At 34.4% G+C, this 50,959-nt stretch carries 46 protein-coding genes and 2 tRNA genes (1 of these 48 only partly in view); 24 read left to right on the forward strand and 24 right to left on the reverse strand.

The window, feature by feature from the left end:
- Positions 1–122: the end of an REP-associated tyrosine transposase gene (locus tag FNW38_RS02170; RefSeq protein WP_143386878.1), read on the forward strand. Its footprint begins 433 nt before the window's first position; only the last 122 of its 555 coding nucleotides appear in the window; the start codon falls outside the window, past its left edge; its stop codon occupies positions 120–122.
- 203 nt (positions 123–325) lie between these two features.
- Positions 326–694 carry a helix-turn-helix domain-containing protein gene (locus tag FNW38_RS02175; protein WP_143386879.1) on the forward strand — a complete coding sequence of 123 codons (369 nt, stop codon included), beginning with the start codon at positions 326–328 and terminating at the stop codon, positions 692–694.
- Positions 695–792: 98 nt separating this feature from the next.
- On the opposite strand, the gene FNW38_RS02180 is transcribed toward FNW38_RS02175, so the two are convergent.
- The 7 genes from FNW38_RS02180 to FNW38_RS02210 all read right to left on the reverse strand — a co-directional run bounded on the left by FNW38_RS02180 (position 793) and on the right by FNW38_RS02210 (position 7,362).
- A complete protein-coding gene (locus FNW38_RS02180) occupies positions 793–1,401 on the reverse strand; it encodes a hypothetical protein (RefSeq protein WP_143386880.1) in 609 nt (202 codons plus the stop codon).
- A 36-nt stretch (positions 1,402–1,437) separates the two neighbouring features.
- The gene (locus FNW38_RS02185) at positions 1,438–2,442 is read right to left on the reverse strand and encodes a peptidoglycan DD-metalloendopeptidase family protein (protein ID WP_185963063.1); all 1,005 of its coding nucleotides are present in this window, start codon (positions 2,440–2,442) and stop codon (positions 1,438–1,440) included.
- Positions 2,443–3,374: 932 nt separating this feature from the next.
- A complete protein-coding gene (locus tag FNW38_RS02190; protein ID WP_143386882.1) occupies positions 3,375–3,668 on the reverse strand; it encodes a type II toxin-antitoxin system RelE/ParE family toxin in 294 nt (97 codons plus the stop codon).
- A complete protein-coding gene (locus tag FNW38_RS02195) occupies positions 3,659–3,883 on the reverse strand; it encodes a hypothetical protein (protein ID WP_143386883.1) in 225 nt (74 codons plus the stop codon). The genes FNW38_RS02190 and FNW38_RS02195 overlap by 10 nt, the downstream gene beginning before the upstream one ends.
- A gap of 61 nt (positions 3,884–3,944) precedes the next feature.
- A complete protein-coding gene (locus FNW38_RS02200; RefSeq protein WP_143386884.1) occupies positions 3,945–4,814 on the reverse strand; it encodes a tyrosine-type recombinase/integrase in 870 nt (289 codons plus the stop codon).
- On the reverse strand, positions 4,714–5,757 hold the full coding sequence (locus FNW38_RS02205) for a tyrosine-type recombinase/integrase (protein ID WP_143386885.1): 1,044 nt from the start codon (positions 5,755–5,757) through the stop codon (positions 4,714–4,716). The genes FNW38_RS02200 and FNW38_RS02205 overlap by 101 nt, the downstream gene beginning before the upstream one ends.
- Positions 5,758–5,775: 18 nt before the next feature.
- Complete coding sequence (locus FNW38_RS02210; RefSeq protein WP_143386886.1) at positions 5,776–7,362, reverse strand: hypothetical protein; 1,587 nt, start codon at positions 7,360–7,362, stop codon at positions 5,776–5,778.
- A 127-nt stretch (positions 7,363–7,489) separates the two neighbouring features.
- On the opposite strand from FNW38_RS02210, the gene FNW38_RS02215 reads away from it, so the two are divergent.
- Complete coding sequence (locus FNW38_RS02215; protein WP_143386887.1) at positions 7,490–7,858, forward strand: helix-turn-helix domain-containing protein; 369 nt, start codon at positions 7,490–7,492, stop codon at positions 7,856–7,858.
- A 173-nt stretch (positions 7,859–8,031) separates the two neighbouring features.
- On the opposite strand, the gene FNW38_RS02220 is transcribed toward FNW38_RS02215, so the two are convergent.
- The 8 genes from FNW38_RS02220 to FNW38_RS02255 all read right to left on the reverse strand — a co-directional run bounded on the left by FNW38_RS02220 (position 8,032) and on the right by FNW38_RS02255 (position 15,762).
- The gene (locus FNW38_RS02220; RefSeq protein ID WP_143386888.1) at positions 8,032–8,403 is read right to left on the reverse strand and encodes a site-specific integrase; all 372 of its coding nucleotides are present in this window, start codon (positions 8,401–8,403) and stop codon (positions 8,032–8,034) included.
- An 11-nt stretch (positions 8,404–8,414) separates the two neighbouring features.
- Positions 8,415–9,455, reverse strand: a complete 1,041-nt coding sequence (locus FNW38_RS02225; RefSeq protein WP_143386889.1) for an RHS repeat domain-containing protein — start codon at positions 9,453–9,455, stop codon at positions 8,415–8,417.
- 46 nt (positions 9,456–9,501) lie between these two features.
- Positions 9,502–11,598, reverse strand: coding sequence for a peptidylprolyl isomerase (locus FNW38_RS02230; protein ID WP_143386890.1), 2,097 nt, complete (start codon positions 11,596–11,598; stop codon positions 9,502–9,504).
- Positions 11,599–11,706: 108 nt separating this feature from the next.
- Positions 11,707–12,966 carry a hemolysin family protein gene (locus tag FNW38_RS02235; RefSeq protein ID WP_143386891.1) on the reverse strand — a complete coding sequence of 420 codons (1,260 nt, stop codon included), beginning with the start codon at positions 12,964–12,966 and terminating at the stop codon, positions 11,707–11,709.
- A 3-nt stretch (positions 12,967–12,969) separates the two neighbouring features.
- The gene (locus tag FNW38_RS02240) at positions 12,970–13,164 is read right to left on the reverse strand and encodes a hypothetical protein (protein WP_143386892.1); all 195 of its coding nucleotides are present in this window, start codon (positions 13,162–13,164) and stop codon (positions 12,970–12,972) included.
- A 17-nt stretch (positions 13,165–13,181) separates the two neighbouring features.
- The gene (gene lptC, locus FNW38_RS02245) at positions 13,182–13,736 is read right to left on the reverse strand and encodes an LPS export ABC transporter periplasmic protein LptC (protein ID WP_143386893.1); all 555 of its coding nucleotides are present in this window, start codon (positions 13,734–13,736) and stop codon (positions 13,182–13,184) included.
- Between the two features lie 48 nt (positions 13,737–13,784).
- The gene (locus FNW38_RS02250; protein ID WP_143386894.1) at positions 13,785–15,035 is read right to left on the reverse strand and encodes a hypothetical protein; all 1,251 of its coding nucleotides are present in this window, start codon (positions 15,033–15,035) and stop codon (positions 13,785–13,787) included.
- The gene (locus FNW38_RS02255; protein WP_143386895.1) at positions 15,028–15,762 is read right to left on the reverse strand and encodes a type III pantothenate kinase; all 735 of its coding nucleotides are present in this window, start codon (positions 15,760–15,762) and stop codon (positions 15,028–15,030) included. The genes FNW38_RS02250 and FNW38_RS02255 overlap by 8 nt, the downstream gene beginning before the upstream one ends.
- A gap of 98 nt (positions 15,763–15,860) precedes the next feature.
- On the opposite strand from FNW38_RS02255, the gene FNW38_RS02260 reads away from it, so the two are divergent.
- Positions 15,861–15,933: transfer RNA gene (locus tag FNW38_RS02260), tRNA-Phe, on the forward strand.
- Positions 15,934–16,589: 656 nt separating this feature from the next.
- Here FNW38_RS02260 and FNW38_RS02265 read toward each other — a convergent pair.
- The 5 genes from FNW38_RS02265 to FNW38_RS02285 form a co-directional block, all read right to left on the reverse strand.
- Complete coding sequence (locus FNW38_RS02265) at positions 16,590–17,279, reverse strand: fibronectin type III domain-containing protein (RefSeq protein WP_143386896.1); 690 nt, start codon at positions 17,277–17,279, stop codon at positions 16,590–16,592.
- Between the two features lie 8 nt (positions 17,280–17,287).
- On the reverse strand, positions 17,288–20,626 hold the full coding sequence (locus FNW38_RS02270; RefSeq protein WP_143386897.1) for an alpha-amylase family glycosyl hydrolase: 3,339 nt from the start codon (positions 20,624–20,626) through the stop codon (positions 17,288–17,290).
- A 63-nt stretch (positions 20,627–20,689) separates the two neighbouring features.
- On the reverse strand, positions 20,690–21,748 hold the full coding sequence (locus tag FNW38_RS02275) for a SusE domain-containing protein (protein WP_143386898.1): 1,059 nt from the start codon (positions 21,746–21,748) through the stop codon (positions 20,690–20,692).
- 20 nt (positions 21,749–21,768) lie between these two features.
- Complete coding sequence (locus FNW38_RS02280; RefSeq protein WP_143386899.1) at positions 21,769–23,361, reverse strand: RagB/SusD family nutrient uptake outer membrane protein; 1,593 nt, start codon at positions 23,359–23,361, stop codon at positions 21,769–21,771.
- Between the two features lie 17 nt (positions 23,362–23,378).
- Positions 23,379–26,315 (reverse strand): SusC/RagA family TonB-linked outer membrane protein, encoded by a 2,937-nt coding sequence (locus FNW38_RS02285; RefSeq protein WP_143386900.1) that lies wholly within the window; start codon positions 26,313–26,315, stop codon positions 23,379–23,381.
- A 234-nt stretch (positions 26,316–26,549) separates the two neighbouring features.
- On the opposite strand from FNW38_RS02285, the gene FNW38_RS02290 reads away from it, so the two are divergent.
- From FNW38_RS02290 to FNW38_RS02325, 8 genes are all read left to right on the forward strand, one after another.
- The gene (locus FNW38_RS02290) at positions 26,550–27,575 is read left to right on the forward strand and encodes a LacI family DNA-binding transcriptional regulator (protein ID WP_143386901.1); all 1,026 of its coding nucleotides are present in this window, start codon (positions 26,550–26,552) and stop codon (positions 27,573–27,575) included.
- 188 nt (positions 27,576–27,763) lie between these two features.
- Positions 27,764–29,125, forward strand: a complete 1,362-nt coding sequence (locus tag FNW38_RS02295) for an MFS transporter (protein WP_143386902.1) — start codon at positions 27,764–27,766, stop codon at positions 29,123–29,125.
- A 3-nt stretch (positions 29,126–29,128) separates the two neighbouring features.
- Positions 29,129–29,785 (forward strand): beta-phosphoglucomutase, encoded by a 657-nt coding sequence (gene pgmB, locus FNW38_RS02300; protein WP_143386903.1) that lies wholly within the window; start codon positions 29,129–29,131, stop codon positions 29,783–29,785.
- A gap of 112 nt (positions 29,786–29,897) precedes the next feature.
- Positions 29,898–32,201, forward strand: coding sequence for a glycoside hydrolase family 65 protein (locus FNW38_RS02305; RefSeq protein WP_143386904.1), 2,304 nt, complete (start codon positions 29,898–29,900; stop codon positions 32,199–32,201).
- Positions 32,202–32,494: 293 nt separating this feature from the next.
- Complete coding sequence (locus FNW38_RS02310; protein ID WP_235890137.1) at positions 32,495–34,303, forward strand: glycoside hydrolase family 13 protein; 1,809 nt, start codon at positions 32,495–32,497, stop codon at positions 34,301–34,303.
- 94 nt (positions 34,304–34,397) lie between these two features.
- Positions 34,398–36,107 carry an alpha-amylase family glycosyl hydrolase gene (locus FNW38_RS02315; protein ID WP_143386906.1) on the forward strand — a complete coding sequence of 570 codons (1,710 nt, stop codon included), beginning with the start codon at positions 34,398–34,400 and terminating at the stop codon, positions 36,105–36,107.
- A gap of 129 nt (positions 36,108–36,236) precedes the next feature.
- Positions 36,237–36,914 carry a glycerophosphodiester phosphodiesterase gene (locus FNW38_RS02320; RefSeq protein ID WP_143386907.1) on the forward strand — a complete coding sequence of 226 codons (678 nt, stop codon included), beginning with the start codon at positions 36,237–36,239 and terminating at the stop codon, positions 36,912–36,914.
- Positions 36,911–38,122 carry a BaiN/RdsA family NAD(P)/FAD-dependent oxidoreductase gene (locus FNW38_RS02325; RefSeq protein WP_143386908.1) on the forward strand — a complete coding sequence of 404 codons (1,212 nt, stop codon included), beginning with the start codon at positions 36,911–36,913 and terminating at the stop codon, positions 38,120–38,122. Before FNW38_RS02320 ends, FNW38_RS02325 begins: the two co-directional genes overlap by 4 nt.
- 41 nt (positions 38,123–38,163) lie before the next feature.
- Here FNW38_RS02325 and FNW38_RS02330 read toward each other — a convergent pair whose 3' ends face one another.
- The gene (locus tag FNW38_RS02330) at positions 38,164–38,640 is read right to left on the reverse strand and encodes a TspO/MBR family protein (RefSeq protein ID WP_143386909.1); all 477 of its coding nucleotides are present in this window, start codon (positions 38,638–38,640) and stop codon (positions 38,164–38,166) included.
- A 231-nt stretch (positions 38,641–38,871) separates the two neighbouring features.
- Between FNW38_RS02330 and FNW38_RS02335 the strand changes: the two genes are divergently transcribed.
- From FNW38_RS02335 to FNW38_RS02360, 6 genes are all read left to right on the forward strand, one after another.
- The gene (locus FNW38_RS02335; RefSeq protein WP_143386910.1) at positions 38,872–39,954 is read left to right on the forward strand and encodes a diphosphomevalonate/mevalonate 3,5-bisphosphate decarboxylase family protein; all 1,083 of its coding nucleotides are present in this window, start codon (positions 38,872–38,874) and stop codon (positions 39,952–39,954) included.
- 41 nt (positions 39,955–39,995) lie between these two features.
- Entirely contained in the window at positions 39,996–40,190 is a 195-nt protein-coding gene (locus tag FNW38_RS02340; protein WP_143386911.1) for a hypothetical protein, read from the forward strand.
- A 58-nt stretch (positions 40,191–40,248) separates the two neighbouring features.
- Complete coding sequence (locus FNW38_RS02345; protein ID WP_143386912.1) at positions 40,249–41,187, forward strand: mevalonate kinase family protein; 939 nt, start codon at positions 40,249–40,251, stop codon at positions 41,185–41,187.
- Between the two features lie 39 nt (positions 41,188–41,226).
- Entirely contained in the window at positions 41,227–42,183 is a 957-nt protein-coding gene (locus FNW38_RS02350) for a geranylgeranylglycerol-phosphate geranylgeranyltransferase (protein WP_143386913.1), read from the forward strand.
- 550 nt (positions 42,184–42,733) lie between these two features.
- Positions 42,734–43,642: a pseudouridine synthase gene (locus tag FNW38_RS02355; protein WP_143387860.1), complete on the forward strand. Its 909-nt coding sequence runs from the start codon at positions 42,734–42,736 to the stop codon at positions 43,640–43,642.
- A gap of 85 nt (positions 43,643–43,727) precedes the next feature.
- On the forward strand, positions 43,728–44,090 hold the full coding sequence (locus FNW38_RS02360) for a nuclear transport factor 2 family protein (protein WP_143387861.1): 363 nt from the start codon (positions 43,728–43,730) through the stop codon (positions 44,088–44,090).
- A 152-nt stretch (positions 44,091–44,242) separates the two neighbouring features.
- On the opposite strand, the gene FNW38_RS02365 is transcribed toward FNW38_RS02360, so the two are convergent.
- Positions 44,243–44,324: transfer RNA gene (locus FNW38_RS02365), tRNA-Leu, on the reverse strand.
- A 108-nt stretch (positions 44,325–44,432) separates the two neighbouring features.
- On the opposite strand from FNW38_RS02365, the gene FNW38_RS02370 reads away from it, so the two are divergent.
- From FNW38_RS02370 to FNW38_RS02385, 4 genes are all read left to right on the forward strand, one after another.
- Complete coding sequence (locus FNW38_RS02370) at positions 44,433–45,821, forward strand: dipeptidase (protein ID WP_144064934.1); 1,389 nt, start codon at positions 44,433–44,435, stop codon at positions 45,819–45,821.
- A 380-nt stretch (positions 45,822–46,201) separates the two neighbouring features.
- The gene (locus tag FNW38_RS02375) at positions 46,202–46,615 is read left to right on the forward strand and encodes a toxin-antitoxin system YwqK family antitoxin (protein ID WP_144064935.1); all 414 of its coding nucleotides are present in this window, start codon (positions 46,202–46,204) and stop codon (positions 46,613–46,615) included.
- Positions 46,616–46,622: 7 nt separating this feature from the next.
- Positions 46,623–46,994: a BlaI/MecI/CopY family transcriptional regulator gene (locus FNW38_RS02380; RefSeq protein ID WP_143387864.1), complete on the forward strand. Its 372-nt coding sequence runs from the start codon at positions 46,623–46,625 to the stop codon at positions 46,992–46,994.
- Positions 46,991–48,190: a M56 family metallopeptidase gene (locus tag FNW38_RS02385; protein ID WP_144064936.1), complete on the forward strand. Its 1,200-nt coding sequence runs from the start codon at positions 46,991–46,993 to the stop codon at positions 48,188–48,190. The genes FNW38_RS02380 and FNW38_RS02385 overlap by 4 nt, the downstream gene beginning before the upstream one ends.
- Positions 48,191–48,320: 130 nt before the next feature.
- Here the strand turns inward: FNW38_RS02385 and FNW38_RS02390 are convergent, their stop codons facing one another.
- The gene (locus FNW38_RS02390) at positions 48,321–48,794 is read right to left on the reverse strand and encodes an RES family NAD+ phosphorylase (RefSeq protein ID WP_143387865.1); all 474 of its coding nucleotides are present in this window, start codon (positions 48,792–48,794) and stop codon (positions 48,321–48,323) included.
- Complete coding sequence (locus FNW38_RS02395; protein WP_143387866.1) at positions 48,794–49,294, reverse strand: antitoxin Xre/MbcA/ParS toxin-binding domain-containing protein; 501 nt, start codon at positions 49,292–49,294, stop codon at positions 48,794–48,796. The genes FNW38_RS02390 and FNW38_RS02395 overlap by 1 nt, the downstream gene beginning before the upstream one ends.
- A 390-nt stretch (positions 49,295–49,684) precedes the next feature.
- On the opposite strand from FNW38_RS02395, the gene FNW38_RS17690 reads away from it, so the two are divergent.
- Positions 49,685–49,999 (forward strand): COG3415 family protein, encoded by a 315-nt coding sequence (locus FNW38_RS17690; protein ID WP_235890136.1) that lies wholly within the window; start codon positions 49,685–49,687, stop codon positions 49,997–49,999.
- Positions 49,965–50,576: an IS630 family transposase gene (locus FNW38_RS02405; protein ID WP_143387867.1), complete on the forward strand. Its 612-nt coding sequence runs from the start codon at positions 49,965–49,967 to the stop codon at positions 50,574–50,576. The genes FNW38_RS17690 and FNW38_RS02405 overlap by 35 nt, the downstream gene beginning before the upstream one ends.
- The last annotated feature ends 383 nt before the right edge of the window (positions 50,577–50,959 follow it).

Consider the following 50,959-nt stretch of genomic DNA (forward strand, 5'->3'; position numbering starts at 1 on the left):
TTCATAATAATCCTGTGAAAGACAAAATTGTAACTCTTCCTGAGGATTATTATTTTAGCTCAGCAAGAAATTATGCAGGATTAGATTATGAGTTAGAGGTAATTTTGTTAGATTTGTTTTAGTTGCCAATTGCAGTGGGCACGGTTTGCAAAACCGCGCTATCCGTATCAAGAAATATTTTGCATATACGAGCGATCGGGATTAGAATTATTTGTTGCTAATTTTTCTACTGCAAAAATAGATTTAAGTTTACATAAAAGCAACTATAAAGTTTATTATATTTCTACATATTGCTATTAGTGTTTATTATTTCTATTTTTGTCTTATGAATTTAGCGGACAACATAAAAGTAATTAGAGAAAAACAAGGGCTTCTACAAAAAGAAGTCGCCCTACATATCGGCGTGGATAAATCTACTTATAGCAAGATTGAAAAGGGTTTAAGAGAAGTTACCGTTGCAGAACTGCAAAAACTAACAAAGCTCTTTAATCTTACTGCTGACCAAATTATGAACTACAACGAAAACAGCATTCCTACTGAAGTAGTGATTGAAGATAAATCTACTATAGAGCAAATGCAATTGATACAGCAATTAGATGAGGAAGACAAAAGCACCGTCTTTAAAATCATAGACAAAATGCTCACTACCAAAAAATTTAAAGACTTCTTTAATAAAAATGTAGCGATGTTATAAAACAAAAAACCGAGCAATTGCTCGGTTTTTTTATTGCTTATTTTGTCTGCCCTCGTTTGTGCGCACAAACGTGACGCTTGCGCCAGGGGGCTGGTAATTTAGCCCTTTTTATATATTCTCAAAAATACAACTCTACAGCTGTCTAAACTCTTTGGATAAATACTCTTATCGTTAGTTTCTTTTGATTCAATAATTATTTCAAAATCAGCAACATCCGTGTTTTCAGAACAATCTAAATGATATTGAATGTTTTTGTCTTTTAAAATTAAATTGCCTTCATCATAATCAACACTAATACTATTCCTGTAAATAGCATTTTTTAAAAGATCTCCTATTCTTAATGTAGAATTTTTCAAAAAAGCATTTGAATTTGATTCAAGATAATTAGGATGTTTTCCTTTCACATCTCCATATATAATTTTTACCCATTCATCTTCAGAATAATAAAAATCACCCTCTAGCCACTCATCATATTCATCATTCCCAATAGAAGTTTGACTTTTAAACCAGTCTTTTTTCTTTAAATCATCGCTTGTACTACTTAACATATAGTTAGCATCAAGTCTAAAATCAATATTCTCTTTTTTTTCATGTTCTTTTTGAACTTCTTTTGTGTCTTCTATTTTCTTAGGGGATTTATTACAAGATAAAAAACACAGTATAAGATAAAATAAAACGAAATACTTTATTATAGAATTCACTTGCATGTTATGTATTGCTTTTTGTTATTAAAATTTAAATTATTATAATTTAGATGGATCTACAGGAGTAGCTTGATTTTTACTACTTTTTTTAGCTGTAATTATTACCTCTTGTAATTCTTGACCTTGAAATATTTTACTGTCTTGCAATTTTTCCCAATCTCCTCCATATTTCCCAAAAAACTCTTCATTAGTAACAGTTCCATATTTTCTTTCTAGAGGACTTATTAAATTTCCATCTTTATCAGCACCATCTACATGCAAATGCGCAGGATAATGTGTTCCTTTGCTTTTATTTGAATAACCAGAATTTCCAGTTTTAGCGAATATCTGACCTTCGCTTACAACATCTCCTTTGCCAACATTAATCTCGCTTAAATGCATAAACCTCACTTTATCACCATTTGAATATTCTATAACAACAAATTTCCCTGTGCCATCAGAATAACCTGTCGAAGAAATTTTACCATCTCCAAAAGAATAAATATCGGTACCTACTGGTGCTTTTAAATCTACTCCAATATGCGGAGAAGTACCTACTCTTCTTGTTTTAAAGAAACCAGAATTAATGGTTGCTAACATTCCATCCGAATTATGCTGTCTTTCTTTTGCATTCATCTTGTTAACTCCATGAGCCTCATAAGCATATTCATACCATTGTCCTTTATGACCAATTGAGGTCATATCTTTAACATAATGCTTATCAGCTAAAACATACTGCTTGTTTTTGTTTCTAATGGTAAAATTATCTTCAACTCTTATAAGAGTTTTTGGATCGTGAACAGCGTTACTCTTCAAAGGAATTTCAATATTCCCATCTTTATCTATAAAATAAAGAGGATTATTAAAACCATAACGATATGGACTCCAAGCAGACTCTTCGTGAGTTTTTTTGTCTATTGCAAACCATCTTCCCACGCGTGGATCTAACATCCTTGCCCCAAAATCATAACTGTTCCCTTCACCTTTCAACTCATCATCTTTTTCATGGCCACCGAAACCATATCTGTATTGAGTACTAGACGAATGCCTGTTCGGCACAAGCATACCGAAAGGGTCAAAACCTATGCGATATTTTGCTGGGTGTTCGCAAGTATTAGCACACCTTTTCTGATTTTTTTCAGTATTTTTTTTAAGAACGTATCCCTTACATCTTCCTTTGTAAAAATAATAAAATATTCCGCATTCCTTCATTATCACTGCAAATATTCCCTAAACTTCCTGCTTATCACTTGTCTTGGCTGATATCCTTTATTTGGCGCTCGATTTTTTTAGAAGATTGCTAAAACGATAATGTTCTTTTTCAGACAGATGCCCCTTGGCAATCTTCTGAAAAAATGAGCAAACAACCGTAGGGCGTTAGTATGCGGTTATACAATAAACACCCCAAGTGAAGCAAAAAAAGCGGTGCTTGCAAGGAGCGTTTTTTGCTGAACGGGTGGCGGTGTTGCGGTCACTGACAGCCACCCTAGACCGAGAACGAAGCGAAGTTTTTACGTAGCGAAAGTGTAGGGATAGGAGCGTGAAACGGCAACCGAAAAAGTGAAGCTTCAGCGGAACAAATAATTAAAATCAGCGTTAGCGTTCCTATTGAGGTTGATGGCTGGCGGTAGAGCAACCGCCAAAACACAAGGGGCGACAGACGCAAATACGGCTGAATGAAGTGCAGCGTAGTTTACGAAGCAAAACGCAATGAAGCTGTATTGTGGATGTAGTAGCCCCGACGAACGCAGGAAGCGACCGTGTGGAGATGAGGGCGAGGAAGCGTAGTAACTGCCTGCCCTTTTTCAGGGCTGGCAGGTGCTATGCGTACGAGTGAACTGTGAAACGGAGGCTTTTTCAGCCGACTGGAACAGCCGAACGCAACAAAGGAAGCGACCGGAGGGAGACCGCTTTTTGCTCTGCTGTTTGGATTTGGATTGTTGTTTTGGAACTGAATTTTTAAACATAAAAAAACCGCTCTTTTGAAGCGGTCATTTTTAATATTTCGGGTTTTGTTTTGTTCCTCTAAAATTTACTATTTCGACAGAACCTTTTTTGGTATTTACTCTGTAAACCAAATAATTATTCTTGTCAACAATTGCTTTGTACAGCTTTTTATAGGTTTCTGATTTTGGGAATAGTTCTGGATTAAGACTAATTTGTTTGGTTACTTGTTTTATCTTCTTTTCCAGTTGCAAAATCTCTCTTACCGTCCATTCTGCCTCTAAATATTTTATTACTCTTTCTAATCCTTTGTCTGCTTGTGGCGTCCATTTTATTTCTAATGCCATTTTGCAAATTTACCCATTACTGTTTCGTGACTTACAAATTCATTATTATCGGCTTGCTTTATGCCAATTTCTATTTCTGCCTGTTCTTCAGTTGATAATTCGCTAAACCAATCTTTTTTATTAGCCTTTAAAAATTTTTCAAGCTTCCCTAAAAGACTTTCATCAACAGTAGTTAACTCTTGTATAAAACTATATTTTCTAGCTGCTAAATCCATAATATTAACCTTTTTAAGTGTTTTACAAATGTACAAATTCTGTTCCATATTTCTATTTTTTTTAATTTATCGGATGAAAATTATTAATCATTTCGTGAAGAGATTCTAAATTGTCTTGTTTATAACGCTCGGTAGAACTAATATATCGGTGTCCTGCAAGGTATTGTGTTTTTCGTAAATTGTGTATTTTAAGCCAGTTTACAATCACGCTGTTTCTGATTTGGATTGCATTTTGATAACTGTAATTGATTAGCTTTAATTCCTCGCTTATCTTTTTAATCACGTTGTTAATGTTGGTATTTCCGTAGCTTGATGTAAATAAATTCTCTTCTCCTTTTGGTACTATTTTCGGGCGTATTTGTTGTATGTATTCCATCATTTCCATTAACTGCCACGGTTTTAATTCGAGTGTTCGCCCGTTAGTTCTTTTGGTTTGTGGAATGGTTATTTTGCCTTTGTAAAGTTCTATATGTTCTTCTTTTAAACACTGTAATTCTTTGCTGTGTAAACCTTGATAGACCAATAACCCTATAATTATTTTGTTTCGTTTCCTTGCCAGATCATTATCTTTTGTTTCGTAAGAATAGTATAAATCTTCTAATTCGTCAGCCGTTAAAAGATTGCCTAACACCGTTTTTACTTTGCCTTTTATATTGATGTTTTCTATTGGATTATCGTTACGATAATTTTCTTCCTGTAAGTATTTGAAGTATATTTTTAAGTTCCCAATGTAGCTTTGTAGTGTATTGGTTTTTATTCCTGTCTTTTTTAATTTTTCTACATATTTCAAAAATGTTTTATAATCGATGCTTGCAGCCGTTGTGCCAAAATTATTCATCCATATATCTAGGCGAACGATAGCCCTTTGGAATGCTGGAAAACTCTTGTTGCTGTAACCGTTTTTCTCTAAGTAGGTTATGAAGTTTTTCATCGTTATTGGTTTTTGATTTGTCTTCTAATAAATGCGTATAGATTTGTGTGCTTTCTAAACTGCTGTGTCCTAAAAATTGGCTGATGGTTTCAATATTTGCTCCTTTTTCCAGTAAATGCGTGGCAATGGAATGGCGTAAAATATGAGGCGTAATTTGCTTTTGTATAATGGTTTTATCTTGTGTGGCTTCGACTATTTTGGTTAGTCTGTTGCATAAACTTTGTCCTTGCAATGGTGTTCCCCGATAATTAATCAGTAAATATTCGGTGTCTTTGTAGTCTTTAAATCGTGGTCTGTAATCGTAAATATATTCTTCAATAATTTTAAGATTGTAATCGTTTATTGGTACATATCGCTCTTTGTAATTCTTGCCTTTTCTCACATAAATTCGTTCTTTGTCAAATAAAATGTCTTTGATTTCCAGATTGATTGCTTCGTTTCTTCGTAGTCCGCAACTGTATAATAATACTAAAATTACGGTATCTCTTTTGCAGATTCTTTGTTGGTTATTGCTAAATTCTGTGGCTTTAAATAGTTGTTTGATTTCGTCTTGCGTGAGTATTTGTAAGCTATCCCGCTGGTTTTGTTCTTCTCGTTTTAAATGGATATTGATGCCTTTGTGATTGTGTGCTTTTAAATAATCATTGAACTTGAACAGGGCTTGTAAATGTTTGTTTAAATATGCTTTGCTTAATCCTCCGTCCCGGGCTTGATTCTCTCTTGTTTTTAGATGGTTGTAATACTCTTTTATGATTTGTATGCTTATATGATTGACTGTATTGATGTTGTTATTTTCCAAGTAATGAAAAAACTCCCGCAGGTGACTGGGTAAACTTTTTATGGTACTTTCACTATAACCCAATATGTCCAGCCAGTTGTCGAAGTCTTTTACAATTTCCAGATAACTTTCATTTTTTATGGGGGTGTACGTTGTTTTTTGCATTTTGAGTGGTTTTTATACTTAATCCTTTGGTTTTATTGGCTTTACAGCCGTCTTTTTGGTTGGGTTTGTTGGTGGCGGGGTGGCGAGTTGTATTTGGGTCATACAGTCCTGCAAAGCTTTGTCTATTAAGACTTTTAGGTCTTGGTATTCCTCGGGGTTGGTGATTTGATAAGCATACGATTTAGTGGTTTTGTTCTGTACTTTCCTGATGTAGTTTTCCAGTAATAATTGGTTGTTGTAGCGTCTGAGTGTGGTTTCTTTTACTCTTAAATTCCTGCGGATTTCGCTATTGGTAAACTGGGTTTGATTTTGCTTTTTAAGATATTCTTTTAGATTTTCGAGATGATTCCTGCACGCTCCCGTTAGGCTGTCGCTTTTACGAAGTAATACTTCTTTTATGAGTTCGTTGGCTTCTTGTATGTCTTCTATTGATGTTTCTATATATTCTTCGCCTGTTTCTTTATCGATATGATGGAACTTTTGGTGTTGTTTGTAAAAAGTTATCGCTTCAATAAATTGCAGATAGTGGGCGTTGGTTCGCCTTGGTTTAAAAACTGATGCCGGAAGTGTGAGGAACTCGGCAAAAGGATTTTTGATGGTGATTATCCTGAGTAATCGTTGGGCATTTTGGAGTAATATTTTTGCTTGTAATTCTTCGGTATGGTTTACTTTTCCTGCTGATAATTGCCGTTGGTAGAACATTATTTTTTCGTCTTGTTCCTGGCTTTCATCAATATGGAGTAAAAAACTGCGGTTAGAATTGTCCTCGTAAATGCTTTCTTGTGTCGTGCAACCTGCCACGCTTACTGGTCCTTCTACGGTTAGGTGCATTGTTTTGGTTACGCCTTTTTGGTCTTTGTGAACAACGGTTTTTGTGATTTTCTTCTTGCTTTGTAGTTCCCGAAGCGGATACAATACACTTTCTGCTCCGTCCAAATCTTCGATTAATATGAGTTTGTTTCGTAGTTCTGTTCGGTTAAAATAATAAAAGGCGTTGGGGCTTAAAACCGTCATTTCTATTTTGTCTTCTTCGGGTATGAGTTCGGATACTTTGCTTTGCAAATGGGTTTTCCCTGCTCCTGAACTGCCCAAAGAAATACATTGTAATGGATTATTGGTTTTTCTTGACGTGAATATTAAATACATCATTAGTCGGTTTATTTCTTCTCCGATTACGCCCGATTTGCCTATGTTTTCTTGTGTGTTAGGTATAAGATTTTGGCTTTGTAGAAATTCTCTAGCTTCTTTTATTTCTTTCTCGGTTAAAACTTTTACTTGCTTTTCGTATTGTTTACTTTGGTTTTCTACTTCCTCCAAACGGTAATTTTCGAGTTCGTTTGTGAGTTGATCTAAATCTCTTCGTACGATTGTTGTACCTATTTCCAGTCGCTCGGCTACTTTTCTCGTTAGTTTCTCTATGCTCGTGTCGTTGTATAAATCGATGTTTTGCCGTAAAACCTGCTCTTTGCCAACTTTTTGGATGCCTAAAGTTACCCGCATCGCTTCGAGATTATTAAACCGTATTCCGCCTAGAACTTGGATTTTTAGGTGTTTGGTGTCGAAAAGGTAGTTGTTGGGGTTTTGGGTGTTTAATGGACTTTGCATAGCTTGAAATTATTTGTTTCTAATTTTTCTACTGCAAATCTAAACAAAAGTTTACTTTAAATCTATTTTTAAGTTTATTAAAATTCTATATTTTGTATTTAGTGTATTTTTATTCTACTTTTGCTTTATGAGTTTAGCAGATAACATCAAGATTATACGAGAAAAACAAGGTCTTCTTCAAAAAGAAGTAGCCAACCATATCGGAGTGGATAAATCCACTTATAGTAAGATAGAAAAAGGAGGAAGAGAAGTAACCGTAGCTGAGCTACAAAAATTGACCAAACTCTTTAATCTTACTACGGATGCTATTTTAAACTATGACGAAAACCTTATTCCCAAAGAAGTTGTGATTGAAGATAAAACCATTATTGAGCAAATGCAACTCCTGGAAGAACTCGACGAAGAAGATAAAAACATTGTTTTTAAAATGATTGACAAAATGTTAACTTCTAAAAAATTCAAGGACTTCTTCGCCAAAAATGTCTCTTCATTGTAATTTTAACAAAAATTTAACTTGTCTCGTATTTGTATCTTATAGTACACATTTGTTGCGTATAGTACTTAACAAAAAAAGCAACAATTTTACTTGTTGCTTTTTTTGTTTATTGACTTGTTTTGTCTGCTCAACTTTGTGGGTACGAGCCAGAGGCATCGCACTACCCGTTGAACTTATTTTCTGCTCGGACCATCTGGGGGGGCTATTTGATTTTTGATTAACCATTCTTTTTCTTCATTCGCTAAATTAGCATTTAATGGAGTTGTTGAATAACGCTCTATAATTTCAATAGCCTCTCGTTTTATTATCTCACTTGGATTACCATATTCCAAAATTAAATGAGCTGTCCATAAATTAACAGTATATTGAGATTCTTGAAAAAAACTTGAAAATTTTTCTATTTCTCCTTTTTGAAAATAATCTTTTGCAATCTCGACTAATATTTGATAACCTAATTTATCAAATCTATCTTTACTTGACGGCCTAATGTTATCGAGATAGTTTTTCTTACACTGAAATAAATATTTACTCCCAATTTCACTCATAATTTAAGCTTTTAGTTCTTTAATTTTTTTACGGACACCCTAGCACTATTTTTGGGTATTCCATCAACAACTTTTTCTGATTGACCTCCTGGAGTCTTTCCTGCTCCTGGTATGTATTTTGAATTAGCTCCAACTTCATTACCTGTCGGATTTCTTATGTTTAATTCTTTGGAAAGCTTAATATCTATATCTATTCGGATTAAGTCTCCTTTAAGAAATAAAGGGTCTTCAATTCCTAACTCAACTGCTATTTTTTCTCTAGATAATCCTTTTGCTAAAAGGGCATCAATATCTTTAGCTGAAGACATAAATGTTTCATTTGGGTTACCAAATGTAGCTGAAGAAGGGTATTTTTCCAACATAGCGGATGACACTAATTTGGAGCCACCTCTATTTAATTTACTTGCAATGGCAACAAGTTTACCTACTCCATTTGCTGCTGCCCATCCTATACCTTCAAAAATAGCCAATTTGGTAGCTTCTCCTGCATTATCAAATCTTCTTTGCGCCTCTACTTCATTACCATTAGCTCGTGCTTCATAACCTCTTTCTGTCTCATTAATTGATTCAAGTAACCCCCCACCCGCTAAAGTCTTACTTATCCATCCTTTTGTAACAAAAATATCAACTAAAATCGCACCCCCAAGTAATACTCCAACAGCCTCTCTTTTTTGGTTTTCAATATGTTGTGAAGTAGTAATTTCTCCTGAAATTAATTTTTTAGCATCTATCCGAGCTTGCATTTGCATATCATCAGTTGGTTCCAATCCTTCCAACTCAATCATATCAATAACTCTATTCCCACTAAATGCATAAGGACTATAAAATGGATATTTTTTAGTTAGTGGGTCAGTTGCAAAAAATCTTCCTACCCTCGGGTCGTGCATCCTAAACTCGTAATTCAAGGAGTTCCCTTCGCCTTTGATTTCATTATCCATTTCCTGCCCCTGGAAGCCGTAACGGTAGGAATTACTTGACCCGTGGCGGTTTGGAACTAACTGACCAAAAGGATAATAGTCACTAAAATTAAGAACGTCTGGACTAAAATACAAAAAATCCCGAATAAATCGGGATTTTCATATTTAATACAGTTCGAATTTAGTAATTGAATTGTTTTCTGTTGTCTTCAATTTTAGCATTCCCTTTTAATGCAGGAATAACTCGATTTACATCTGAAGCGCTTTGTGATTTCAATTTAGCTACATAAGCTTCATGACTTTTCAAAGCTGGTGCTTTTACTGTGCTTACGTTTTTCACAACATAAACGCCTGTATTTCCTTCAATTGGCGCTGACAATTTATTAGCTGACAATGCAAATGCATTTCCAACAACTTTAGGCTCTTGACCTGCACCAACTAACATTGGGTTTTCCATTGTAACTTCAGTAGCTTGCTGTACAGTTGAACCTGTAGCTTTTGCAATTGCTTCCAAAGAAGTTCCTGTCATTTTAGCTTTGATCAATTCTGCTTTTTTCTTGTTTTTAAGAATTGGCTCTACATAAGGTCTAGCCAAAGTGATTGACACTAAACCAGATTTATCGATACTTTTAACCTTTGCAATAACATGACCCAGATTAGCCACTTCAAATCTTTTTACAGCACCTACTTTAGAATCATCTTCAAATGCCCATCTTACTATTGTTCTTTGGTTTCCTAAAGGACCAAAAGTTTCGTCCATTGCTTTTACAGTAACCGGTGCAGCTATTGTAAGTTTCATGTTTTTCGCCACTTTTGCAAAATCAGTATCAGCAGCATCCATTTCAAATTTAGTTGCCTGTGTAAATATTTTATCTGAAGTTACTTCTGAAGCTTCTATTTTTTGAGCTACTGTAGCCAGACGGATTCCGTCTTGTTTATCTGTAATTTTGATGATGTGAAATCCGAAAGGTGTTTCAACTAATCCTACATTGCCAATTGAATTATTGAAAACGAAATCGTTAAAAGGTTTTACCATTTGGTTTGGACCAAAATAACCTAAATCACCACCTTGTTGTGCTGATGAGTCATCAGAATTTGTGAATGCCAACATCAGGAAACTATCTGGATTTGCATTCACCTGAGCCAATATTGCTTCTGCTTTAGCTTTAGCTTGCTCTTTGTTTCTTTTTTCTTTTTGATTCGGGACTTGTGTTCCTTCATAACTAATTAAAATGTGACTTGCTTTAGCATTTACACCTAATTTTTTACCCATAGATTTTGAAATACAGTAGTATTTTCCAAACATATACGGTCCATACACTTCGCCTGGAGCAAGATTAAACAATCTATCGGCATCAACTGCAGGCAAATCTTTTTTGGCAATATAAGTAGAATCGTAAGGAACATCAGAATTTGAATTTACAAACTCGATCGTGTTTGCAGCCGATTTGAATCCTGGCAAAGTATCATTTTTACCCGTAGCTTGATTATAAACCACGCTACCGGATAACAATCCGTTAATTTTAGATTTAACTTCATTTTCATCTTCTGTTGAAGCTTTATCTTCGATTAAAACATATTCTACTTCACGAGATTCGTCTGCTTTGTATTTTTTTTCATTTTTCTTCATGAAATCTACAATCTCAGCATCAGTAACTTTTACATCACTGTCTTTAATGGTAGAATATAAACCTGCAACGTAAGCAAAATTTACTTTGTTTGCTTCCATTTCATATTTAAACTTTCCTTCGCTTTCAGTAGTATAAACTGCTGCTTTTATCAAAGTATTGTAAATTTGAAATTTAGCATTCAACTCAGCGTCTTTCTCTCTGTCTCTCAAGTATTGTGCTTGAGCTGGATTTGATTTGAAATATTCTTTGAATTTTGCAATGTCAAACATACCTGCTGCATTCAAAAACAATGGGTTTTTACCAATGTTTTGATCTGCTTTTAAAACTTCTAAAATATGTTTTTCACCTACTCTCAATCCTAATTTATCAAATTCAGATGTCAGTAAAGCGATAGAAACTTCTTGGTCCCAAACTCTGTTAGCCGCAGCTGTTGAAGTAATTCCTTCACCGCTTTTTTCAACATTGCTCACTTTTATTCTAAAATCTTCAAATGAGATATCTTTTCCGTTGATGCTTCCTACATCTTTTGTATTTTGACCAAGGCCACCTTTACCTATAAGATCTTGGATAATAAAAGCAAATAATGCGATTGCAATAGCTGCTATTAATAAGGCGGAACGTTGTCTAATTTTTGCTAAAACTGCCATTTTTATTGTTGTTAATTTTATATTCAGTTTGCGAAAATACAATTATCTAATTAATAATTATAGTAGTAGCGTTTTATTTTACAAGAAATTTTAATTTTCTAAAAAAAATCACTCTCCTAGGGACATTTTGACTAATTCTATTTTCTTATTCGTAGCCCCTTCTATGATAAAATGAAAGTTTCCTATGGTGATTACGTCCCCTTTTTGAGGAATGTCTTTGGTATAATCAACAATAAAACCCCCAAGTGTACCGTAAGAATCACTTTCAGGAATATCAAGCTTATACGTTTGGTTTAAATACTCCACATCAAGTCGAGTGGAAAAAATATAGGTATCGTCTCCCAGTTCATTTTCGATTAGTTCTTCTTCGGAATCATGCTCATCCTCTATTTCACCAAAAAGCTCTTCTACAATATCTTCAATCGTAATAATTCCGGAAGTTCCACCATATTCATCCAGAACAACCGCCACGCTTTTTCGCTTTTTAGTAAGCAAATTCATTGCATCTTTAATGTAAATTGTTTCAGGAACAAATTCGACAGAAATTACAATTTCTTTGATGCTATTCGGTTTTTTAAACAAATCGAATGAATGCACATAACCTACAATATCATCCAGTGAATTTTGATACACTACAATTTTAGAATAACCCGTTTCGATAAACAATTTATTCAGCTCTTCTATCGAATCATATAAATCAATTGCCGCGATTTCAGTCCTTGGACTCATAACATCTCTTGCCTTTACCCCTGAAAACTCCAATGCATTTTGAAACATTAATATTTCAGAATCGACTTCTTCATTATCTTCAACGGTACTCATCTGTTCTGTAATATAATTTCCAAGTTCTACTTTACTGAAATAAAGCGGCACTTGATCTCCTTCTGTTTTGAAGAATTTTTTTAAAACAAAATCTGAAACCCAGATAAAAAAAGTAGAGACAAAATAAAACAATATATAAAAACCATATGCCGGAATGGCAAAAACCTTTATTAACGTATTGGCATAGATTTGAAAGAATACTTTAGGCAAAAACTCTGCAGTAATCAAAACTACCAGTGTAGCAATAAGTATTTGTATAAAAAAGTTCAATAAACTTGAAAAATGATATCCTAAGACATCAATCCAGCCCATCAATAGTTCACCCATAAAAAAACCATAAACAACTAATGCTATATTGTTCCCAATAAGCATGGCAGCAATAAATTTAGACGGTTTTTCGGTAAGTTTTGTAAGTATTTTAGAAATGAAATTATCCTGTTTTTTTTCTATTTCAAGATAAATTTTATTGGAGGAAATGAAAGCGATCTCCATTCCTGAAAAAAAGGCACATAGTATTAGACACAATATGATAATACTAATTTCCATATGCTAGGATTTTTTATTTCGATCTTCAAATTTTTTAGCAAATTTCAATCTGAAGAAAAACATAAAAATTGCTAATCCTGCTATTATAAAACTCAACCAAGGTGTTGCTTCAGTTGCATTTAATTTTGTAACTCCATCATATATGAAGTAAGCTCCAAAAACAAGATAAATGTAAGGTGTGTATTTTAAGTAATTCATGCTATAGTTTTATAAAATTAGTCGGCTGTTTGAATTTCGCCAGTTATTCTTTGTGAATTAATCACTTTGAAATCTTTACTAAAATCGATTCCTTGTCCGTTTGATGCTCCTTTAAGATCCGTAAATTTAAACTTTTTTTCAGTAAAAAACCATTCGTTTTTTTGGTCGTAATACAATTGTTCCGTTTCCAGCGTTTGACCGTTTTCCGATTTAATTTTCACCTTCCCCTGTAAATCAATAATACTTGTCTTTGTGTATGAAACCGCATAATTTGAGGTTATAAATGTTTTTTTTGCTTTATTATCATACAACGTAACATCAATTCCTTTTGGAAATTCGGTAAACGAAAAATCTACACTAGAAAAATCCAACATTTTAGGGCTCACTAAAATAGCTTTAATCAATCCCGAATCCGTATATTTCAAATTCACATTATCAGCATCACCACTGGGAACAAACTCTGAAAAGTTTATTTTTTGCACCTCTTTAAAATTACTTTCACACCCAAAAAACAGAGTCACAGCAAAAGCTGTGACTACTGGGAAAATTATATATTTTTTTAGTAAAGGCATACGCTGTACTTGCAAAAGCAATTTGATTATATTTACTCTTTTCGAGTTTTAGTTGAATTTTCGTTTTTCAAACCATTTGTCATTAAGAGAAAAACTTACACTAAAATTAGCATAATTCTCTTGAATAAGATTTGCATTTGTGGTTCCTTTTTTTCCTAATTCGAAACCGAAATTCACATTTGAAAAAGTACCAGTTATAGGAAGTCCTACACCAAGTGTTAATCCCATATCATTTATAGATTCAGAATTAATCATCAACCCTGTTTTTTCATATTTAATACCCCCTCTGTAAACAATTCTTTTAGCATAATTTGAAAAAGAATTATAATTAGGAATGTAATATCCCCCTAAACTAACGCTGCCATATCTTCCATAACCTACGTTACCTGCCTGATTATAAGTATTTCCCTGACCTGAATTTTTTTGATAAGAAATCTTTCCACCAACAAGCCATTTTTTCGATTCTCCAATTCCAGCACCAAACGATATTCTACTTGGTAATTTTATGTCCTTTTCTATTTTTTGATCAGGAAGTGCATCTACAGTAACCACATCAAATCCTGAACTATAAATTACAGTCGCTATATTTCTAATATTCTGAGATGTCAAAGTCCCTTCTAAAGTATAATTTAAACTAGAATATAACGATAATTTTTTGCTTATTTTAGTTTGATACATTGCTCCAATATTAAAATTCACACCAGATAAATCTGCCGAATTCAATTCACGAGTACCTATTGGAACATTGGTAATAAACTCTAAACTATTCGTTTCAATTTTACCAAAATTATAATGCGCATCTGCACCAATACTAAAATTAGGGGCTATTTTATAACCAACTCCGAAAAAAACTTTATTCAAACCACCGGTACCGGCTAAACGTTTGCTTGTTTCACCATCTTGATCAGACAACGACTCAATTTTATACCCTACGGAAGAATAAGGAATCAATCCAAAACCTACTCCAAATTTCCCTAAAGGCAAACCAACAGCCAAATAATCTAAAGTTGTTCTGCGCGTACTCGCTGATCCAGTATTACTTTTCAAGTTTTTTGTTCCATAAGTCCCACCCAAAGAAAAAGTAGTTAATTTTAGATTTGCATAACTGGCTGGATTTTCTAAATTAATATGAATACTGTCTTGTTCGACTGCTACACCTGCCATAGAACGATTCTCAAGCGCCCCTTTGAATCTTATATCACCAATTCCATAGAAAGAGTATGGTGATGAAGTTCCTTCCTGTGCAAAGGATACAAGTGACAAAAGCAAACATGCGCTTACTATAAGTTTTTTAATCATTTTTGATTTTATATTGAAATGTTTGACTCAAACTTTCTAAAAGAAAATTTGAATTGGCAAATATGGTATTTTTTAATCGTTTAGCCAAAAAATCTGTGTCTCCACCCGTTAAAATTATTATAAAATTTGAATACCGTGCGCTATATTCATCGATGAAACCGTCAATCTCATAGACTAATCCATTGACTACACCGGAATGAATCGACTCCGAAGTTGATTTACCAATTAAATCTTTCGGATTTTCTAATGTTAATAAAGGCAATTTTGCGGTATAATTATGCAATGACTCATAACGCAGTCGCAGTCCCGGTGTTATGGCGCCTCCAAGATAATTATTGTTTTCATCTATAAAATCAAAGGTAACACAAGTTCCTGCATCAATAACCAGTCGGTTCTGATTAGGAAACTGAAGCGTTGCTCCTGCAGCAAGAACCATTCTGTCGATTCCTAAAGTTTTAGGAGTAGCATAGTAATTAATAAAAGGAAAAGGATCTTCATGGGATATAAAATGAACTTTTAAATCATTTTCAAACTCCAAAAACGATTGTTTTTCGACATCTCCAACCGACGAAACGACCAAATCAGTTACTTTTTGAAAATTTTTTAAAATATTTTGAATGTTTTTTTGCAGTTCATTTTTAACAAACACAAAATTTTCCACGAGTATATTACCCTCAAAGACAGCAGCTTTAATTCTTGTATTTCCGACATCAACAGCTAGAATCATATTTTATTTTTTGATGCTGCGAAGATACGAATTGATTTTTTTTTAAAATTGTTTTGGATAAACTAAAAATCATCCTATATTTGCACCCGCAATAGCGAGGTACCTTAGCTCAGATGGTAGAGCAATGGACTGAAAATCCATGTGTCCCTGGTTCGATCCCTGGAGGTACCACAAAAAAATTCCCTAATCCTTTATACAATGAGGTTTTAGGGATTTTTTGCTTTTACAGTGTACAACTGAGTGTATTTCCCCACAACTTTTAGGCTTGATCCAGATTGATCCCCAATATCTCCTATCCTTTAGATCACAATAGATCCACAAATCCTATTTAAAGTATTAACGTTGCGAAGATTCCTCTTCCGATAGCTATCGAAACGTCGGAATGAGAGTTTTGGTGATTGGTGATGATATATAATACCATCATTCCGTCTCGTTTGTCATTGCTTCGCCATTTCGAACACAATGTCATTAAGTTAACCCGTTTCTACCGTCACTTCGAGGCTTAATTTTTTTGAAAAAAATAAGCCTCGAACCGACGAAGCCTTAACTTAATGACATTGAGTTCGAGATAGCCCTCGTGTCCGACGAAGGAGGAATCCCACCCAAAAAACACAACCACAATGAGATCCTTTTCCAGATATCCAGCACTAAAAGAAAAGGCTGTCTTTTTACGAACAGCCTTTTTCCCTTACTAAATGTTTTATTTTTTCACAAACTTCATCACTTTTACCGGATTGTTTTCGTTATGCACTTTCACGAGATAGATCTGAAGGCGTACAGTTGCATTTTAAGTGCTTTTTTAACAAAGTCAAAGCTAATAAAAATTCTCAATTTGTTTTAAACTTCCATGTTTGACCTATCGTTTCTCCTCCTTTATCATCTTTAACTACGACTTTCCAATAATATTCTTTTGAAGGAACTACAGGTACGTCTAGAGTATTGGTTGCTAAGTTTTCACTTACTTTTGATATAGGTGGATTGTCTGTCCCAAAATACACATCAAAAACAAGGATATCATTTACATCTACATCACTTGCATTCCATTTCAATGTTGCTGTCGCTGTATTTAATACGGCGTTTAAAACAGGCTGCACCAATTCTGGAGAAAAAGGCAAATGATTTACCACTGCTTCTCCTTGTGTATAAAAATTGTACACAGAGGAATAATCACTTGACAAACTTTTATTATCCGTTGCTTTAACTCTCCAATAGTAAGCTACACCCTTTTCTAATAAGATATTTTGAGAGTTAGCGGGGCCTTCTAATGTCTTTACAATTTGCAAAAATTGATTGTCTTTTGCTACTTGTATTTGATAGGTTATGGGATCATTATTAGAATCTGTAGACACATTCCATTGAAAACTAACCAAATTATCTACACATAATTTATTATTTGCCGGAGCAACTAATGTTGGTACTGTGGGTGCTTCGTTTTTAGGCGTAGGCACTGGATCATCACCTCCTCCACAAGAGATTAACAAAAACCCAATGACAGCTACATATATAAACTTTTTCATTTTCATTTTTATTTTTTTATGATTTTCAGATATACGGGAGTGTCCAAATATACTTTTACAATATAAATTCCTGCAGATTCGTTTTCCAAGTTTAGCTGAACTTTTCCGTTTACAACAGAATAGGTACCTTTTGAAATTAATTGAGAGGTTAAGGTGTACAAATCTATAACAACTTCTTTTCTGGAGATAGGCAATGTGATTTCAAATCTTCCGACTGTAGGATTTGGATAGGATGAAACGAACCCTATTAAATCATCTATTCCTTTTGAATAAATTCCTTCACATGGTTTAGCTGTTTTTACTTCCAACAAATCACCTTTTTTAATCTCTACTGAAAAAGTGGGAGAAGGGGTTTCAAATTGCATATTCCCATTTACAAAAATTTTATAGGGGGCCGTACCTTCAACTATTTCAACAGCAACCTTGTTCGAAACAACACTTGATTTTCCCGTAACGTTTTTCCCTTTTGGAATAACAATCGTGAAGCCTTGTTCAAAAGTTTCTCCCAGAACAGAAATAGATCCATTATAAATACCAGGAGCTAAATTGGAGACTGACAAGCTATTATTGATAAAATCGTAAGTTTTATTATTTATAGTGGCCACATAGGGATGAGTTATAGTGGCATTGATAGTTATTTCCCCATTATTTTCATTTATACAAGATTCGCCTTTTGATTCAATAGTAAAATTATTTGACGGCAAGGTAAAATCTTTATCGGCTAATAAGGATTTTTTATTTCCATATATTTTATACCCCCCGGCCGGAATGGCAATCGTTGCACTAACATTGGTAACATTAATGGACGTATCATCCATCAAATTATACCAAATTCCGGTGTACGGAAAACCAGTGGCCACATTTTGTGTTGTCACATCAAAGTTGGCCAGTATCAAAACATCTTTGAGCTGCGTTGGTAATAAAGCGCTATTGGCAATTTTAATATTTGGATACAACGAACTGGTGTTGTTTATGGTTGCCGTTCCTAAAAACACGGGATCTGTTGTTTTCAGAGCGATCATTTTTGTCCAATCGGTATAGACTTTATTTCTATTGGCATCGCCAAGCCAGTTGTTTGTCCATTGCGGCTGTGGTTTGGTGTCCAGTTTGCAATCACCCGATATTGTGGTAGAATTGTCGTTAACGGTTCCATTATTACAGCTGTAAATGGAGTTCTCCATTCCTAATTCACCAAAATGCCAAATCATCTTAGGCCCAGGAACCAACAATGAAACAGCCCCTAAAGCAGACATTCGCGACAGGGCAACATTCAATGTTTTCACGTTATGGGAGGCATTCGTACTATTCCCAAATTGTAAATTTTTGTACATCAATCGTTCTTCATCATGACTTTCGGCATAACCCATCAATCTGTTTGCGGTAAATCCACGGCTAGTGCTAGTCATATTATAAATATTGCTGGCATAACCCATCGTCAAATTATTGTATTGATCCGTCATTTTTCCCCACATCATCACCCCTTTGCTTGGCGTTTCAAAGATTCTATAATTGGCCCACTCCTGTTCTTCGGTATTTGTTCCCAAATGTTCGAAAATAGTGTAATGTGTCGGATCCAAACCCCAGGAATAATCGGCATAGTCTTTCAAAATGGCAACCCGGTCGGCCTGATAGGCATTCGTACAGGCATCATCCCCAGAAGTGCAATTTTGTGTAAATCCTTTGGTCAAATCCCAACGAAATCCATCAATTTTATATTCTTCAATCCAATGTTTGATTACGCGATGAACGTAATATTGAGTTCTGGGTTGTTGATGATTAAAATCCTCCCCGACACTATAGGAATGTTTCGCAACCGTATTAAAATAAGGGTTTTCAGATGAAGGGCTTCCCCAACCATCGCCATCAGGGTCATTCATCCACATTCGGTTCATAGGATTTCGTCCGAAGGCATGATTCAAAGCGACATCCAAAATCACGGCAATCCCGTTTTGATGGCATAAATCAATGAGTTCTTTTAATTTTTCCGAAGTCCCATAAAATTTATCCAAAGCCATATGAAAGGAGGTGTTATACCCCCAACTTTCGTTGCCTTCAAATTCCATGACAGGCATTAAATGAATGGCGTTCACTTTCAGGTTTTTGAAATAATCGATTTTATTAATCAAGTCTTGATAGCTTCTATTAGCATCAAAATCTCGAACCAAAAGTTCATAAACTACTAGTTTTTCTTTGGCTGGTTTAATAAAATTAGTCGTTGCACTACTCCATACGTAAGGCGTTTGTCCAGTTTGTAAAACGGTTACTTCTCTTTCCTGTCCAACGGGATATACCGGAAGATTCGGATATGTAGAAGCCGGAATATAAGGATCATCATAAGGAGACAAAACCAAAGTAGAATAAGGATCCGCCGTCTTTACCAAAGAAGGTGTATTAGCGATAGGCGTTGCATCAACCACCCAATATTGATAGGTGTAATTTGTACCCGAAACTAAACCCGTCAATTCCAACCAAAACTTACCTGACACAGGGTCTTTTTTCATCGAATAAGAAGCCGTAGGCTGCCAACTGTTGAAAGTTCCTGCTACATAGACAAAGTCTTTTAGCGGGGCATCCAGCACCAGTGTTGCTTTTGTCGCATCACCAGTATTGTAATTGATTCCGTCCAACAAACCTGCAGGCATAGTAGCACTTACAGTTCCCGGATTTACAATGGCACTGAATTTTTTAGTAATAACTGTAGTTCCTTGAGTAACTTCCAATTCATAGTTTTGATTGCCTGTAATATTTGTATGAGTAAAAGAGTAGCCGGATGAACTTCCGTTTGTATTAATACTTACACCATTCGATTTTAGATTGTAAGCAGCTACTCCATTGGTATTATTAGCTGCAATACTTAAACTCCCTCCTGAGGTAATAATAGAGGAACTGTTTTGTAAAGGAGCTGTTAAATTAACTTGAAAAGCACCAACTTCTGCAAGGATATCCTGCGATTTTTTATCCCCAGTTCCATCTTTGGCTTTTATCAAAAATCCTATTTTCCCTATTCCTGTTGTGTTGTAATAGGTTGTAGGTGTAATCGTTTTTGTATAAGTATCATTAGCCAAATTATAGGTAAATCTACTTGCTTCGTCAGAAGCCGTCCAAGAACCATTAAGTGGAGTCCCTTTTTGGGTGGTGTCATTTATGTCAAATGCCCATCCCCATAAATACAATGCATTTCCTGTTACTCCCCAAGTCGCTTCATTTATACTATTCCCATTGATAGTAATAGTGATTGCCGTCGTTTCCTCAAAAGTGGCTGGACTAATACTATGCGTAACCGTTTGTTGCTGTGCAACTGCAGCAATTGAAAGGAAAAACAACAATAAAAGTATAGTTTTTTTCATGGCTTTTATTTTATAAAAAAAGGGCTATCACAAAGATAACCCCTTCTAGTTATTAAAAAAATACTAGTTTTTAGTAAGCGTGTATTTGTAATTTCTTGGAGAACTTAAATCAAGAGTTATCGTATATGTTCCAGCAGAAGGAACTTTGATGTTAGCTCCACCATATTCCAAGCTACCATTTGCACCATCATCACCGAAATTGATATCCCAAGCATCATTGGCTCTAAATTTCATTTCTGCCTGAGAAAGTGTTGCTGTAACTGTCCATAGTTTAGCAACTTTATTGTAAGTCATTGCAGTACTACCACCCCAGCCAGCTGGAGTTGCATCACCTATAATTCCCCATGCAGTTGCAGTAGCAGTATACGTTAATTTTTCAGTATCAACATTAAATTTATAGTATCCTGCAGCAGGAATTTTTAGATTATCTCCAGATGTAGCTATTGTTCCTGGAGTTGCTCCAGCAGCATACTCACCTTTCCATTCAGGGAAACTTGTAAATTTATATTCTGCATTTGCATCATTAAAATAGACATATCCTTCAAAATCAACTTTACCATATCCAGAAGCAGAAAGCTGAGGAGACGAAGCAGGAGTCCAATCAGCAGGATAGCCAGAAGCTACTGCATAACCACCCGGAACCCATAATTTAGGATTTTCAGTAGTGTAAGGTGTCACTACGATTCCAATTACATTAGAATACATCGCTGCAGCAGCACCTGCAGTTGCTTTTACTCTCACTTCAAATTCAGCTGGAGCAAAAGGAGTTGCTTTCAATAATAAGGCAGCATTGTTTAATTGTTCTACAGTTACAGAAACCTGATTTTCAGAAATTACAGAACCGGCAGATTGAGGTGTTTTAAATTCATTCCCCTTTGTATCCATTTCTACTGCATAAGTAACTTGCACGTCACCACCGTAATTTGCAGATTTCCATGTAAAACGTTCTGCTTGTGCAGCTGCATTTTCTGGTTTTAATACATAGGCCGCTCCAGCTGTAGGAGCAGTCAAAACAGGTGCGTCAACACCTTCGATAACAGGTCTGTCTTGAACATCTTCTACGCTACAAGACAAAGCAACCACCGCAAATAAAGCAATTATTGATTTAGTTATATTTTTCATTTTTATTGTTTTTTAAATTATTAGTATCCAGGGTTTTGTTGTAATTTATTATTTGATGCTAAAGCTGTAGCGGGAATAGGGAATAAATCTCTGTACGATTGTGTTGGAGATCCTCCAGCAACATTTCCTTTCCATGGCCATAAATAACTACCTCCAGAGAATTTTCCAAAACGAATTAAATCCGTTCTTCTGTGTCCTTCCCAGTGTAATTCTCTCGCTCTTTCGTCAAGAATAAAATCTAGGGTTAAATCTCCTTGATTTACTGTAGCACCTTTTGCTCTTGTTCTTAAATCATTAACATAAGTAGTCGCAATTGGCAAAGTTCCGCCAGCACCTCTTACAGCACATTCTGCATACATTAAATAAGCATCAGCCAAACGGAAAATTGGAAAATCAGCATCCGAGAAATTACCTGATTTATCTGAACCTTGTTTACCATTCACATCTACATTTCTAAATTTTTGAATTGCATAACCATCCGTGAAAGAGCCAATATTTTTAATTTCTTTGGTCTGTCCATCTGTATAGAATTGTCCTCTTGCATCAATAGTATTCACACTAAACTTATCTACAAATGCTGCTGTCGTTCTGATTCCACCCCAACCACCGTTGATACCAAATGAAGCTGCATTCATACTACCTCCAACAGGAGCGTGCGTTAAGAAAGTAGTTCCACCATACGTTTGTGTATGAAGACCGTCAAAAGCTATTGCAAAAATAAATTCGTTTTGAGAACCATTTTTATCATTATCTGCAAAAAACAATTGATTGTAATTAGTGTGTAATTTATAGCTTGAACCAGTAATTTTTGTAATTAATGGAAGAGCGGCAGCATAATGATCTGTACCAGTATATACTTTTGCATTCATGTACAATTTAGCTTGCAACATCCAAGCAGCAGCTTGATCCACACGATACGCTTCATTAGATTTTGGCGCTTTCATTAATGGAGTGATTGCTGTTAACTCCTCATCAACAAATTTGTATAATTCTGCTCTTGTAGCATATTCAGGATAAAAGAAAGTGCTTGGAGAATCTTCAGTTACTAAAGAACCACCACCAAAAGTGTCAATTAAATGCCAATACGTCATCGCTCTTAAGAAACGAGCTTCAGCTCTGTAAGTAGCAATCTCCGCTTTCAAAGTAGCATCTACTCCTCTAGCTGCTAATTTTTCATCCGTAGTTTGACGTAAAAACTCATTGCAGTTTACAATCTGAAAAGAGTAACGTGCGAAAACAGCCGTTACAAAACGATCCAAAGAAGTCCATGTTTGTGAATGAAGGTCCTTTATTGTTCCGTCATTCCAGGCAATAACTGCTTCATCAGTAGTTAATTCCTGTAATAACCAATATCCTCTAACGTACTGACTTTCTCCTTCATCTATTCCAGAAATATCTGGTGTTCCAGAAGGACCTGATTGTCCTGAAGTTGCAAATCCAGCATATAATTTAGCAAGATTTTGTTTATACGATTCCGGTGTGCTGAAAAATTGGTCACCAGAAACTGCATCACCAGAGTCCGGCGATTGGATCAAATCATCGGTACATGATGGGAATAAAAACACCATCAATAACAATGAAATACCCAATAATTTTATTTGTGTCTTTTTCATTTTTCTTATTATTTGTATTAGAAATTAACGTTTAAACCTAACGTGAAAGTAATTGGTCTTGGATATAAATTATTATCTATACCATCAGAAATCTCTGGATCTAAACCATTATATTTAGTAATAATTAGAACGTTTTGCGCTGATAATGTCAATTTAACTAATGAAGTTGAATTTGGCTTTTGATTAAAAGTATACCCAACACTCACATTATCTAACTTGATAAAAGAAGCATCTTGGATGTAATAATCAGAATGTAATTGAAAGTCATTTGATTTAGTAAAACCTGTTTCCAAAAGATTAGCAACACCATTAGATAAATCCGTTTGTCTTAATAGTACATTATTATAAGTTCCAAAATTAGAATCTACATTATTGTACATGTAATTCCCCCAAGATCCTCTCCAGTTCATGCCCATATCAAAGTTTTTATAAGTAACACTTGTATTGAAACCGTAAAAAACATCAGCAGTTGGTTTGTGAAAACGGTATTTATCTTGTTCTGTAATAATACCATCTTTATTTCTGTCAATAAAAACCTCATCAATTGGCTTCCCGTCAACACCATAAGCTTGCTCATATACATAAAATGAATTTGGCGCATATCCTACTTGGTGATTTTGAATAGTGTTTCCTGTTCCTCCAGCAATTCCTCCTACATCAATACCTGGAGTATTCGGTTGCGTTGTAGTTAACTTGGTGATTTTAGAGTCTTGAAAAGTAACGTTCCCGCCAATTCTCCATTCTAAATCTGCTGTGCGAACCGGAATAACTTCGGCTAACAATTCAATCCCTTTATTGTCAATATTTCCAATATTATAATTGTCTTTATTTGAAAATCCAAAGAAAGAAGGATTATACGTATTCAACAATAAATCTTTAGTGGTTCTTTTATACACGTCAACACTACCGGTAAATCTGTTGTTGAACAATCCATAATCAAGACCTGCATTAACAGTAGTTGTTTCTTCCCACTTCAAGTTACTGTTATACGGTTGTGGTCTGTAAGTTGTATAAAATGTATTCCCTAATTGGTATTGCGCTGTAGTATTTGAAGCTAAGTACAAAGGAATAGAAGGATAAATCCCAATATTCTGTTGTCCTGTAATACCCCAACCTCCTCGAAGTTTTAACGTAGAAACACTAGTTACATCTTTCAAGAAACTTTCTTCATTCAATTTCCAAGCCATTGCAACAGCAGGAAAATTACTCCATCTGTAATCTGCCGTAAATCTAGAAGTTCCATCACGTCTGTAAGAAGCAGTCAAGATATATTTATCAGCAATAGTGATGTTAGTTCTGGCAAAAAAGGATTGCAAGTTAATACGTGAAGGAGTAAATGACTCTATCGTTGTAACATCATTTTGAAAGTTATAATTAGACTTGTTCTTTGAATCTTTAAAATCTTGGTATGTATATCCACCAGTCACATCAATTTGTGTATTGATTGCATCTACTTTCTTGTTGTAGTTTAAATACAAATCCATTACTTTATTATTTCTGGATTCAATATTCTTATAGGTATTATTATATCCTGAGCCGTTAAGCCCATTAAGGAAATCGGCATTAGTTCCTCCACTTCCAGTACCACTTAATTGGTCGTAACCAAAGTTAGCAACCGCTTTCAATGCTGGTAAGAAATGCATTTTATATTCCGTTTGGATGTTTCCAATGCTTCTGTATGAATTACCAAAATTATTTTGTTGGTTAATCAATGACAATGGATTTCTACCTGCTAACTGATTAATTTCTGTTGGAGAAGTATACCATTGGAAATAAGTACCATCTGCATTTCTAACCGCCTGTGTAGGGTCAAAACTAATAGCAGCACCAATCGCTCCTTTATTACTGTAATTACTTTTAATTAAAGAAGTATTGTTATTCAATTCAATTTTTAAATGATTGTCCAAGAAATTTCCTGTAACACCAACACCAAGTGTACTTCTTTCCATGTTATCTCTTTTTAAGATACCATTCAAGTTAGTATACCCAACAGACGCTCTGTAAACCACATTATCCACACCACCACTTAAAGCAATGTTATGATCCGTACCAATAGCAGTTCTGTATATTTCATCTTGCCAATTAGTATTAGCAGTCCCAACTAAAGCTTGTTGAGCCACAGAACCATTAGCAGCTACGAAATCTTTAAATTGAGTTGCTGATAAAGCATCAACTCTGTTAGTAATTTCAGAAACTTGTAAATTCCCATTGTAACTTACTTGAATTTCACCCGCTTTTCCTTTTTTTGTAGTAATAATAATTACCCCATTAGAAGCGCGAGATCCATAAATAGCAGTTGCTGAAGCATCTTTCAATACAGTAATGGACTCAATATTATTTTGATTGATTGTAGATAAAGGATTTTTACCACCTTCTACTCCACCGTTATTTACCGGAACACCATCAATAACATATAAAGGATCATTACCAGCAGACAATGAAGAACCACTTCTGATTCTGATAGTTGCACCCTCACCTGGAGAACCACCACCATTAATGATTTGCAAACCAGCTACTTTCCCTTGGATCATTTGATCCGCAGAAGTTACCGGTCCTTTATTAAAATCTTTTGCTGTCAATACAGTCACTGCACCCGTCGCATCTTTCTTCTTAACGGTACCGTAACCCACTTGAATTACGACTTCTTTCAATTGATTTTCATCTTCTCCTAAAGAAACAGTTAATGATTTTTGAGAATCATAGTTCACTACAGCATTTTTGTATCCAATATAAGAAAAAACGACTTTATCGCCTTTCTTAACATTTGATAACTGATATTTACCATCAAAATCTGTTGAAACACCATTTGCGGCGCCTTGAACATTTACATTTACTCCCGGAATTGGTTGTCCTGATACTTTGTCAAGAACAATCCCATTAAGAGTATTCTGAGCCAGAATACTAAAAGGCAGTAACAGTAATAAAAATAACAACTTTTTATAAATTGTTTTCATACTTTTTGTTTAAATTAATTTTAGTTTTGGTTGTTTTTTTAAGTTTTAATTTTACTTCGAATTTCAAATTTAGGTAAATATTGAAACCACCGACAAAGCCCAATTCAAATCACGTTACGAAAACGTGATAGTGTTGAAAACTTTGTGTTTTATATTGATTTTAATGAGAAAAAATACAATAAATAAAAAATAATCTTATCTTTATTATGAATTGAATATTACAATACTATTATCATGAAAAGAAAGGTCACCCTTAAACAAATTGCAAAAGAGCTTGATGTATCGATTTCAACCGTTTCAAAATCCCTAAGAAATAGTTTAGAAATTGGAGAAGAAACCAGATTAAAAGTGCAGGCATTTGCAAAATTTTACAACTACAAACCCAACAATATTGCACTTAGTTTAAAAAACAGAAAAACAAAAACTATTGGAATTATTATTCCGGAAATTGTCCATCATTTCTTTTCAACAGTTATTAATGGAATAGAACAGGTGGCTAATGAAAATGGGTATAGTGTCATTATTTGTTTGTCTGACGATTCCTTTGATAAAGAAGTACTTAACATGGAAATGCTTGCTAACGGAAGCATCGATGGATTCATTATGTCGCTTTCAAAAGAAACCCAATTCAAGGGTGATTTTCATCATATTACGGAAGTTATCGACCAAGGAATGCCTGTCGTAATGTTTGACAGAGTAACTAACGAAGTATTGTGTGACAAAGTAATTATAGACGATAAATTAGCCGCTTATGAAGCTGTTCAAAGTTTGATTGACAAAGGAAAGAAAAAAATCGCCCTTGTTACGACTGTTGATTATGTAAGCGTAGGAAAACTAAGAACTGATGGCTACATCAAAGCCTTACTAGACAACGACATCCCCTTTAATGAAAATTTAATTATTAAAATAGAAGATATAGACACCTGCGAAATTACCATTGGCAAATTACTTGAAGACAAGGCCATTGATGCCGTTTTTGCAGTAAATGAACTTTTTGCAGTAACCATAATTAAAACCGCCAATAAAATAGGATTAAATGTCCCTAAAGACTTGTCTGTCATTGCTTTTACAGACGGAATTATTTCTAAGTATTCCACCCCAACTATTACAACCGTAAGCCAAAGCGGAATAAAAATGGGAAATAAAGCCGCAAAAATGCTCATTGACAGATTAGAAGCCGAACATGAGGAGGATGAAGCAGAAAATTATAAAACTGAAGTAATTGAAACACATTTAATAGAAAGAGAATCTACGAATTAACATTATTATGTAATTTATTCATTACTACAACCTTGTAGTTGAAAATGTTTGCCATAATTTGATTCTAAAAAGTAAAAGATTAAAATAAATTTTTATATTTACCCCCTCAAAGCTTTTACTTTTACTTCGAAAATAAGACAAGTTTTGATAAGCATAGCGCTTATCGTATTAATTTTTAAATTACGATAATGGAAAAGCGTAGATTAAGTTTCTGGGAAATTTGGAACATGAGTTTCGGTTTCTTGGGAATACAGATGGGATTCGCCCTTCAAAATGCTAATGCCAGCAGAATTCTTCAAATTTTTGGTGCCGATGTCCACGAATTATCCTGGTTTTGGATAATTGCCCCTTTAATGGGACTTATTGTACAACCTATTATAGGACACTACAGTGACAAAACTTGGGGTAAATTTGGGAGAAGAAAACCTTTCTTTTTAGTCGGTGCTTTATTAGCCTCGATTGGTTTAATATTAATGCCACAAGCCGAAATTTTTATTGCGTTTCTACCTGCTTTATGGGTTGGTGCAGGAATGTTAATGATTATGGATGCTTCTTTCAATATTGCGATGGAACCCTTCAGGGCATTAGTAGGCGACAATTTAAGAACAGATCAGAGAACGCTAGGATTTAGTGTACAAACGGCTTTAATTGGTTTTGGTGCCGTTATTGGCTCTTGGCTACCGTATGTCCTGACTAATTGGTTTGGAGTTTCTAACAGAAACGAAGATGGTGGAGTTCCTATGCATTTGATTTTATCTTTTGTCATTGGAGCAATCATTCTTGTGGGCTCTATTCTTGTTTCCATTTTTACTACTAAAGAATACGCTCCTGAAGAATTAGCACAATTTGAAGATGAAATGGCACATCAAGAGACTAGAGTTTCTGATACCAATCAAAAAGAATCGAGTTTATTAGACATTTTTGACGATTTTAGAAAAATGCCAACAACAATGAGACAATTAAGTTGGGTACAATTTTTCTCTTGGTTTGGTCTTTTTGGAATGTGGGTTTTTACAACTCCTGCCATAGCCCATCACATTTATGGCTTACCTATTAACGATAGCAAAAGTGAAGCGTATCAAAATGCAGGAGACTGGGTTGGAGTACTATTTGGTATTTACAATTTGGTTTCTGCTTTTTATGCTTTTGCTTTACCCTATATCGCAAAAAAATTCGGAAGAAAACTTACGCATTCTATCTCACTAATTATTGGTGGTATTGGACTGATTTCTATCTATTTCGTACCCAATGAAAACTGGTTAGTCCTATCCATGATAGGCGTTGGTATTGCTTGGGCGAGTATTTTATCTATGCCTTATGCCATATTAGCCGGATCAATATCTCCAATGAAAATGGGAGTTTATATGGGTATTTTTAACTTCTTTATCGTTATCCCTCAAATTATCAATGCCTTAATTGGCGGACCATTAGTTAAATATTTATACAATGACAATGCCATATTTGCATTAGTCACTAGTGGAATCAGCTTCTTGATTGCTGCTGTTTTAGTAGTTAAAGTACAAGATGTTGATGACGTAATAAAACAATAATCAATGAATAAAAAAGCATTTATATTCGACTTGGACGGAGTGATTGTAGACACGGCTAAATACCATTATTTAGCTTGGCAAAAAATCGCAAATGAATTAAATATTGGATTTACACTTGAACATAATGAATTATTAAAAGGAGTTAGCCGTGTGCGCTCTTTGGATATTATATTAGAATTAGGAAAAGTGGAAGCTTCACAAGAAGATAAGGACAGATGGTTAGTTCAAAAAAATGAGGATTATTTATCCTATTTAGTTGACATGGATGAAAGTGAAATTCTTCCAGGCGTTTTTCCAATTTTGAAGTTTTTGAAAGACAAAAATCAATCAATAGCCTTGGGTTCTGCCAGCAAAAATGCCAGACCAATTTTAGAAAAAACAGGAATACTATCCTATTTTGATGCTATTGTAGATGGTAATGATGTGACAAACGCAAAACCGGATCCTGAAGTTTTCCTGATTGCTGCTAAATTATTAAATATAAATCCAGAAGATGCCATTGTTTTTGAAGATTCAGTTGCAGGAGTTCAAGCAGCCAATATTGGAAAAATGACTAGTATAGGAATTGGCTCAACAGCCATTCTACATGAAGCAAAATACATCTTTAAAGATTTCACAGCAATAGACACGAGCTTCATAGAAGATTTAATTAAAGAATAGAGTCAAAAAAATAAAGAAACAAGATTCAAAAAAGTAAAAAAAGGACAAGATTGTATACGAATCAGAACAATCTTTAAATTTTTAAATCATTGAATTTTTAAATTAGAAAAGAATGAACCAAGATTATATAAAACCAGACAATTGGTGTATCATAGAAGAAGGATTTGATGTAGAGAGCCTAAAATCATCTGAAAGTCTGTTCAGTATTGGTAACGGTGCCATGGGACAACGTGCTAATTTTGAAGAAAATTATACTGGAGAAACGTTTCAGGGAAGTTATATTGCCGGAATATATTATCCAGACAAAACCAAAGTGGGTTGGTGGAAAAATGGGTATCCGGAATATTTTGCCAAAGTCTTGAATGCACCAAACTGGATTGGAATAGATATAGAAATAAACGGGGAAAAACTTGATTTGAATACCTGTACAGTTGTTAAAAATTTTCGCCGTGAATTGAACATGAAAGAAGGCTGGTATAATCGTTCTTTTGAAGCCACTTTGAAAAACGGAACAGAAGTTTCGGTGAATATCCGTCGTTTCCTTTCTATCATTTTAGACGAAGTTGGGGTTATTAATTACGAAATTACACCTTTAAACAAAGATTCAAAAATAATTTACAAACCTTATATTGATGCTGGTGTAACCAATGAAGATGCCAACTGGGAAGAAAAATTCTGGGAACCACTTGATGTTAAAAAATCAGGAAACGAAGCTTTTGTAACGGCTCAAACGTTCAAAACGCACTTCAAGGTGACTACTTTTATGCAAAATAGCATTTGGACAAATGGCGAAAACATCCACGTTTCTCCTTCTTCTATCGATGCTTTTTCCGATAAAATTCAATTTTCATATGGCGTTATTATTGCTAAAGGTGAAAAATCAAGTATCCAAAAAATTGGAGGTTATACCGTTTCCTTAAATCATGAAAACACAATTACCGCTGCCGAAAAAGTAATCCAATCAGCATTAGCAAAAGGATACAATCAAATGTTACAAGATCAAATTGACGCTTGGGCTAAAATTTGGGAAATGTCAGATATTACAATTGATGGCGATGTAAAAGCACAACAAGGAATTCGTTTCAATATTTTTCAATTAAATCAAACCTATTTAGGGAAAGACAGCCGATTGAATATTGGACCAAAAGGATTTACCGGTGAAAAATACGGGGGATCAACTTATTGGGATACTGAAGCGTATTGCATTCCGTTTTATATGGCGACCAAAGATCAGGAAGTGGCACGAAATTTATTGACGTACCGCTATAATCAATTGGACAAAGCCATTGAAAATGCAGCCAAATTAGGATTTACTAACGGTGCTGCTTTGTATCCAATGGTAACAATGAATGGGGAAGAATGCCATAATGAATGGGAAATTACTTTTGAAGAAATTCATAGAAACGGAGCCATTGCCTTTGCCATTTATAACTTTTACAGATATACAGGTGATTACAGCTATATTCCTGAAAAAGGACTGGAAGTATTAATAGGTATTGCTCGTTTTTGGCATCAAAGAGCCAACTTTTCGACTAATTTAAACCAATATGTAATTCTTGGTGTTACCGGTCCAAACGAATATGAAAACAACGTAAACAATAATTTCTACACCAATTATATTGCAAAATGGTGTTTGGAATATACCTCCGAACAGATTCAAAAAGTGTCCTTAGAATATCCTTCGGATCATAAAAGAATTACTGAAAAAGTAAAAATCTCGGATTCCGAATTGCAATCCTGGAAAAAAGTTTCGGATAATATGTACTTCCCTTTTTCAGAAGAACATAACGTGTACTTGCAACAAGATGGATTTTTAGACAAAGATTTAGTTAGAGTAGCAGATTTAGACAAAAGCCAAAGACCAATCAACCAAAAATGGTCTTGGGACAGAATTCTACGTTCTCCTTATATCAAACAAGCCGATGTTTTACAATGTTTTTATTTCTTTGAAGATCATTTTTCTAAAGAAGAACTAAAAAACAATTTTGAATTTTACGAATCCTTTACGGTTCATGAAAGTTCACTTTCGCCTTGCGTACATTCCATTCAAGCTGCTTTGTTAGACAAAATGGATATGGCCTATACGTTCTATTTGAGAACTTCTCGTTTAGACTTGGATGATTATAATAAAGAAGTTGAAGAAGGCTGTCATATTACTTCGATGGCTGGAACCTGGATGAGTATCGTAGAAGGTTTTGGCGGAATGAGAATCAAAGAAGATAAACTTCATTTTTCTCCAAAAATTCCAAAAGAATGGAACGGTTATTCCTTTAAAATCAATTTTAGAAATCAAATTCTGAAAGTGGCCATCAATCACAAGGAAACAACATTTTCGATAGATGGAGACAAAGAATTAGCGATAGTCGTAAATGGTAAAAACATAATTGTAACAGCAGAAAATTTAGTTACTGTTTAAAAAATAATGGTTAGAACTTGTAGTTAATTCTATCATTTGATCCGAAGCCTTGCTGGGCTTACAAACAATCCCAATAAACATTGGGATTGTTTAATTGATAACAGTTCTTAAATCTAGATCTACTTTATCAAAAATTGTTAAAATCAATAATTTCTTTTAAAGCACATCGCCTCTATGTTAATGTTGCTAAAAAATTTAATGCTAATAAAACGTATTTCATAATGAATAAAATTATTTCTTTGCCGTTCATAAATAGGAGCTTTCTAAAAAAAACAACCTTATTCCTTTTTTTTATGTCTTTAACTTTAAATGCTCAAATTGACAGAATTGAACCGCCTTTTTGGTATGCAGGTATGAAAAATCCCGAATTGCAAATATTGTTTTACGGAAAAGACATTGCACAATATCAAGTTTCAGTATCTAATGGCATAAAAATTACCAACGTTAAGAGAACAGAAAATCCTAATTACATTTTTGTTACTATTGACACCAAAAAAGTTTCATCAACCGATCTTCTTTTTACTTTTAAAAACAACAATAAAGAGGCATTCACACAAAAATACAGTTTAAAGAAAAGAAGAGAAAATTCAGCGCAACGCAAAAGTTTCGATTCCTCGGACATGATGTATTTACTGATGCCGGATCGTTTTGCAAATGGAAACAGGAATAATGACAGTGGTGAAATTACTACAGAAAAATACAATCGCGAATTACCCGGAGGAAGACATGGTGGCGACATTGAAGGAATCATAAAAAACTTGGATTACATTTCGTCACTCGGAGCAACAACCATTTGGAGCACACCGCTTTGCGAAGACAATGACGCTGCTTTTTCCTATCATACGTACGGTCAATCTGATGTGTATAAAATAGATCCGCGTTATGGAACCAATGAAGATTATGTACGATTAGCATCCGAAATGCATAAAAAAGACATGAAATTAGTGATGGATTACGTCACCAATCACTGGGGAATTGAGCATTGGATGATTAAAGATTTACCAACTCGCGAATGGATCAATCAATTTGAAAACTACACGCAAACCAATCATAAAAGAACAGTTGTACACGACATAAATGCTTCTAAAATTGATACTGAAACTTGTCTGAAAGGTTGGTTTGTCCCCTCAATGCCTGATTTGAACTTATCTAATCCTTTAGCCTTAAAATACCTGATTCAAAATGCGATCTGGTGGATTGAATATGCAAACTTAGATGGATTAAGAGTGGACACCTATAATTATTCTGATCCAAAAGGCATTGCCAAATGGACTAAATCTATTACTGATGAATATCCAAGGTTCAATATTGTTGGAGAAATCACCATGCGGGATCAAGCACAACTTTCTTATTGGCAAAAGGATAGTCCAATAGGCAAAATTCAAAATTTTAATTCCAGTTTACCAACTGTGATGGATTTTATTTTAACTGATGCACTTCAGTCCATTTTTAATGAAGATGAAGGTACTTGGGAAAGAGGAATGATGAGAGTTTACGATAATTTTGCGAATGATTTTTTATATCCAAATGTCAACAATCTATTGATTTTTGCCGAAAACCACGACACAAAACGCATTAATCAAATTTACGGTAACGACATAAGAAAATACAAAATGGCAATGGCAATATTGGCAACAGTACGTGGCATTCCACAGTTGTATTATGGCTCCGAAATTGGAATGGCAGGAGATCAAAATTTAGGCGATGCCGATATTCGTAAAGATTTTCCGGGTGGCTGGGAAGGTGATGAAAACAATGCTTTTATCAAAGAAGGAAGAACTCCGGGGCAAAATGAATATTTTGACTATACTTCTAAATTATTCAATTGGAGAAAAACAAAATCAGCTATACATTTTGGAAAGATGACACATTATATTCCTGAAAATAATGTCTACGCTTATTTTAGATACAACAATAGCGATACTGTGATGGTTTTAATGAATAATAGCAATGAAACCCGAACCATAAATACCCATCGTTTTAAAGAAAATATAAAAGATTTTAAAACAGGTAAGGATGTGGTTTCTGAATTAACATTTGATATTACAAACGAAATAATAATTGAACCTAAATCAGTTTTAATTTTAGAATTGAAAAAATAATTTCATTTCGATTCATAAAGAAGCTCGAAGATTTAAATCTTTGTAAAGTGCTGCGTTTCCTTCTCAAAAAAAATAACCATTCAAATTATAAAAAATGAAGAACTATTTAATTCCGCTTTTACTAGCTGTAATGACAATTTTCACGAGTTGCTCGAGCACAAAAACCTTTACAGAAAGCAATAAAAACAATAACAAAACACCATTTGTATGGGAAGGAGCAAATTTATACTTTCTCATGACAGACCGTTTTAATAATGGTGACACTTCAAACGATATTACACTCAACAGGACCAAAACACCAGGAAAACTCCGTGGATTTGAAGGTGGGGATATCAAAGGAATTTCGAATAAAATTGACGAAGGTTATTTTGATAAACTAGGAATCAATGCCATTTGGTTTACACCAATAGTGGAACAAATTCACGATGGCGTAGATGAAGGAACGGGATTAAGTTATGGATTTCATGGGTATTGGGCCAGAGATTGGACAAACTTGGATCCTAACTTTGGAACAAAAGAAGATTTGGCTGCATTAGTGCAAAAAGCGCATGCACACGGAATTAGAATCATCCTTGATGGTGTTATCAATCATACAGGACCTGTAACTGCCGAAGATACGGTTTGGCCAAATGACTGGGTGAGAACGGGACCAACTTGCGATTATAAATCCTTCGCAAATACAACCGCTTGTACGTTAGTTGCCAATCTTCCGGATGTAAAAACAGAGAGCAATCAAAATGTGGATTTACCTCCTTTTTTAATCGAAAAATGGAAAAAAGAAGGGCGTTATGAACAAGAGACTAAAGAATTAGATGCGTTTTTTGCCCGAACAGGATATCCAAGAGCACCAAAATATTACATTATAAAATGGTTGACGGATTATATCGCTGATTATGGAATTGACGGTTACAGAGGAGACACCGTAAAACACACTGACGAAACCGTTTGGGCTGATTTCAAATCCCAATGTAATTATGCTTTTGAAAATTGGAAGAAAAAAAATCCATCAAAAGTATTGGATAACAACTCATTTTACACCATTGCTGAAGTCTACAATTATGGCATCAGTGGTGGACAAATTTTTGATTTTGGTGATAGAAAAGTAAACTATTACGAAAACGGATTCAATAACATGATCAATTTCGAATTCAAATGGGATGCGCAAAAAGACTATGAATTTATATTCTCAAAATATTCCGATAAACTAAACAATGAGCTGAAAGGATATAGCGTTTTAAACTATTTATCATCTCATGATGATGGCGGACCTTTTGATGCTAAAAGAACAAAAAGCAAAGAAGCGGGTACAAAATTATTATTAAGTCCCGGACTTTCCCAAATATATTATGGCGATGAAAGTGCGCGTTTGTTAGTAGTTGAGGGAACCCAAGGCGACGCTACATTACGTTCGTTTATGAATTGGGACGACATTAAATCCAATCCTGAAACTCAAAAAACACTGTTACATTGGCAAAAATTAGGACAATTTAGAAGGAATCACCCTTCAGTTGGAGCAGGAATTCACAAGGAAATTTCAGCACAACCGTATACTTTTTCCAGAACTTTTTCTAAAGGAGATTATTCAGATCAAGTAGTTGTTGGATTGGATTTACCGATTGGTAAAAAAGAACTTACTGTTGGTTCCGTTTTTAAAAATGGAGCAAAAGTAAGAGATGGGTATTCCGATAAAGAAACGATCGTTTCCAATGGAAAAGTGAGTATCGATTCAGAATTCGACATTGTTTTATTAGAATCCTCTCCCCAACCCTCTCCGAAGGAGAGGGAGACGAAACCGAAAAACTAGAGCATACTATTTATCCTGTACCATTTTAAAAACGGTGTAGGTATATTTATTAAGAGAAAAGTAATAATCAAAACGCCTTTAGAAATGAAGGCGTTTTTTTATGTTTACCTTTACAAAAAATAAACCGCAATGCTCAAAATCGGACACCGTGGCGCTAAAGGTTATGGACCAGAGAACACACTCATTTCCTTCCAAAAAGCATTAGACATGCAAGTGGATGGAATTGAACTCGATGTGCATCTGAGTGCTGATGGTGAATTAATGGTCATTCACGATGAAACCGTTGATAGAACTACCAATGGAAAAGGTTTTGTAAATAAACTATCTTTGCAGGAATTGAAAGCTTTTCGAATTAATGGCAAACATCAAATTCCAACCCTGAAGGAAGTAGTTGATTTAGTAAACCAATACTGTTTTATCAATATTGAACTAAAAAATTATGATACAGCGGAGAAAGTGGTTTCACTCATTGAGAAGTATGTTGCTAAAAAAAATTGGAAATACGACTGTTTTTTAGTTTCCAGTTTTGATTGGAATGCATTGCAACAAGTGGCGTTTTTGAATGATAAAATTCCAATTGGCGTTTTAACGGAAACCGATTTAGAATTAGCGATGGCTTTCGCCAAATTTATTCAGGCTAAATCCATTCACCCGCATTTTCATTTATTGACAAAAGAAAATACAGCGCAAATGCAGGAAAAAGGATTGCAAGTTTTCCCTTGGACCATCAATGAATCAGAAGACATTCAAAAAATAAAAACATTCAACGTAAACGGAATCATCACTGATTTTCCAAATAGAATATGAACCAAAATTTCGATATAATAATAGTAGGCGGTGGCGCAGCAGGTTTTTTTACAGCGATTAATATTGCAGAAAAAAATCCGAAGTTAAAAGTAGCCATTCTGGAACGTGGTACAGAAGTACTGAATAAAGTTCGTATTTCCGGTGGCGGAAGATGCAACGTGACACACGCTTGTTTTGAACCTAATGAATTAGTGAAGTTTTATCCGCGTGGCGAAAAAGAATTACGTGGTCCTTTTCATCAGTTTTGTTCTGGCGATACGATTGAGTGGTTCGAGAAACACGGCGTAGAGTTGAAAATTGAAGCTGACGGACGCATGTTTCCGGTTTCGAATTCATCACAAACCATTATTGATTGTTTCCTAAAAGCAACACAAAAACTGGGAATTGCTGTTCTAACTGGACAAAGTGTACAATCCATTTTCAAAAAGGATAATTTATGGAAAATCGAAACCCAAAATGAAAATTATCTTACCGAAAAACTAATTTTAGCTACTGGAAGCAACCCAAAAATCTGGGAAATGTTACAAACTTTTGGACACGCTGTAGTCAGTCCGGTTCCTTCTCTATTCACTTTCAACATCAAAGATGCCCGAATAAAAGAATTACCCGGAGTTACAGCTCAAGTTACCGTTAAGGTAAAAGACACCAAGCTCACGTCAACTGGACCTTTATTGATTACCCATTGGGGAATGAGCGGCCCGACGATTTTAAAACTCTCCGCTTGGGGTGCCCGAATCTTGCATGACAAAAATTATCAGTTTACTATTTTCGTCAATTGGTTAAATGATGTAGACGCAACAGATGCCGAAAAAATCCTAAAAGAATTAAAACAAGAACATGCTAAAAAATCGGTCTCTAAGAAATCCCCTTTCGAATTAACTAACCGATTATGGGAAAGTTTGGTACTCGCTTCAGGAATTGAATCGGAAACCAAATGGGCTGATTTATCAAAAATTCAATTGCAAAATTTAGCGAATCAGTTGACAAATGGCACTTTTCAAGTGAATGGAAAAAGTACGTTTAAGGAAGAATTTGTAACTGCTGGAGGAATTGATTTAAAGGAAATTAACTTCAAAACCATGGAAAGCAAATTGCATGAAAATCTATATTTTGCCGGCGAAATTGTCAATATTGATGCTATTACGGGAGGATTTAACTTCCAGAATGCTTGGACGAGTGGGTTTATTGTGGCGAATGTCATATCGTAAATTATCCCTTTCAGGTTTTTGAACCCTGAAAGGGATGAAAACTATTTATTCAACCACCAAATACTCACATTCAAAACGGCAGCAAAACTTACCCAAGCCAAATACGGAATGAATAAATACCCAGCTATTTTATTGATTTTAGCAAACTTAATATACGTTTCATAAATCATCAACCACAAAATAATAATTTCTAATCCGGCTAACATTGGGTTGTGTAATCCAAAAAACAAATACGACCACAATGCATTCAGTGCGAGCTGTATTGCAAAGAAAACCAATGCTTTTTTTACGGCTTCTTTTTCAACTTCTATTCGGTCCCAAACTAATCCTGCAGCAACGCCCATCATTACATACAACATGCTCCAAACGGGTGCAAAAATCCAATTGGGTGGATTAAAACTTGGTTTGACCAAAGTAGGATACCAAGTGGTAATTGCAGAACGAGTCACCTCCCCAGAAAAATAACCAATAGCAAGACAGGTAACAACAACAGCTAATATTCGGGTAATCTTGTTCATTTTTATATTTTTAAAAATTTCTAAACAATATATCTTTTTTAACCATATAAGCGATTTAAGAAAATATAAGTTTAATAAATCCTTTATTAAACAAACCCTTAAATGGACTGATATAACTTATATGGTAATTTTTTTATCGTCCAAATTTACTTAAATCTTTCTAACGATTAACCGCACAAACAAATAAACAAATAAACCAAAAAAAGTATCTTTGCGTAAATTTTTAAGTTCATGATTTCAGCAAACGATTTTATTCCATCAAAATATACACATTCAGTTGAAAAAGGAAATTTCCAATGGAGCGCGCCCAGTAATATTGCACTCGTGAAATATTGGGGAAAAAAGGACAACCAAATCCCTGCGAATCCTTCGGTTAGTTTCACATTGAATAATTGTAAAACCAATACCAAATTGGCTTTCGCCAAAAAACAAAATGATGGTGCATTCTCATTTGATTTGCTTTTTGAAGGAAAACCAAAAGAAGATTTCAAACCAAAAATTCAAAAATTTCTGGAACGAATCGAAGTGTATTTGCCTTTTTTGAAAGACTACCATTTTACCATTGACACTCAAAATACATTTCCGCACAGTTCAGGAATTGCCTCATCAGCATCAGGAATGGCAGCTTTGGCGATGAATTTAATGAGTTTGGAAAAAACATTAAACCCAGAAATGACTGAAGAATACTTTTTTCAAAAAGCATCATTTTTAGCCCGTTTAGGTTCCGGAAGTGCTTGTAGAAGTGTAAAAGGAAGTGTTGTAGTTTGGGGAAATCATGCGAATATCTCCGGAAGTTCTGATTTATTTGGTGTTGAATTTCCAAATGCTATTCATGCTAATTTCAAGAATTTTCAAGATACCATTTTGTTGGTTGACAAAGGCGAAAAACAAGTTTCCAGCACTATTGGACACGATTTGATGCACAACCATCCTTTTGCCGAAAGGCGATTTGCGCAAGCGCATGAAAATTTAGACCAACTGATAACTATTTTTGAAAACGGGAATCTAGAAGAATTCATCAAAATTGTGGAGAGCGAAGCCTTGACTTTACATGCAATGATGATGGCCTCAATGCCTTATTTTATATTGATGAAACCAAATACGTTGGAAATCATTAATGCGATTTGGAAATTTAGAAATGAGTCTAAAATTCCTGTTTGTTTCACGCTGGATGCGGGGGCAAATGTTCACGTTTTATATCCTGAAAATGTAGCGGTTACCGTTTTACAATTTATTAAGGACGAATTAGTTGGCTATTGTCAAAATGGTCAGTACATTTGTGACGAAATTGGAAAAGGAGCTGTGTTGAGTTAATTTGTTTTTTTCCTATCTTTAAGTTTTAAAGAGCTGAAATTATGGACATTCAATCAGAGAAATTAGAATTGATAAAATTGTTGTTAGAAACTGACGACACGGCCCTAATTGAAGCTGTAAAAAACATTTTCAAGTCACAAAAAAAAGATGTCTGGAAAGAATTATCTCCTGAACAACAAGAAGAAATTAATCTTGAAATTCAAGAGGCAAATCGTGGAGACAAAGTTGATTTATAAAAATTCATTTGTTACAATATATAATTATCAACCCCAAATTGTTAATTTACAATCTAATATGAAAGGACCTTTATTTTACTCAAAAATATTACTCTTTGGAGAATACGGAATTATTCGTGACTCAAAAGGGTTGTCTATTCCTTATAATTTTTATAATGGCGCACTTAAAAGAGATGAAAATCCATCTGAAGAAGCCATAAAATCAAATGGAAATTTGAGACGTTTTGTTACCTATCTGGAAACGTTACAAAATGAGCAACCCAACTTAGTTACTTTTGATTTAGCTACTTTAAAAAATGATGTTGAAACAGGAATGTATTTTGATTCCAGCATTCCACAAGGTTATGGCGTAGGAAGTAGTGGCGCACTTGTAGCAGCTATTTATGATAAATATGCACAAAATAAAATCACGGTTCTGGAGAATTTGACTCGTGAAAAATTACTGCAATTAAAAAATATATTTTCTCAAATGGAGAGTTTTTTCCACGGAAAAAGTTCTGGTTTGGATCCTTTAAACAGCTATTTGAGTATTCCAATTCTTATCAATTCTAAAGATAATATTCAAGCAACCGGAATTCCTAATCAAAGTTTTGACGGAAAAGGCGCTGTATTCTTGTTAGACTCAGGTATTGTAGGCGAAACGGCTCCTATGGTGAATATTTTCATGGAAAACCTGAAAGACAAAGGTTTCCGTGCCATGCTTAAAAATCAATTCGTAAAACATACCGATGCTTGTGTAGAAAACTTCCTTGGTGGTGATATGAAATCATTGTTTATGAATACCAAAAAATTATCAAAAGTAGTTTTGAATAACTTTAAACCTATGATACCGGAACAATTTCACGGAATCTGGCAACAAGGAATTGACAGCAATGACTATTACTTAAAATTATGTGGTTCTGGCGGTGGCGGATACATCTTGGGCTTTACTGAAGATTTAGAAAAAGCCAGAGTTTCCTTGAAAGATTATAAACTAGAGGTAGTTTATCAGTTTTAAAAACCTTAAACCTTAAACTTTAAACCTTAAACTCCCATAATGTTAAGCAGGCAGCACAAACTTCTTATAATGAAAATTGCAAGTTTGTTCTCTGTAGTTAGAGGGTATAACATTCCAATCATTATTTTGGCGCAATACCTTTCGGCGATATTTATTCTGGCACCCGAAAAAAGAGCATTGGATATCCTACTGGATTTCAATTTATTTATACTTGTTTTTGCTTCATCAATTACGATAGCTTCAGGTTATATCATCAATAATTTTTATGACAGTCGAAAAGATTTAATCAATCGCCCCAATAAGTCGATGTTGGACCGATTGGTGAGTCAAAAAACAAAGTTGACTGTGTATTTCTCGCTCAATTTCATTGTGGCTTTAATGGCTATGTTCGTCTCCTGGCGTGTGTTTTTATTCTTTTCAGGGTATATATTTTCCATTTGGTTTTATTCCCATAAAATAAAAAAATATCCAATAATAGGAAACTTGACAGCGGCTTTACTGGCTGTTTTACCTTTTTTTGCGATACTGTTGTATTTCTACAATAAGATTCCATTTGAAGAAATCGAAAATTACAAAAGACAGCTCGGAGTAATCTTTGCGCACGCATCCTTTCTGTTTTTATTGCTGTTGATTCGAGAAATGATCAAAGATTTGGAGAACCTAAAAGGCGATTTAGTTAATAATTACAAAACGATTCCGATTGTTTATGGTGAAGAAATTTCAAAAAAGACCATTACTGTTTTGACAATTCTGACTGTATTGCCAGTTTACGTTTTAATCGAAATTTACGATGTCGGTTATATGGATATCTATTTTTATTCCTGTCTAATAATTTTAATTTTCTTCTTACTTTACTTGTGGAGATCAACTACCAAAGCGCAATTCCTTTTACTCCATAATGTGTTGAAATTCCTTATTGTGGCTGGTGTATTTTGCATTGTGCTTATCAATCCAAGTGTTTTATGGCACGGAAAAAGATTGTTGATGATGGTTTAGATTATTACTTCGTCGGAATTATAAAAAGAGCAAAACAATTTCCTCAAAAATTCCCAAATTTCTCCATTAGCTTAGCCCTGATTATTTCACTTGACTTTTATTTTAATAGGAGTTCAATGAATTTCATTTGCAACAGCATCCTTTTTCTTTTTTCTTTAAAAAATTATATGACTATCCGTAATGCGGACTAAAATCATTTCGAATACAATTTTCGTCGTTTGTACATTTATAAAGCATAAATAGTAGCCCACAGATTGTACAGATTATACCGATTTACACGGATTTTTTTACTTGGTGAATCAAACTGTTATTTAAATCTGTGCAAAATCCGTTCAATCCGTGTTATCTGTGTGCCATATTTTATCCTTTGGAACATATTGCGGACTGTCATAAAAAATAAAAGATTGAAACGATAGCGGGAAATAGCTTCAAAAAACTAAACTAAAAGGTATTAATTAGCTTATTAACGAGACAGTTAGCGTTTTTATAATTGGCAGTTATTGATTGTCAATTATATAAATAGTATATTTGCACAAATTATTGGAATATTATGAATAACAAGGAAGGCAATAATAAGAAAAGTAGTCCAAGAGCGAATAGCTCACGACCAAGTTCGAATAAGCCAAAACCTGCCATGCAGAAGCGCGCTCAAGGGCCGAAAAAAGTTAAAGTAAATACTAAAGTTGCCGATATCGCTACTGATAAAGTAGAGAAAAAACCAAATCAAGCACCAAAGAGACCGAAAGTAAAAGACGAAATTCGTTTGAATAAATACATCGCTAATTCTGGTGCGTGCTCGCGTCGTGATGCTGATATTTATATTCAATCCGGAACCGTGAAAGTAAACGGAATTCCTGTTACCGAAATGGGATACATGGTAAAACCAGGAGATGTAGTGAATTTTGACGGTTCGACTTTGACACCGGAGAAAAAAGTATACATCTTACTAAACAAACCAAAAAACTTTACGACTGCCTTGGACGAAGGTCAGGAGTATCGTAATGTATTGGAATTGGTTAAAGGCTCTACGACTGCAAAAATTGGCGCTGTTGGTAGAATGGATAAAAACACAACTGGATTGCTATTGTTCACGAACGATACGGATATGATTCGTAAGTTTACTTTACCAAGTCAAAAATCATCTAAAATATACCAAGTTTCACTTGATAAAAATTTGAAATTTGAAGATTTAGAAAAAATAAACAAAGGTTTGGTTCTTGATGGTCACCGTGTTTTTGTGGAAGATGTAAGTTACATTGACGGCGAAGCGAAAAGTGAAATCGGCTTGCAATTAAGATCGTCTAACGTAAAAGTGGTTCGCTCTATTTTTGAACACTTCAGTTATGATGTATTGCGAATTGACAGAGTTTCTTTTGCTGGTTTAACCAAAAAGAATTTACCACGAGGCAACTGGAGACTGCTTACAGAACAAGAAATTATCAATTTGAAGAACGTTTAATATTTCTTTGAAATTATAAAAATGAAATCCCTTTCGCATAAAGTGAAATGGGATTTTTTTAATTAAAAATTCAATCCTAATTAGTATGACACCAGAAAAATTACAATCTATTGCTTTTAAATGGTTTGAAACTTTTAATAATAAAGAGTTAGAAAAACTATTGTCTTTGTATGATGAAGATGCAGTGCATTTTAGTCCAAAATTAAAAATTTACAAACCTGACACCAACGGTTTTGTTACCGGTAAGGAGGCATTGCGCGAATGGTGGCAAGATGCTTTTGAGCGTTTACCAAGTTTGAATTACAAAGTTAAATCGCTTACCGCAAATGGGGATCGCGTTTTTATGGAATACACGAGAACGGTAAATGGAGAAGAGGATATGCTGGTTGCTGAAGTATTAGACATCAGAGAAGATAAAATAATTGCTTCCCGAGTGTATCATGGATAAAAGTCAAAATATTGATTTTTTTGCTGGAATATGATTTACCCCGAATGACTTAAAAAAAGTGGATATGGATTCAAAAATCCGTATCCACTTTTTTACAATAATGTCTATCATACAGATATAAAAAAAGCTTCTCGATTGAGAAGCTTTTTTTGTGCGGATAATAGGACTCGAACCTACACGCCTTGCGGCACCAGATCCTAAGTCTGGCATGTCTACCAATTTCACCATATCCGCGTAATTGTGGGTGCAAAGATAAACATAACTTCCAACTTTCAAAGCAATTTATGCAAAAAATATTCATACTCTTTTTTGTACTTTTGAAACTATAAAAAAATGTCCCATATGGAAAATATAAAAGCATACGTTCAGCAACATAAGGATCGGTTTATCAATGAATTAATCGAATTATTAAAAATTCCATCTGTAAGTGCTGATACTGCTTATTGTCAAGATGTTATCGATACCGCCAATGCCGTTAAGGCCAGTTTAGAAAAAGCAGGGTGCGATTTTGTAGAGATTTGTGACACTCCTGGCTATCCAATTGTATACGGTGAAAAAATTATTGACAAATCGCTTCCAACGGTTTTGGTTTATGGTCATTATGATGTGCAACCACCAGATCCAATGGAGTTATGGACTTCTCCCCCATTTGAACCTGTTATCAAAAAAACCGAAATTCATCCTGAAGGTGCCATTTTTGCCCGAGGATCTTGTGATGACAAAGGCCAAATGTACATGCACGTAAAAGCATTGGAATACATGGTGCAATCAAACACTTTACCTTGCAACGTAAAATTTATGATTGAAGGCGAAGAAGAAGTGGGTTCCAAAAGTTTGAGTTGGTTTGTGGAACGCAATCAGGAAAAACTAAAAAACGATGTGATTTTAATTTCTGATACGGGAATGATTTCAAATCAACAACCTTCCATCACGACAGGACTACGTGGATTAAGTTATGTAGAGGTTGAAGTTACAGGACCTAATCGTGATTTGCATTCCGGATTATACGGTGGTGCGGTAGCCAATCCCATTAACGTTTTGGCAAAAATGATTGCTTCGCTCCATGATGATGACAATCACATTACCATTCCAGGCTTTTATGATAAAGTTCAGGAATTATCTCTCGAAGAAAGAGCTGAAATGGCCAAAGTGCCTTTCAACTTAGAAGATTATAAAAAAGCACTGGACTTAACTGATGTTTATGGCGAAAAAGGATATGTAACCAATGAAAGAAATTCGATTCGTCCTACGCTGGATGTCAACGGAATCTGGGGCGGCTACACCGGAGAAGGTGCCAAAACGGTTATTGCGAGCAAGGCTTTCGCCAAAATCTCGATGCGTTTGGTTCCTAACCAGGATTGGTCAGCAATCACAGAGCTTTTCACCAAACATTTCATCAGGATTGCTCCAGCCGGCGTTATCGTAAAAGTAAAACCGCATCATGGCGGACAAGGGTATGTGACACCAATAGACAGTATCGGATACAAAGCCGCAAACATGGCATATACGGAGACTTTTGGTGTTCCGGCAATTCCAGTGCGTTCCGGAGGAAGTATTCCCATTGTAGCCTTATTTGAGAAAGAACTAAAAAGCAAAACGATTTTGATGGGATTTGGTCTGGACAGCGATGCCATTCACTCGCCAAACGAACATTTTGGGATATTCAATTATTTGAAAGGGATTGAAACCATTCCGTTGTTTTATAAATATTTTGTGGAGTTGAGTAAATAAAAACGCTTTGACAAATCGAGCGCGGTTATTGTTATAGTACACAACTGTCAAATCGAGCCCTTCGTCAAAAGCTCAGGACAGGCTATAGCCGAGATTCTTTCCTGAATAAATCTCAACTGCCCTCGATTTGACCTATTAATTTAAACTAAAATCCGTTCCCCAATGAGCGGATTTTTTTTTGGGCGTTCCCCGCCGAAAAAAGCGGGTCAGGCTATTCTCTACAATCTTATTTGTTCTAAAAAAGAACAAATAAGGATTTCCGTTGCTATCCTTAACGCAACATCCTAGTAACCAAAATATTTTATTCAAAAATTTGCATATTAAATTTTTAATTCTACATTCGTAGAACAAACTCTATTTTCGTAGAACAAAACTCTATTATGCGCTATACTATTATTTTAATTGGCACTGTCTTTTTATTTTTTGGTTGCAAAACCAATCAAATAAAAGATAAAAAAAGAGAAGGTCTTTGGATAGAGCTTTATTCACAGGATAGCTCCAACTATAAATCGGTTGGAAAATATCGCAAAGGAGATCCCATAAAAAAATGGAGTTATTACTTGAATGACAAAATCATCAAGAGAGAAAAATACAAGCGCAACCTATGTGTGACTACTTTCTATCATGAAAATGGAAAAATACAATCCAAAGGAAAAACAAAACTAGAAACAAGCGACATGAACATGCATTGGTTTTATTTTGGCGATTGGAATTTCTTTGATGAAGAAGGGAAACTTATAAATATAAAAAAATACAATAACGGAGAATCACTTTCCGAAACAGAAACTAAATAAAACAAAAATGCAATTATCAAATTCAGAAGAACAATTAATGGAACACCTATGGAAACTGGAAAAAGCCTTCATGAAAGACCTCCTTCAAGCCTATCCAAAACCAAAGCCTGCAACCACAACTGTGGCCACTTTATTGAAAAGAATGATTGATAAAAAATTTGTTGCCTACAATGAATTTGGAAACTCACGGGAATATTATCCATTGGTAAAAAAAACCGATTATTTCTCCAAACATGTCAACGGATTGATTAGTAATTTCTTTAACAATTCAGCTTCGCAATTCGCTTCTTTCTTTACTACTGAAACTAATTTATCTGCATCAGAACTGGAAGAACTCAAAAAAATAATAGACAGTGAACTTCAAAAAAAGAAAAAATGATACTTTATATTTTAAAATCCAGTTTACTCCTTTTCATTCTAATTACAGTTTACAAACTCCTTTTAGAAAATGAGAAAATGCACCATTTCAATAGAATTTATTTGCTTGGCAGTTTAATTTTTAGTTTAACTATTCCGTTACAACTTTTTTCATTTAAAACAAAAATATCAGATACGATAACTCACTTTCAACTGAATGAAATTCTACTTCAAAAAACCAGCGAAAATTTAAGTACAATTACAGATAATCAGATGATGAACTACACCGCTGTAACTATTTATTTACTTGTTGCATTACTTCTTATCATCCGATTTGTTTTGAATTTATATTCTTTTTACAAGAAAATTAAAAACAATGAGCAACAAACTCTAAATGGCAATAAAGTGGTATTAATACAAGAACCAGTGGTGCCTCATTCATTTTTGAATTCTATCTTTTTCTATGAACAAGATTTTAAAAACAACAATATCGCTCCTGAACTAATAGTTCATGAAGCGGTACATATCAAACAAAAACACACTTTAGATATTCTTTTCATTGAGGTTTTACAGATTCTGTTTTGGTTTAATCCACTTATACTGCTTTACAAACATGCAATCAAACTAAACCATGAGTTTCTAGCCGATGAAACCGTAAACGCCAAATTTAATTCTGTTTTCTACTATCAAAAAATGCTCTTAAACATTGCGTCAAACCAAAGAAAAATCGCATTAGCAAGTTCCATTAACTATTTAATTACCAAAAAACGTTTAATTATGATGACAAAAAAAGAATCTAAAACGAGAATTATATTAAAAACGGTAGGCGTAGGTGTTATTTTTAGTCTGCTATTATTTTCTTTTAGCCCAGAAACTATGGCACAAGAGTCTCCAAATATAATTTCAAGTGAAGGCAAGATTATTACTGAAATCTCACAACCTGAATTTCCTGGCGGAATGTTAGCATTCTACAAATTTGTAGGTTCCAATTTTAAAACCCCATCAGGATTAAAAGGAAACGGAAAAGTATATATAACATTTATGATAGAAAAAGATGGAAGTCTTTCGGAATTTGAGATTCTTCGCGATATGGGATTTGGAACAGGAGAAGAAGCAATTCGAGTTTTAAAATTAAGTCCGAAATGGATTCCAGGTAAAGAGAATAAAGAACCTGTTAGAGTAAAATATAGCTTACCAATAACAATCCAAGCAAAGTAATCTTCTTTCTAAAAAATAATACCCAATCGCTCGTATTTACAGCCAATCGTTAGCGCGGTCGGAATCAGTTCAATACAGGTTTCATTGTCGTGCTGCGCACCCAATGAAACCTTAGCTATTAGCGGTAGTTTTATTTTTTATTTTTTAATCTTGAGTCGAAGATCATTTTTGTAGTGCTTAGAACTTTAATTTTTGATGCCTCTTGATGATTTGGATTTATCAAATAATTGAATTCTTGTGGCACAATACTACTTGGGACTTTTAGAATTGCTGCTTCATTATAATTCACAAAGTCGTCACCAATGGTTTGAGTTGTTAAAGTTGGTGGTTTAAAATCCCAATCTTCCGGTAAATCTTCCAAATTCACCTCTTGGATAGTAATTTCATCTGGAAATTCAATTTCAACGTAATATCTATCATCGGGTAAATCTTCACTGATATCTAAATGAACAGAAACCTCAAGTATTGCTAGTGCTCTGCTTTCTGCAGTATAGACTATTTTTGTGTTGATACTGTTCCAACGATAACCTTCAGACATTGACGCTCCTATTCCCATTAAAGTAGTTTCTAAGTACTTTTCTCTTTCAATCCTAAATACTATCATTACGCTAAATTTCCGAACTCTAATCGATTTAAACTAAATTTAACTTCATTAATTCCCGTAATAGTATCAAGCATACTTTCTGGTGAATTTCCACCAATCGATAAATTAGATTTCTTTAACCAACGTTGAAATTTTTCTTCTTCATTATTAAAGACTTCCAAACCGTAATCAATTAATTCATTAATTAAAATTACTAATTCACTATCTCTGCTATCCAATAATAAATGTTCGCTTTTCTTTTTGTTGTAAGTAGTTTGAGGAATTCCAACAATTGCTAAAACAGATTTTACAGGATTATTAAGTCTTCTACTAATTACTTCAATTGAATCATATGGAATGCCTGCTCTTATAACACCAACGCGTTCAAGTTTATTACTCCAATTATATTCTTTACCATCAGAATTTAAAGTAGATTTTCTAATGGTTATCCCTTTCCCAGACGCATTTTGAATACTTCTTTTCGTGTCGAAAGGTTTTGTTCTCTGTGTTATCTTTCCCATAGCGCAACTTATTTACTGTAAAGATAAAGCATTTTTGTTGTTGTAACGTAAAATTTTTTAAAAATCACCTGATCGCTCGTATTTACATCCAATCGTTAGCGCAGTTTTGCAAACTGTGCCCATTCCAATTAGCAACTAAAATAAATGTAATAAAATCGCCTCTAATACCATTTTGTCTTTGAATTTACTGTTATAATTTGTAAATTTGGCATATGCCAAAAAAGATAAAAATAGAGATAACTGAAAGCTTAGAATTTCTGAGCAATGAGCACATCAAAGCAAAAGGGGAACTTAAAAAAGACCGCTTAAAAGTTTTGATTTATATTTAAGGAGGGAAAATATCATTTCCAAAGTGATATAGCTAAAAAATTAGGTAGGACTGAGAAAACCGTGCGAGAATGGATACAGGAATATAGTCAGTCTGGACTTTCATCTCTTCTTAAAGTAAGTAGCGGAGGTAATAATACCAGAACAATTTCGGATAAAGCTTTAGAACTTATCGCTAAAAAAATCCTAGACGTAGAGACAACTATAACGTCTTATCTTGAACTTCAGTTAATTATAGAGGAAGAGTTAGGTGAGAAAATAGCATATGGAGCTTTATACTCTCATTGTAAACGTAAATATAAGTCTAAACTAAAAGTGGCTAGGAAATCACATCACAAAAAGGATGAAAAAGCTGAGGAGCTTTTTAAAAAACCTTAGATTTTCCTTAAAACAAATTAGATTAGGTCTAAATAAAAACAGCGTCACTTCTGTTAATCTGTACTTTCAAGATGAAAGCCGTTTTGGTCTAATAACTAAGCAGAAACGAGTAGTTTCTGCAAGAGGTATAAAACCAATTGGGAAATATATGCACAGCTACAAATACAAGTGGCTATGGGGAAGTTTTTCTCCTATTACAGGAGAAAGTTTTTGTATGACAACAACAGGTGTTTGTAAAGAATTGTTCATTAAATATTTGGAAGACTTTAGTAAGCATAAGCCTGAAGAACTTAAAATTATAGTGATAGACAATGCGGGATTTCACTCAACGAAAGATATAATTTTGCCGGAAAACATAGTATTAATGTCGATTCCGCCTTATTGTCCTGAATTGAACCCCGCAGAAAAGGTTTGGCAATGGATGAAAGACAAAATAGCGATGAAGCTGTTTGATACATTGGAAATTCTTGAAAGCAAAATGGATGACCTAATAAATAACCTAGAGGGAGACTTGATAAAATCGATTACAGGGTATGATTTTTATACAAGAGCCTTTTCCAGTGTTTTTAAAGTTTAAATGGTATAATTCATTTTCTAATCCGGCAGAATTACAATTTTGTCTTTTATAGGATTGTTGTGAATAGAATCAATTTTTTGTTTTAAAAACAACAAAAAGCTATGAATTACTCATAGTTTTTTGTGTTACTTGTATTATTTGCTCACTATTATGGGCACAGTTTGCAAAACTGCGCTAACGATTGTGGTATATCAGCGCGGTCCGGGGTTACAATTTTGCCTTTTATTAGGATTGTTGTGAATAGAATCAATTTTTTGTTTTAAAAATAACAAAAAGCCATGAATTACTCATAGTTTTTTGTGTTACTTGTATTATTTGCTCACTATTATGGGCACAGTTTGCAAAACTGCGCTAACGATTGTGGTATATCAGCGCGGTCGGGG

Source organism: Flavobacterium gawalongense (assembly GCF_007097265.1).
GTDB classification, from domain to species: domain Bacteria; phylum Bacteroidota; class Bacteroidia; order Flavobacteriales; family Flavobacteriaceae; genus Flavobacterium; species Flavobacterium gawalongense.

What these genes read in the sequence shown, in the direction of transcription:
- FNW38_RS02175 (WP_143386879.1), top strand. Translation starts at nt 326, where the DNA reads ATGAATTTAGCGGACAACATAAAAGTAATTAGAGAAAAACAAGGGCTT.
- FNW38_RS02180 (WP_143386880.1), bottom strand. Translation starts at nt 1,401, where the DNA reads ATGCAAGTGAATTCTATAATAAAGTATTTCGTTTTATTTTATCTTATA.
- FNW38_RS02185 (WP_185963063.1), bottom strand. Translation starts at nt 2,442, where the DNA reads ATGCTTGTGCCGAACAGGCATTCGTCTAGTACTCAATACAGATATGGT.
- FNW38_RS02190 (WP_143386882.1), bottom strand. Translation starts at nt 3,668, where the DNA reads ATGGCATTAGAAATAAAATGGACGCCACAAGCAGACAAAGGATTAGAA.
- FNW38_RS02195 (WP_143386883.1), bottom strand. Translation starts at nt 3,883, where the DNA reads ATGGATTTAGCAGCTAGAAAATATAGTTTTATACAAGAGTTAACTACT.
- FNW38_RS02200 (WP_143386884.1), bottom strand. Translation starts at nt 4,814, where the DNA reads ATGAAAAACTTCATAACCTACTTAGAGAAAAACGGTTACAGCAACAAG.
- FNW38_RS02205 (WP_143386885.1), bottom strand. Translation starts at nt 5,757, where the DNA reads ATGCAAAAAACAACGTACACCCCCATAAAAAATGAAAGTTATCTGGAA.
- FNW38_RS02210 (WP_143386886.1), bottom strand. Translation starts at nt 7,362, where the DNA reads ATGCAAAGTCCATTAAACACCCAAAACCCCAACAACTACCTTTTCGAC.
- FNW38_RS02215 (WP_143386887.1), top strand. Translation starts at nt 7,490, where the DNA reads ATGAGTTTAGCAGATAACATCAAGATTATACGAGAAAAACAAGGTCTT.
- FNW38_RS02220 (WP_143386888.1), bottom strand. Translation starts at nt 8,403, where the DNA reads ATGAGTGAAATTGGGAGTAAATATTTATTTCAGTGTAAGAAAAACTAT.
- FNW38_RS02230 (WP_143386890.1), bottom strand. Translation starts at nt 11,598, where the DNA reads ATGGCAGTTTTAGCAAAAATTAGACAACGTTCCGCCTTATTAATAGCA.
- FNW38_RS02235 (WP_143386891.1), bottom strand. Translation starts at nt 12,966, where the DNA reads ATGGAAATTAGTATTATCATATTGTGTCTAATACTATGTGCCTTTTTT.
- FNW38_RS02240 (WP_143386892.1), bottom strand. Translation starts at nt 13,164, where the DNA reads ATGAATTACTTAAAATACACACCTTACATTTATCTTGTTTTTGGAGCT.
- lptC (WP_143386893.1), bottom strand. Translation starts at nt 13,736, where the DNA reads ATGCCTTTACTAAAAAAATATATAATTTTCCCAGTAGTCACAGCTTTT.
- FNW38_RS02250 (WP_143386894.1), bottom strand. Translation starts at nt 15,035, where the DNA reads ATGATTAAAAAACTTATAGTAAGCGCATGTTTGCTTTTGTCACTTGTA.
- FNW38_RS02255 (WP_143386895.1), bottom strand. Translation starts at nt 15,762, where the DNA reads ATGATTCTAGCTGTTGATGTCGGAAATACAAGAATTAAAGCTGCTGTC.
- FNW38_RS02265 (WP_143386896.1), bottom strand. Translation starts at nt 17,279, where the DNA reads ATGAAAAAGTTTATATATGTAGCTGTCATTGGGTTTTTGTTAATCTCT.
- FNW38_RS02270 (WP_143386897.1), bottom strand. Translation starts at nt 20,626, where the DNA reads ATGAAAAAAACTATACTTTTATTGTTGTTTTTCCTTTCAATTGCTGCA.
- FNW38_RS02275 (WP_143386898.1), bottom strand. Translation starts at nt 21,748, where the DNA reads ATGAAAAATATAACTAAATCAATAATTGCTTTATTTGCGGTGGTTGCT.
- FNW38_RS02280 (WP_143386899.1), bottom strand. Translation starts at nt 23,361, where the DNA reads ATGAAAAAGACACAAATAAAATTATTGGGTATTTCATTGTTATTGATG.
- FNW38_RS02285 (WP_143386900.1), bottom strand. Translation starts at nt 26,315, where the DNA reads ATGAAAACAATTTATAAAAAGTTGTTATTTTTATTACTGTTACTGCCT.
- FNW38_RS02290 (WP_143386901.1), top strand. Translation starts at nt 26,550, where the DNA reads ATGAAAAGAAAGGTCACCCTTAAACAAATTGCAAAAGAGCTTGATGTA.
- FNW38_RS02295 (WP_143386902.1), top strand. Translation starts at nt 27,764, where the DNA reads ATGGAAAAGCGTAGATTAAGTTTCTGGGAAATTTGGAACATGAGTTTC.
- pgmB (WP_143386903.1), top strand. Translation starts at nt 29,129, where the DNA reads ATGAATAAAAAAGCATTTATATTCGACTTGGACGGAGTGATTGTAGAC.
- FNW38_RS02305 (WP_143386904.1), top strand. Translation starts at nt 29,898, where the DNA reads ATGAACCAAGATTATATAAAACCAGACAATTGGTGTATCATAGAAGAA.
- FNW38_RS02310 (WP_235890137.1), top strand. Translation starts at nt 32,495, where the DNA reads ATGTCTTTAACTTTAAATGCTCAAATTGACAGAATTGAACCGCCTTTT.
- FNW38_RS02315 (WP_143386906.1), top strand. Translation starts at nt 34,398, where the DNA reads ATGAAGAACTATTTAATTCCGCTTTTACTAGCTGTAATGACAATTTTC.
- FNW38_RS02320 (WP_143386907.1), top strand. Translation starts at nt 36,237, where the DNA reads ATGCTCAAAATCGGACACCGTGGCGCTAAAGGTTATGGACCAGAGAAC.
- FNW38_RS02325 (WP_143386908.1), top strand. Translation starts at nt 36,911, where the DNA reads ATGAACCAAAATTTCGATATAATAATAGTAGGCGGTGGCGCAGCAGGT.
- FNW38_RS02330 (WP_143386909.1), bottom strand. Translation starts at nt 38,640, where the DNA reads ATGAACAAGATTACCCGAATATTAGCTGTTGTTGTTACCTGTCTTGCT.
- FNW38_RS02335 (WP_143386910.1), top strand. Translation starts at nt 38,872, where the DNA reads ATGATTTCAGCAAACGATTTTATTCCATCAAAATATACACATTCAGTT.
- FNW38_RS02340 (WP_143386911.1), top strand. Translation starts at nt 39,996, where the DNA reads ATGGACATTCAATCAGAGAAATTAGAATTGATAAAATTGTTGTTAGAA.
- FNW38_RS02345 (WP_143386912.1), top strand. Translation starts at nt 40,249, where the DNA reads ATGAAAGGACCTTTATTTTACTCAAAAATATTACTCTTTGGAGAATAC.
- FNW38_RS02350 (WP_143386913.1), top strand. Translation starts at nt 41,227, where the DNA reads ATGTTAAGCAGGCAGCACAAACTTCTTATAATGAAAATTGCAAGTTTG.
- FNW38_RS02355 (WP_143387860.1), top strand. Translation starts at nt 42,734, where the DNA reads ATGAATAACAAGGAAGGCAATAATAAGAAAAGTAGTCCAAGAGCGAAT.
- FNW38_RS02360 (WP_143387861.1), top strand. Translation starts at nt 43,728, where the DNA reads ATGACACCAGAAAAATTACAATCTATTGCTTTTAAATGGTTTGAAACT.
- FNW38_RS02370 (WP_144064934.1), top strand. Translation starts at nt 44,433, where the DNA reads ATGGAAAATATAAAAGCATACGTTCAGCAACATAAGGATCGGTTTATC.
- FNW38_RS02375 (WP_144064935.1), top strand. Translation starts at nt 46,202, where the DNA reads ATGCGCTATACTATTATTTTAATTGGCACTGTCTTTTTATTTTTTGGT.
- FNW38_RS02380 (WP_143387864.1), top strand. Translation starts at nt 46,623, where the DNA reads ATGCAATTATCAAATTCAGAAGAACAATTAATGGAACACCTATGGAAA.
- FNW38_RS02385 (WP_144064936.1), top strand. Translation starts at nt 46,991, where the DNA reads ATGATACTTTATATTTTAAAATCCAGTTTACTCCTTTTCATTCTAATT.
- FNW38_RS02390 (WP_143387865.1), bottom strand. Translation starts at nt 48,794, where the DNA reads ATGATAGTATTTAGGATTGAAAGAGAAAAGTACTTAGAAACTACTTTA.
- FNW38_RS02395 (WP_143387866.1), bottom strand. Translation starts at nt 49,294, where the DNA reads ATGGGAAAGATAACACAGAGAACAAAACCTTTCGACACGAAAAGAAGT.
- FNW38_RS02405 (WP_143387867.1), top strand. Translation starts at nt 49,965, where the DNA reads ATGAAAAAGCTGAGGAGCTTTTTAAAAAACCTTAGATTTTCCTTAAAA.